The sequence below is a fragment of the Pseudoalteromonas sp. SR44-2 genome, assembly GCF_014163745.1.
Classification (GTDB): domain Bacteria; phylum Pseudomonadota; class Gammaproteobacteria; order Enterobacterales; family Alteromonadaceae; genus Pseudoalteromonas; species Pseudoalteromonas distincta.
The window spans coordinates 115,344-173,014 of sequence record NZ_JACJDW010000004.1 but is presented as its reverse complement, the minus strand read 5'-3'; the positions used below and the strand labels follow the sequence as shown (position 1 = coordinate 173,014).

Annotated in this window: 51 protein-coding genes and 1 riboswitch (2 of these 52 cut by a window edge); of the genes, 17 read left to right on the top strand and 34 right to left on the bottom strand. The window is 39.2% G+C overall.

Translation table 11 applies throughout. The annotated features are described in order from the left end of the window. The 4 genes from lgt to rppH form a co-directional block, all read right to left on the bottom strand. Nucleotides 1-166, bottom strand: partial view of a prolipoprotein diacylglyceryl transferase gene (gene lgt, locus H5115_RS04145; RefSeq protein ID WP_002958701.1) — the start only. The gene continues 638 nt to the left of window position 1, outside the view; only the first 166 of its 804 coding nucleotides appear in the window; it begins with the start codon at nucleotides 164-166; its stop codon lies off the left edge, out of view. A gap of 13 nt (nucleotides 167-179) precedes the next feature. Beyond that, nucleotides 180-989: a sulfite exporter TauE/SafE family protein gene (locus H5115_RS04140; RefSeq protein ID WP_182753788.1), complete on the bottom strand. Its 810-nt coding sequence runs from the start codon at nucleotides 987-989 to the stop codon at nucleotides 180-182. Between the two features lie 90 nt (nucleotides 990-1,079). After that, nucleotides 1,080-3,344: a phosphoenolpyruvate--protein phosphotransferase gene (gene ptsP, locus H5115_RS04135; protein ID WP_182753786.1), complete on the bottom strand. Its 2,265-nt coding sequence runs from the start codon at nucleotides 3,342-3,344 to the stop codon at nucleotides 1,080-1,082. Nucleotides 3,345-3,374: 30 nt separating this feature from the next. Beyond that, on the bottom strand, nucleotides 3,375-3,893 hold the full coding sequence (gene rppH / locus H5115_RS04130) for an RNA pyrophosphohydrolase (protein ID WP_182753784.1): 519 nt from the start codon (nucleotides 3,891-3,893) through the stop codon (nucleotides 3,375-3,377). Nucleotides 3,894-4,423: 530 nt separating this feature from the next. Here rppH and mutH point away from each other — a divergent pair. Further along, the gene (gene mutH / locus H5115_RS04125; protein ID WP_182753783.1) at nucleotides 4,424-5,095 is read left to right on the top strand and encodes a DNA mismatch repair endonuclease MutH; all 672 of its coding nucleotides are present in this window, start codon (nucleotides 4,424-4,426) and stop codon (nucleotides 5,093-5,095) included. A gap of 193 nt (nucleotides 5,096-5,288) precedes the next feature. On the opposite strand, the gene eno is transcribed toward mutH, so the two are convergent. The 5 genes from eno to rlmD form a co-directional block, all read right to left on the bottom strand. Further along, entirely contained in the window at nucleotides 5,289-6,587 is a 1,299-nt protein-coding gene (gene eno, locus H5115_RS04120; RefSeq protein WP_002958706.1) for a phosphopyruvate hydratase, read from the bottom strand. A gap of 112 nt (nucleotides 6,588-6,699) precedes the next feature. Beyond that, nucleotides 6,700-8,334, bottom strand: a complete 1,635-nt coding sequence (locus H5115_RS04115; protein WP_033020682.1) for a CTP synthase — start codon at nucleotides 8,332-8,334, stop codon at nucleotides 6,700-6,702. Between the two features lie 162 nt (nucleotides 8,335-8,496). Next, a complete protein-coding gene (gene mazG, locus H5115_RS04110; RefSeq protein WP_182753781.1) occupies nucleotides 8,497-9,294 on the bottom strand; it encodes a nucleoside triphosphate pyrophosphohydrolase in 798 nt (265 codons plus the stop codon). Nucleotides 9,295-9,296: 2 nt separating this feature from the next. Then, nucleotides 9,297-11,453, bottom strand: coding sequence for a GTP diphosphokinase (relA, locus tag H5115_RS04105; RefSeq protein WP_024594977.1), 2,157 nt, complete (start codon nucleotides 11,451-11,453; stop codon nucleotides 9,297-9,299). 8 nt (nucleotides 11,454-11,461) lie between these two features. Next, entirely contained in the window at nucleotides 11,462-12,787 is a 1,326-nt protein-coding gene (rlmD, locus tag H5115_RS04100) for a 23S rRNA (uracil(1939)-C(5))-methyltransferase RlmD (RefSeq protein ID WP_182753779.1), read from the bottom strand. Nucleotides 12,788-12,896: 109 nt separating this feature from the next. On the opposite strand from rlmD, the gene barA reads away from it, so the two are divergent. Further along, entirely contained in the window at nucleotides 12,897-15,671 is a 2,775-nt protein-coding gene (gene barA, locus H5115_RS04095; RefSeq protein ID WP_182753777.1) for a two-component sensor histidine kinase BarA, read from the top strand. A gap of 79 nt (nucleotides 15,672-15,750) precedes the next feature. On the opposite strand, the gene pdxJ is transcribed toward barA, so the two are convergent. The 10 genes from pdxJ to rpoE form a co-directional block, all read right to left on the bottom strand. Next, a complete protein-coding gene (pdxJ, locus tag H5115_RS04090) occupies nucleotides 15,751-16,482 on the bottom strand; it encodes a pyridoxine 5'-phosphate synthase (RefSeq protein WP_002958712.1) in 732 nt (243 codons plus the stop codon). Nucleotides 16,483-16,504: 22 nt separating this feature from the next. Beyond that, the gene (gene recO, locus H5115_RS04085) at nucleotides 16,505-17,197 is read right to left on the bottom strand and encodes a DNA repair protein RecO (protein ID WP_182753775.1); all 693 of its coding nucleotides are present in this window, start codon (nucleotides 17,195-17,197) and stop codon (nucleotides 16,505-16,507) included. A 20-nt stretch (nucleotides 17,198-17,217) separates the two neighbouring features. Continuing rightward, nucleotides 17,218-18,150 (bottom strand): GTPase Era, encoded by a 933-nt coding sequence (era, locus tag H5115_RS04080; RefSeq protein WP_002958714.1) that lies wholly within the window; start codon nucleotides 18,148-18,150, stop codon nucleotides 17,218-17,220. Then, entirely contained in the window at nucleotides 18,140-18,817 is a 678-nt protein-coding gene (gene rnc / locus H5115_RS04075; protein WP_002958715.1) for a ribonuclease III, read from the bottom strand. Before rnc ends, era begins: the two co-directional genes overlap by 11 nt. Nucleotides 18,818-18,819: 2 nt before the next feature. Further along, entirely contained in the window at nucleotides 18,820-19,755 is a 936-nt protein-coding gene (gene lepB, locus H5115_RS04070) for a signal peptidase I (RefSeq protein ID WP_002958716.1), read from the bottom strand. 16 nt (nucleotides 19,756-19,771) lie between these two features. Then, nucleotides 19,772-21,559, bottom strand: a complete 1,788-nt coding sequence (lepA, locus tag H5115_RS04065) for a translation elongation factor 4 (protein ID WP_002958717.1) — start codon at nucleotides 21,557-21,559, stop codon at nucleotides 19,772-19,774. A gap of 275 nt (nucleotides 21,560-21,834) precedes the next feature. Continuing rightward, nucleotides 21,835-22,284: a SoxR reducing system RseC family protein gene (locus H5115_RS04060; protein WP_182753773.1), complete on the bottom strand. Its 450-nt coding sequence runs from the start codon at nucleotides 22,282-22,284 to the stop codon at nucleotides 21,835-21,837. 20 nt (nucleotides 22,285-22,304) lie between these two features. Then, the gene (locus tag H5115_RS04055; protein ID WP_002958719.1) at nucleotides 22,305-23,255 is read right to left on the bottom strand and encodes a MucB/RseB C-terminal domain-containing protein; all 951 of its coding nucleotides are present in this window, start codon (nucleotides 23,253-23,255) and stop codon (nucleotides 22,305-22,307) included. Nucleotides 23,256-23,259: 4 nt separating this feature from the next. Continuing rightward, a complete protein-coding gene (locus tag H5115_RS04050; protein WP_039484802.1) occupies nucleotides 23,260-23,877 on the bottom strand; it encodes a sigma-E factor negative regulatory protein in 618 nt (205 codons plus the stop codon). A 1-nt stretch (nucleotide 23,878) separates the two neighbouring features. Then, nucleotides 23,879-24,460 (bottom strand): RNA polymerase sigma factor RpoE, encoded by a 582-nt coding sequence (gene rpoE / locus H5115_RS04045; protein WP_002958721.1) that lies wholly within the window; start codon nucleotides 24,458-24,460, stop codon nucleotides 23,879-23,881. A 245-nt stretch (nucleotides 24,461-24,705) separates the two neighbouring features. Here rpoE and nadB point away from each other — a divergent pair, with 245 nt between their 5' ends. Then, a complete protein-coding gene (gene nadB, locus H5115_RS04040) occupies nucleotides 24,706-26,316 on the top strand; it encodes an L-aspartate oxidase (protein WP_182753771.1) in 1,611 nt (536 codons plus the stop codon). Here nadB and H5115_RS20165 read toward each other — a convergent pair. Together H5115_RS20165 and H5115_RS04035 are read right to left on the bottom strand one after the other, a co-directional pair. After that, nucleotides 26,291-26,647, bottom strand: a complete 357-nt coding sequence (locus H5115_RS20165) for a hypothetical protein (protein WP_259396321.1) — start codon at nucleotides 26,645-26,647, stop codon at nucleotides 26,291-26,293. The genes nadB and H5115_RS20165 overlap by 26 nt on opposite strands. A 55-nt stretch (nucleotides 26,648-26,702) precedes the next feature. Then, nucleotides 26,703-26,954 carry a succinate dehydrogenase assembly factor 2 gene (locus H5115_RS04035; protein ID WP_002958724.1) on the bottom strand — a complete coding sequence of 84 codons (252 nt, stop codon included), beginning with the start codon at nucleotides 26,952-26,954 and terminating at the stop codon, nucleotides 26,703-26,705. Nucleotides 26,955-27,118: 164 nt separating this feature from the next. Between H5115_RS04035 and H5115_RS04030 the strand changes: the two genes are divergently transcribed. Both H5115_RS04030 and H5115_RS04025 read left to right on the top strand, forming a co-directional pair. Continuing rightward, entirely contained in the window at nucleotides 27,119-28,030 is a 912-nt protein-coding gene (locus H5115_RS04030; protein WP_182753769.1) for a folate-binding protein YgfZ, read from the top strand. A 12-nt stretch (nucleotides 28,031-28,042) separates the two neighbouring features. After that, entirely contained in the window at nucleotides 28,043-28,528 is a 486-nt protein-coding gene (locus H5115_RS04025; RefSeq protein ID WP_002958726.1) for a peptidylprolyl isomerase, read from the top strand. 42 nt (nucleotides 28,529-28,570) lie between these two features. On the opposite strand, the gene H5115_RS04020 is transcribed toward H5115_RS04025, so the two are convergent. Genes H5115_RS04020 through H5115_RS04010 form a run of 3 tightly spaced genes read right to left on the bottom strand, consistent with a single transcriptional unit; the run spans nucleotide 28,571 to nucleotide 30,251 of the window. Then, on the bottom strand, nucleotides 28,571-29,050 hold the full coding sequence (locus H5115_RS04020) for a hypothetical protein (RefSeq protein WP_182753768.1): 480 nt from the start codon (nucleotides 29,048-29,050) through the stop codon (nucleotides 28,571-28,573). Between the two features lie 25 nt (nucleotides 29,051-29,075). After that, nucleotides 29,076-29,888, bottom strand: coding sequence for a DUF481 domain-containing protein (locus H5115_RS04015; protein ID WP_024597159.1), 813 nt, complete (start codon nucleotides 29,886-29,888; stop codon nucleotides 29,076-29,078). Nucleotides 29,889-29,930: 42 nt separating this feature from the next. Further along, nucleotides 29,931-30,251: an HI1450 family dsDNA-mimic protein gene (locus H5115_RS04010; RefSeq protein ID WP_002958729.1), complete on the bottom strand. Its 321-nt coding sequence runs from the start codon at nucleotides 30,249-30,251 to the stop codon at nucleotides 29,931-29,933. Nucleotides 30,252-30,618: 367 nt separating this feature from the next. Between H5115_RS04010 and H5115_RS04005 the strand changes: the two genes are divergently transcribed. The 7 genes from H5115_RS04005 to H5115_RS03975 all read left to right on the top strand — a co-directional run bounded on the left by H5115_RS04005 (nucleotide 30,619) and on the right by H5115_RS03975 (nucleotide 38,443). Then, entirely contained in the window at nucleotides 30,619-31,410 is a 792-nt protein-coding gene (locus H5115_RS04005) for a crotonase/enoyl-CoA hydratase family protein (RefSeq protein ID WP_182673364.1), read from the top strand. Nucleotides 31,411-31,481: 71 nt separating this feature from the next. Continuing rightward, nucleotides 31,482-31,835: a CidA/LrgA family protein gene (locus H5115_RS04000; protein WP_182753766.1), complete on the top strand. Its 354-nt coding sequence runs from the start codon at nucleotides 31,482-31,484 to the stop codon at nucleotides 31,833-31,835. Continuing rightward, complete coding sequence (locus H5115_RS03995) at nucleotides 31,828-32,571, top strand: LrgB family protein (RefSeq protein ID WP_169059746.1); 744 nt, start codon at nucleotides 31,828-31,830, stop codon at nucleotides 32,569-32,571. Before H5115_RS04000 ends, H5115_RS03995 begins: the two co-directional genes overlap by 8 nt. Before the next feature lie 38 nt (nucleotides 32,572-32,609). Continuing rightward, nucleotides 32,610-33,446: a mechanosensitive ion channel family protein gene (locus tag H5115_RS03990; protein ID WP_002958733.1), complete on the top strand. Its 837-nt coding sequence runs from the start codon at nucleotides 32,610-32,612 to the stop codon at nucleotides 33,444-33,446. A gap of 167 nt (nucleotides 33,447-33,613) precedes the next feature. Next, nucleotides 33,614-36,868: a winged helix-turn-helix domain-containing protein gene (locus tag H5115_RS03985; protein WP_182753764.1), complete on the top strand. Its 3,255-nt coding sequence runs from the start codon at nucleotides 33,614-33,616 to the stop codon at nucleotides 36,866-36,868. Nucleotides 36,869-36,888: 20 nt separating this feature from the next. After that, nucleotides 36,889-37,269, top strand: coding sequence for a DP-EP family protein (locus H5115_RS03980; protein WP_182753762.1), 381 nt, complete (start codon nucleotides 36,889-36,891; stop codon nucleotides 37,267-37,269). Nucleotides 37,270-37,453: 184 nt separating this feature from the next. After that, complete coding sequence (locus tag H5115_RS03975; RefSeq protein WP_182753760.1) at nucleotides 37,454-38,443, top strand: sensor domain-containing diguanylate cyclase; 990 nt, start codon at nucleotides 37,454-37,456, stop codon at nucleotides 38,441-38,443. Between the two features lie 80 nt (nucleotides 38,444-38,523). Here H5115_RS03975 and H5115_RS03970 read toward each other — a convergent pair whose 3' ends face one another. Further along, nucleotides 38,524-39,006 carry a winged helix-turn-helix transcriptional regulator gene (locus H5115_RS03970; RefSeq protein WP_024596882.1) on the bottom strand — a complete coding sequence of 161 codons (483 nt, stop codon included), beginning with the start codon at nucleotides 39,004-39,006 and terminating at the stop codon, nucleotides 38,524-38,526. Between the two features lie 168 nt (nucleotides 39,007-39,174). Between H5115_RS03970 and putA the strand changes: the two genes are divergently transcribed. Together putA and H5115_RS03960 are read left to right on the top strand one after the other, a co-directional pair. Beyond that, the gene (gene putA / locus H5115_RS03965; protein ID WP_182673359.1) at nucleotides 39,175-42,978 is read left to right on the top strand and encodes a bifunctional proline dehydrogenase/L-glutamate gamma-semialdehyde dehydrogenase PutA; all 3,804 of its coding nucleotides are present in this window, start codon (nucleotides 39,175-39,177) and stop codon (nucleotides 42,976-42,978) included. Between the two features lie 118 nt (nucleotides 42,979-43,096). Next, nucleotides 43,097-44,290 carry an HD-GYP domain-containing protein gene (locus H5115_RS03960; protein WP_182753758.1) on the top strand — a complete coding sequence of 398 codons (1,194 nt, stop codon included), beginning with the start codon at nucleotides 43,097-43,099 and terminating at the stop codon, nucleotides 44,288-44,290. Between the two features lie 53 nt (nucleotides 44,291-44,343). On the opposite strand, the gene H5115_RS03955 is transcribed toward H5115_RS03960, so the two are convergent. From H5115_RS03955 to H5115_RS03930, 6 genes are all read right to left on the bottom strand, one after another. Beyond that, on the bottom strand, nucleotides 44,344-45,387 hold the full coding sequence (locus tag H5115_RS03955) for a general secretion pathway protein GspB (protein ID WP_182753756.1): 1,044 nt from the start codon (nucleotides 45,385-45,387) through the stop codon (nucleotides 44,344-44,346). 11 nt (nucleotides 45,388-45,398) lie between these two features. Next, on the bottom strand, nucleotides 45,399-46,316 hold the full coding sequence (locus H5115_RS03950) for an ExeA family protein (RefSeq protein ID WP_165744853.1): 918 nt from the start codon (nucleotides 46,314-46,316) through the stop codon (nucleotides 45,399-45,401). A gap of 166 nt (nucleotides 46,317-46,482) precedes the next feature. Next, a complete protein-coding gene (locus tag H5115_RS03945; protein WP_024596877.1) occupies nucleotides 46,483-47,001 on the bottom strand; it encodes a DUF1566 domain-containing protein in 519 nt (172 codons plus the stop codon). Nucleotides 47,002-47,010: 9 nt separating this feature from the next. Continuing rightward, nucleotides 47,011-48,660: a DUF1566 domain-containing protein gene (locus H5115_RS03940; protein ID WP_182753754.1), complete on the bottom strand. Its 1,650-nt coding sequence runs from the start codon at nucleotides 48,658-48,660 to the stop codon at nucleotides 47,011-47,013. A 69-nt stretch (nucleotides 48,661-48,729) separates the two neighbouring features. Then, the gene (locus tag H5115_RS03935; RefSeq protein WP_024596875.1) at nucleotides 48,730-49,062 is read right to left on the bottom strand and encodes a hypothetical protein; all 333 of its coding nucleotides are present in this window, start codon (nucleotides 49,060-49,062) and stop codon (nucleotides 48,730-48,732) included. Between the two features lie 22 nt (nucleotides 49,063-49,084). Beyond that, a complete protein-coding gene (locus H5115_RS03930; protein WP_024596874.1) occupies nucleotides 49,085-49,789 on the bottom strand; it encodes a DUF2982 domain-containing protein in 705 nt (234 codons plus the stop codon). A 246-nt stretch (nucleotides 49,790-50,035) separates the two neighbouring features. On the opposite strand from H5115_RS03930, the gene H5115_RS03925 reads away from it, so the two are divergent. The 3 genes from H5115_RS03925 to msrA all read left to right on the top strand — a co-directional run bounded on the left by H5115_RS03925 (nucleotide 50,036) and on the right by msrA (nucleotide 54,812). Further along, nucleotides 50,036-51,088: an efflux RND transporter periplasmic adaptor subunit gene (locus tag H5115_RS03925; protein WP_182673353.1), complete on the top strand. Its 1,053-nt coding sequence runs from the start codon at nucleotides 50,036-50,038 to the stop codon at nucleotides 51,086-51,088. Nucleotides 51,089-51,091: 3 nt separating this feature from the next. Then, nucleotides 51,092-54,190 carry an efflux RND transporter permease subunit gene (locus H5115_RS03920; RefSeq protein WP_024603401.1) on the top strand — a complete coding sequence of 1,033 codons (3,099 nt, stop codon included), beginning with the start codon at nucleotides 51,092-51,094 and terminating at the stop codon, nucleotides 54,188-54,190. Nucleotides 54,191-54,275: 85 nt separating this feature from the next. Beyond that, nucleotides 54,276-54,812, top strand: a complete 537-nt coding sequence (msrA, locus tag H5115_RS03915; RefSeq protein ID WP_002958750.1) for a peptide-methionine (S)-S-oxide reductase MsrA — start codon at nucleotides 54,276-54,278, stop codon at nucleotides 54,810-54,812. Nucleotides 54,813-54,902: 90 nt separating this feature from the next. On the opposite strand, the gene H5115_RS03910 is transcribed toward msrA, so the two are convergent. The 3 genes from H5115_RS03910 to H5115_RS20155 form a co-directional block, all read right to left on the bottom strand. Then, on the bottom strand, nucleotides 54,903-56,729 hold the full coding sequence (locus tag H5115_RS03910; protein WP_182753752.1) for a TonB-dependent receptor domain-containing protein: 1,827 nt from the start codon (nucleotides 56,727-56,729) through the stop codon (nucleotides 54,903-54,905). A gap of 36 nt (nucleotides 56,730-56,765) precedes the next feature. After that, a riboswitch (cobalamin riboswitch) is annotated at nucleotides 56,766-56,950 on the bottom strand. A 335-nt stretch (nucleotides 56,951-57,285) separates the two neighbouring features. After that, nucleotides 57,286-57,567 (bottom strand): hypothetical protein, encoded by a 282-nt coding sequence (locus H5115_RS20160; RefSeq protein ID WP_259396320.1) that lies wholly within the window; start codon nucleotides 57,565-57,567, stop codon nucleotides 57,286-57,288. Between the two features lie 83 nt (nucleotides 57,568-57,650). Continuing rightward, nucleotides 57,651-57,671: the end of a hypothetical protein gene (locus H5115_RS20155; RefSeq protein WP_259396319.1), read on the bottom strand. Its footprint extends 126 nt past the window's final position; 21 of the gene's 147 nt are visible here — the last part of the coding sequence; its start codon lies off the right edge, out of view — the gene reads right to left on this strand; its stop codon occupies nucleotides 57,651-57,653.

Below are 57,671 nucleotides of genomic sequence, written 5' to 3'. Positions count from 1 at the left end.
CGCTTACTTGCTCTTTAGTCCAACCCGAATTTGGTTTTGATGCTTGACGATTTGCAAACCACATCGCAAATGCAAAACCTATTAAATACATCAAGCCATACCAACGTACGCTTAGCGGTCCAACAGAAAAAATAATTGGATCAATTTGAGGAAACTCAAGTGCCATAAAAAATAAACCTTTAGCTAAAAACCATTTTAATTGCGATAACTACAAGCAGCACCGCGAAAACTTTTTTAATTGTATTAACAGGTAAATAGTGAGTTGCTTTGGCGCCAATAGGCGCAACAAACCACGAGGTAATAACAATTCCAAATAATGCAGGTAAATAAACAAACCCAGCAAAACCATGCTCTAAATCGGTAACATGCCAGCCTGCGCTGATGTAACCAATAGAGCCAAATAATGCTATAACAATTCCGCACGCGGCTGCGCAGCCAATTGCTTTTTTTATATCAACCGAAAAATAATTAAGCATAGGTACTATTAAAGCACCACCGCCAATACCAATTAAACCTGATAATCCGCCCATTATCGCAGAAAATCCACATAAAATAGGACCTGCCGGTAACGGTTTATCTGACATCGGTTTATTACGCGCGGATAGCACCATTCTTGCTGCAATAAATACAACACTTATAGCAAACACTGTACGCAATATTTGTTCAGGGATTAAACTTGCTGCAAAGCCACTAATAAGTGCACCTAAAGCCACGCCCGACATAACCCATGGGGCAAAATCCCAAGGCACGTTATCATTTTTATGATGAGCCAGCGCTGAAGACGTTGAAGTAAATAAAATAGAAGCGAGTGAGGTTGCAATAGCAATTACTAGTACATGATCAGCTGACGTTACATTAAATGACAGTAGCAGAGTACTTAGAACTGGAACGATAATTAAACCGCCACCAATGCCTAGTAACCCAGCTAAAAACCCAACAATACAGCCTAGTAGTGCACAGCTTGCGACTAACAAACCTAAGTCATACATAGTAATCTCAAATACCCTTTTAAGGTTTATATATTAAAGGATTATAAAACTAATAGCATCTGTGTATTGCAATTAATTAGGCGTATAAGCTTATTTGGGAGTGTAAAACAAATCACCTAATTTATGCTCTAGCATAAAGCTTCGCGTTAAACGTAGTACTTGTTTGGCTGTGGATTGTGCTAAGCATTCACTTAATAGTTGTTCCATGTCACTAACATTTAAACGCCTAAGTACCCATTTAACTTTATTAAGCGATGATAAATTCATACTAAGGCGCCTGTAACCCATGGCAATAAGCAAAATAGCCCCTTCAGGATCGCCGCCTAGTTCACCACATAAACTAAATGGCAGTTCATATTGCTCACATTCACGCGCTACTTTATTTAGTACCCTGAGTACGCCCGGATGATAAGGGTTAAAAAGTTCGGCAACTCGTGCATTAGCCCTGTCTACTGCTAATAAATACTGTGTTAAATCGTTACTACCTACTGAGCAAAAATCGACTTTTTTCGACCACTCTGGAAGCATAAATACACTTGAAGGTACCTCTAGCATTATCCCTATGTCGGGTCTTTCTATGGTTTGCTCTGGGTATTTTTCACTTAATTCAAAATAAGCCTGTTCAAATAACGCAAGTGACTCATCAACTTCTTCAGTGCCGCTGATCATAGGGAGCATTATTTTTAGATTGCCTAAACCAATATTGGCTTTAAGCATCGCTTTTAGTTGATCTAAAAATAACTCTGGGTGATCAAGGCTTATACGAATGCCACGCCAACCTAAAAATGGGTTTTCTTCGGTAATGTTAAAGTAATCGAGTACCTTATCGCCCCCAATATCCAATGTACGCATAACCACAGGATTAGGATGATAGCTAGTTAGTACTTCTCGGTACCAATTTTCTTGCTCTGATTGCGAAGGAAACTGACCCTTTTGCATAAACCACGCTTCGGTACGGTAAAGCCCCACACCGTCACAAATATGCGCGCTACTTTGCTCGGTATTAAGCTCAAGGCCTGCGTTTAATAATAAGCTAACATGCTCACCGTCAAGCGTAATTGATTCTGAGTCTTGCTCTGCTAAAAAGCGGTTATTAAGTAGGTTATCTTGATGCTGTAACTCTGTGTATTCATCCATCAACATTTGCGAAGGCGATATATATAAACGCCCAGCAAATGCATCTAAAATCATCGGTTTGCCATTAAACTGCAGTAGAGGTAAATCTTCTATACCCCAAATGGCAGGGATCCCCATCGCACGCGTTAATATAGAAGCATGGCTATTTGCAGAGCCATTTACGCTTACAACGCCTGTTAAGTGGCCTTTTGGCACCTCAGCTAGCATGGCGGGTGTTAAGGTATTAGCAATTAAAATAGTGTTGGCCGGATAATTTTTAACAGCGTGCTCGGTATTTACAAGATGGTGTAATACGCGAAGACCAATGTCTTTAACGTCAACAGCACGCTCTTTTATATAAGGGTCTTGCATGGCATTAAATTGAGATATTAAACGCTCTATTACAATTTTTAGGGCGCTTTTAGCACACCAGCCTTCTTGTAATTGCATTTCAACATTATGCCCTAAACTTTTAGCGTCAAGCAGTTGTTGATACACATCAAATACCGCAAGAGCTTCGTGCGGAATAGAATCGCTTAGCGTCATAGATAGGGTATTAAATTCTTTGCGCGTTGCAGCTACAGCTTGTGTAAACAAACGGCGCTGCTCAGTAATGTCACTGTCTTTTAAAAGCTCAATAGATTTAAAATCGAGCTTTGGTAATACAACAAATGCCTGCCCTATACCTATTCCAGGCGCGCTCGATACGCCTTTTAAAACAGACGTTTGATGAGATGACTCATCTTGGCGGAGTATTTCTTTAATTTCAGCATGCGCTAACTGTGAAGCAAGCTGGGCAGAAAGCGTTATTAAAAACGACTCTTCGTCTTGGCTAAATACACGTGCCATTTTTTGTTGAACAACAATAACACCCAGTACTTTTTTTTGATGAACAACGGGTACAGATAAAAAAGCGTTGTAGCCTTCTTCATTTACTTCGGGAGAGAGCTTAAAGCGAGGATGTGATTTAGCAAATGCAATATTAATAGGTTCTTCGCGTTGCGCTACTAGGCCCACTAAGCCTTCGGTAAACCCAATTCTAAACTTACCCACCGCATCAGGATTTAACCCTTCGGTAGCCATAAGTACAAAATTGTCTTGGCTGTAATCTGCAAAATAAATGGAGCAGCACTGGGTTTTCATGGCATCTTTAACCATTTGCACAAAGCACACTAATGCGCTGTCTAAATTCGCTTGTCGCGATACAGACTCCGCAATAGATCTCAGTGTAGCCAGCATACCCTGCTCCTTTATTGTATCGAGAAATTACTACCTTTTATTTCGCCAATGATCTTTATGTTGTTCTCTCTTATTAAAAGGCATGGCGAAAGGAGCAAACTCTTTCATTACTCGTCGATAAACATCCCGTTTAAACGATACAACCTGTCTTACAGGATACCAATAACTTACCCAGCGCCAATCATCAAACTCTGGATGATGGGTTTTAAGTAAATTTACATCTTCGTCTTTACAGCGTAATTTTAGTAAAAACCATTTTTGTTTTTGCCCAATACACACCGGACTAGAGTCTCGGCGGATTAATCGTTTGGGTAATTTATAGCGTAACCAATGTTTTGAGCTTGCGACTATTTCTACATCTTCTGGTCGCAACCCTACTTCTTCGTGTAATTCACGGTACATGGTTTGTTCTGCAGTTTCGCCATCATCAACACCACCTTGGGGAAATTGCCAAGAGTGTTGACCATAACGTCTGGCCCAAAAAACCTGTCCCTGATTATTGCAAATCACAATTCCGACATTGGCACGAAAACCTTCGGCATCAATCACCTTAGTGCCTCATTTGTAAGTCGATTTTTAATGATTGTTCCACATTAGCCGCAATACGGCAAATACTATTATACCCAAGCCAATTAGTGAGCTAAGTTTGAGCTTTTAGTATGTTGATAAATTAATGGAGAATAGGTAAATATTTAGAAAATAACTCAGCAAAGCTATTGCGGTTCTTGTTTTCCTCTAGTTACTCACAGTTTGTGCATAACTTTTGTGAAACACGCTCATTTTGCAAACAAATCCACAATATTAGATCTTAAAACTTAGCTTCTCCACAGATTCTGTGGATAAACATGTTTATATAGTTGTATTTATCCTTACAACTTTTAAATGGCTTAATCAAAACTGAACGTGCACATTTAAAAACACCTGCAGAGTCAGTAACTTAAAGTAAAGTAGCTTAATTTCAATATGTGCAAAATTAACACAAACAACAAGAGAACAAAAAACGTACAACCCTAAAGATATCCACGGCTTAGCCTATTTGCTATCATGGCTATGGTATTTATACAACCGAAATTAAGAATATGCGACCTACAAAACCACACTCAATAAACGACTTAATGCAACGCGTTAACAGTATTGCCGGATTAACGCTAGGACAACTTGCTAACAAGTATAATTTTAAAACGCCAGATGATTTACTACGTGAAAAAGGCTGGACTGGGCAACTCATTGAATACGTACTAGGCGCTACTGCAGGCTCAAAACCCCTCCCCGATTTTGAAGATTTAGGAATTGAGCTAAAAACACTGCCTATTTCTTATAAAGGTAGGCCACTGGAAACTACGTTTGTATCGGTTACACCTTTAATGAACGTGACAGGAATGACGTGGCATACCAGCTCTGTGCGTAAAAAACTAAATCATGTTTTATGGCTGCCAATTTTAAGCGAACGTGATATTGCGCCGTTTGACAGAACCATCGGCAGCGGCTTTTTCTGGCAGCCCTCACCTGAACAAGACGCTTTGTTACAACGCGACTGGGAAGAGCAAATGGAGCTAATTGCGCTAGGTAGGGTCGACGAAATATCAGGCCATTTAGGCGATGCTATGCAAATACGCCCCAAAGCTGCTCATAGTAAAATAGTCACTGATGCTATTGGCCCAAATGGGCAAATAATTAAAACCCTACCCCGTGGTTTTTATTTAAAAACCAGTTTTACAGGTGATATTTTAAAGCAGCAGTTTCAGCTATGAGTGCGTAAGAAGCTAAAGCATGAATAAAGCGTTATACTTTTGTGTTCCACTCTTTAGTGCTGCGGACATCAACAAGCTTAAAGCCTACAATTTATTTTCATCTCTTTGGAAAAAGTATCAGGCATAAAAAATCCCCGCATAGGCGAGGATTTTATCATCTAAAGTTAAAAGTTAAATTCTATATAAAATAGAATTACTGACCTTTAACTTCTTTAAGACCGTTGTACGGTGCTTTATCACCTAATTGCTCTTCAATACGTAGCAATTGGTTGTACTTTGCAACACGGTCAGAACGGCTCAATGAACCTGTTTTGATTTGACCTGCAGCCGTACCCACTGCTAAATCAGCAATTGTTGAATCTTCAGTTTCACCAGAACGGTGAGAAATAACAACAGTAAAACCAGCATCTTTAGCCATTTTGATTGCAGCTAAAGTTTCAGTTAAAGAACCGATTTGGTTAAACTTAATTAAGATTGAGTTAGCAATACCGTTGTCGATACCACGTTTTAAAATCTTAGTGTTTGTTACAAATAAATCATCACCTACTAATTGGATTTTATCACCCATTAGTTTAGTTTGATGTGCAAAGCCATCCCAATCAGACTCATCAAGACCATCTTCGATAGAAACGATTGGGTACTGATTAGTAAGATCTTGTAAGAAGAAGTTAAATTCTTCAGAAGTGAATTTTTTACCTTCACCTTTAAGATCGTAGATGTTTGCTTCTTTGTCGTAAAACTCAGATGCAGCACAATCCATCGCTAAAGTAATATCTTTACCTAGCTCGTAACCTGCGTTTGCAACAGCTACTTTGATTGCAGCAAGAGCCGCTTCGTTAGATGCAAGGTTAGGTGCAAAACCACCTTCATCGCCAACCGCTGTTGAATGACCATCAGCTTTAAGCACTTTAGCAAGGCTGTGGAATACTTCAGCGCCCATACGTAGGCCTTCGCGGAAGTTTTTAGCGCCAACAGGTTGGATCATAAATTCTTGAATATCTACAGAGTTATCTGCGTGCTCACCACCATTGATGATGTTCATCATTGGAAGTGGCATAGAGTAAACACCTGGTGTGCCATTTAAGTCAGCAATATGTTCATAAAGCTCAACTTTTTTAGACTGTGCAGCTGCTTTCGCAGTTGCTAGTGATACCGCTAAGATTGCGTTTGCACCTAATTTTTCTTTATTTTCGGTACCGTCTAAATCTAGCATCACTTTATCAACAGCGTTTTGATCTAATGCATTTTGACCAGCTAAAGCATCAGCAATTTCTTTATTAATATAACCAACTGCTTTTAATACGCCTTTACCTAAGTAACGTGATTTATCACCGTCGCGTAACTCTAATGCTTCACGAGTACCAGTAGATGCGCCTGAAGGTGCTGCTGCACGACCCCAAGAACCATCTGCTAAATGTACGTCTGCTTCAACAGTTGGGTTACCACGCGAGTCCATAATTTCGCGACCGATTACTTTTACGATTTCTGACATCTTGATTCCTCTATATTCCCAAAATGGTGAGTTCAGCTAACTTTACTACGTTTTATATAGCTTAGTCAGCCCTTAAAACAAAAAAGCCGTGCAATATGCACGGCTTTTAAAATTACGAATTCGCTTTTTGGTGGATGTGTGCAGCTGCTACAAACCCTTCAAATAACGGATGACCATCACGTGGCGTTGACGTGAATTCCGGATGGAACTGCGCGGCAATAAACCATGGGTGATCTTTATTTTCGATAATTTCTACCAGTTTTTTATCTTCTGATAAACCAGTAAAGCTTAAGCCTGCTTTTTCAAGTATTTCTACGAAGTTATTATTTACTTCGTAGCGATGACGATGACGTTCAACAATTTCGTCGCTGCCATATACTCCATGTACTTTAGAACCAGGCGTTAAATGACATTTTTGTGCGCCTAAACGCATAGTGCCACCTAAATCAGATTTTTCGCTACGTGTTTCAACATTACCTTCAGCATCTAGCCATTCAGTAATTAAGCCAACTACAGGCGCTTCTGAATTTGCATTAAATTCTGTAGAGTTTGCATCCGTTAAACCTGCAACATTACGTGCATATTCAATTAATGCTACTTGCATTCCTAAACAAATACCTAAGTATGGTACTTTATTTTCACGTGCATATTTAGCTGCTAAGATTTTACCTTCAACACCACGTCCGCCAAATCCACCCGGTACTAAAATAGCATCTAAGTGTGAAAGTAATTCAACACCTTTGCTTTCTAAGTCTTGTGAATCTACGTATTCAATGTTGATTGTTAGGCGGTTTTTAAGACCCGCATGCTTTAATGCTTCGTTAACCGATTTGTACGCATCTGGTAATTCAATATATTTACCAACCATACCAATGGTCACTTCACCCGTTGGGTTAGACTCTTGATAAAGTACTTGTTCCCACTCAGCTAAATCAGCTTCTGGTGGATCTAAGTGAAAACGACGACATACAAAGTTATCTAATTCTTGTGTTTTTAATAACGCAGGAATTTTATAAATACTGTCTACATCGGGTAGTGAAATAACCGCTTTTTCTTCTACGTTTGTGAATAATGAGATTTTTGCACGCTCATTATTAGGTAGTTTACGGTCTGAACGACAAATAAGAATATCTGGTTGAATACCTACTGAGCGTAACTCTTTAACAGAGTGCTGAGTTGGTTTCGTTTTAACTTCACCGGCAGGGCCTAAAAATGGCACTAGCGTTAAGTGAATAAATAGCGCGCGTTCGCGACCAATTTCAGTTCCCATCTGACGAATTGCTTCAATAAACGGTTGTGATTCAATATCACCTACAGTACCGCCAATTTCTACAATAGCAATATCATAACCTTCAGCACCGTCGTATACACGTTGCTTAATATCGTTAGTGATATGTGGAATAACCTGAATAGTAGCACCTAGGTATTCACCACGGCGCTCACGACGTAATACGTCTTCATATACACGGCCTTGTGTGAAGTTATTACGACTAGTCATTTTGGTACGGATAAAACGCTCGTAGTGACCTAAATCAAGGTCAGTTTCTGCGCCGTCTTCTGTAACGTAAACTTCACCGTGTTGAATTGGGCTCATTGTGCCTGGGTCAACGTTGATGTAAGGATCCAGCTTTAAAATGGTAACATTTAAACCACGGGCTTCTAAAATAGCGGCCAGTGAAGCTGCGGCAATACCTTTACCCAACGAAGAAACAACTCCGCCAGTAACGAAGATAAATTTTGTACTCATGCGAACCCTAGAATATCAGGAATTAAAAGGAATATAACACCCAAAGAAGAGCCTAAGGGTATATCATCAAGACGGGGCGAAATTGTACCAAAACACTGCTTATCAATCCAGCTAAAATTAGCTAATACGCGCACAAAAAATGTGCACTATTTAACATTAAGCCTATTTTACTTTTTTAATCGCATCCCACGCACTATCCATCTCTTCAAAGGTTGCTGTATCTAAGCTTTTACCTTGCGAATGCAAATAAGCGTTTACCTTTTCAAAACGCGCTGAAAACTTATCATTAGCGCTACGAAGCAGTTGTTCGGGATCTCGTTTAACATGGCGTACAACATTAACAGTGGCAAAAAGTAAGTCGCCGAGTTCTTCCGCTGTATGATCAGATAGCGGGTCTTGCTCAATCGCTTCTTTTACTTCAAGCACTTCTTCACTCACTTTATCTAGTGCACCATGATACGTTGGCCAATCAAAGCCAAGGGAAGCCACGCGTTGTTGAATTTTTTTGGCTTTGCTTAAGCTTGGCATATTGCCAGGGATATCTTGCCAAAAAGAAGGGGATTCGATTTGCGCTTTAGCACTTCGCTCCTGTGCTTTGATTGCTTGCCACTGCTGCGATAATTGATCGTCTGTTAACTCTTTTTTTTCACCAAACACATGCGGATGACGACGGGTAAGCTTATCGTTTAATTGCTCTACTAGATCATTAAAATCAAATAGATTTTGCTCTTGTGCAAGCTGCGCATAAAAAACTATTTGAAATAACAAATCACCCAATTCACCTTTAAGCTCATCTAAGTTGCCTGATTCAATACAGTCAGCAACTTCGTACGCTTCTTCAAGTGTATGCGGCACAATAGATTTAAAATCTTGCTTGAGATCCCACGGACAACCGCCCTTGGGATCTCGCAGTGTTTTCATTATGCTAAGAAGTTGTGTAAGCGCTGTATTATCATTCATTATCAGTGACCACGCTTGGCATCGTGTACACCTTCAATTTGGTGTAATTTAGAAAGAACACGGTTAGTACCCGATAAATCATGCACTTCTATTTGCATTGTAAATATAGCTAACTGATTATCTTCAACCGTATTTACGTTCATGTTTAAAACATTTACTTTTTCGTTAGCAAGTACTGAGCTTATATCGCGTATTAGCCCTGAACGGTCGGTGGCTTCTATTTTAATACTTAGTGCGTACGAGCCGTTGATATCATCAGACCAACTTACCGAAATAACACGCTCAGGATGCTGGTTTTTTAAGTTATTAAACGAATCACAGTCTTCCTTATGAACACCTATTCCTCGACCTTGCGTTATATAACCTATTATTTCATCGCCAGGTACTGGGCGACAGCACTTGGCTACATGGCTCATTAAGCTGCCAACGCCATCAACTACAATGCCGTTTTTGTCACCAGTTACTTTACTTGGTGCTTTAATGCGAATAACCGGCTCATCTTCAGTCCGATCACTTACAAAGTTAAGCATTTGATTGAGGCGAACATCGCCCGCACCAATCGCAACCATTAAGTCATCCAGCTCTTTAAAGTTAAAACGCTTAATGGCTGGCTCTAAATCTTTGTATGTTAAATTGAGCTTTTGTAATTCACTGTCGAGAATTTCTTTCCCCGCACTTAAGTTTTTGTCGCGGTCGAGCTGTTTAAACCAGTGATGAATTTTGGCTCTAGCACGGGATGATTTAATGTATCCTAATGACGGGTTTAACCAATCACGACTTGGATTTGGTTGTTTTTGGGTGAGTATTTCTACCTGATCCCCTGTTGTAAGTTGATGCGTAAACGGCACTATTTTGCCGAATATTTTTGCACCAATACAACGATGCCCCACATTTGAGTGGATGTAGTAAGCAAAATCAAGCGGTGTAGCGCCAAGTGGTAAATCGATAATATCGCCGCTTGGGGTAAATATGTATACGCGATCTTCTACTACTTGGTTTTTAAGCTCTTCTGCTAAATCGCCGCCATCGACTACTTCTTCTTGCCATTGCAGTAATTTACGCAACCAGCTAATTTTTTGCTCATAACCCGATCCGCGCCCTGGTAATGCACCTTCTTTGTACATCCAGTGTGCAGCCACCCCTAACTCAGCATCTTGATGCATGTCGCTGGTACGAATTTGTATCTCTACCGTTTTACCTTCAGGTCCAAATACCACGGTATGAATTGACTGATAGCCGTTTTGTTTTGGGGTTGCTACATAGTCGTCAAACTCTTTATTAAGATGACGCCAATTGGTGTGCACAATGCCCAGCGCACCGTAGCAGTCTTGCAATCGTTCAACGACGATACGCATTGCCCGAATATCAAAAAGCTGATCAAACTCGTAGTTTTTTTGCTGCATTTTTTTATAAATGCTGTAAATGTGCTTAGGACGACCATAAACTTGGGCTTCTATGCCCGCTTCACTTAAACGGTTTTTTACTTGCTCAACCATATCTTCCATGTAGGCTTCGCGTGTAAGGCGTTTGTCGTCAAGTTGTTTGGCTATGCTTTTATAGGTGCCTGGGTGCAAATATCTAAACGATAAATCTTCCAGTTCCCATTTTAATTGCCCTATTCCTAATCTGTTTGCCAATGGTGCAAAAATATCTGCTGTTTCTTTAGCGGCAATAACGCGGTCTTCTTCATCCGCATTTTTTACATTGCGTAAATGACATACCTGCTCGGCAAGCTTAATGACCACGGCGCGCACATCTTCAACCATGGTTAATAACATTTTTCGAATATTATCAACTTGCATAGTGCCTTTACCTTGATGCGATAAAGTACTAATAGTGGCCATTTGTGCAACCCCAGTTAACAGCATGGCAATGTTATTCCCAAGCTGCTCTTCGATGGTTTCAAGCGATATTAAGTCGTTTAAAAAATACGGGGTTAAATACGCAGTAGCTAACGATTCAGGGTCGAGATTTAGCTCAGCTAAAATTTCAACCATTTCGATTGCAGTAGTTTGCCTGCTTTCACTATCACATTTTACGCAGAGCGCTTGGGCTTTAGTAAGTAGCTCTGTTTTTTCTTCAGACAAGGCAAGAAATGAAAGCCGAGTGCTAAAATCTGTTGTCTCATCTTGTTGATGTGATTGTCGTGTAGCTACCATAATGCGTTCTACCTCCGTTGAAATAACGCCATAGTTTCAATATGCCCTGTATGAGGAAACATATTCATTAGCCCAATTTTATTAAGATCAAAGCCAGCTTGTGAAATAATTGCGCTGTCACGGGCTAAAGTAACAGGGTCACAAGAGACATATAAAATAGTTTTAAACTGCTTTAAAGGTAATTGCTCTAATACAGCCATAGCACCAGTCCTGGAAGGATCGAGTACAAGCACATCTAAGTTTTTGCTAAACCATGGGGCGCTCTGTATGCTTTGGGTTAAATCAAAGCAATGAAACTGCGCATTGGTAATAGAGTTAGTTTGCGCATTTTGAGCAGCCATTGCAACCGCTGAAGTCACACCTTCTACACCAATTACAGATTTTGCTTGTTTTGCCAGCACTAATGAGAAATTACCAATCCCACAAAATAAATCCAATAAATTTTCATCACCTTTTAAATCAAGCCAATTTACAGCTTGCTTTAACATAGCTTCGTTAACTTGCGCATTTACCTGAATAAAATTACCTAAACCAAATTCAAATTTTAGATCAAATTCTTTAAGATAATAAAATGGCATGGCTAAGTGTGAATGTTCTATTGCATCGCTCTCGCTTTGCCATACAATTTTAAACTGCTGGCTTTTTGTTATGTGCTCAACCAAAGCCTTTGTATCATCATTAATTGCTTTAGTGTGACGAATAACAACAAAGTTTTGTTTATCACTTTGGCATAACTGTAAATGGCTTATACTGTGCAGTGCTTTGTGTTGATTAATTAAATCATCAAAAAGTGTGAAAACATCCGTAAATACTTCATCAAGTACTGCACATTTATTAATACTCACAATATTTTTTGAGCCACTTGCTCTGTAACCCACGCGCATTTTTTTAGCTGCTTTATCAAACATAACGGCTATGCGAGCGCTGCGTCTGTAATGCACAGGTTTACTTAATAATGGGGTTTGCCATTTTAAGCTGTTTAATTTAGCAAACTTACTAAATAACTGAGTAACTGCAGTTTGTTTTTCTACAACTTGTTGGCTTACTTCTAAATGCTGTAATTGGCAACCACCACACTGATTATAGTGCTCACAAAAAGCATCTACTCTTGATTCACTCGCTTGAATAACTTTAGTTACTTTTGCACTACTGTATTTAGCTTTATCTTCGACGAGTGTTGCTTTGACTGTTTCGTTTGGTAATGCACCACTTACAAAACATACTTTATTGTTATGTTTAGCAATGCCACGCCCTTGATGATCCATTCCCGTTATAGTCAATTCTAGTGTTTGTTGCTTTAACGGTTTTTTTTTCGCTTTAAAAATTTGCGCCATTAGGCATTACCTTAACTTTATTTATGAAGCACCTATATTTAGATGCTTTAGAATGCGTGTTGAACCGTATATACTCAAGTCATACTAATAACGATAAAACGCTCTCATTATGACCAAATTAGGCTTACGCGATTCTGTTTTAACACTGACCCTGATCCCAACGGTGATCATAGGATTACTACTTGGTGGCTATTTTACAATAAATCGTTACATTGAGCTTGATGAAATTTTATATCAGCAAGGCACTACTATTTCTGAGCCCCTTGCTATTGCGCTTGAGCAACCCATGCTCGAAAAAAACAAACAGCTATTGAATCGCCTTATAAGCTACACACATAACAAGCACTCCCCTACAATTAAGTCGATTGCAATTTTTGATAAAAATAATGCGCTATTAATGACCAGTAATTATCACCGCTCATTTGAAAAGTTAATTAGTCAAAAAACGCTCATAAATTTAAAAACCACCCATGTGCAAAAGTCAGATGAGCTTGTTACATTTTTCACACCCATTATTAACCATACTAGTCACGATTCTAAATGGGACCCATCGGCTTTTCAGTCATCTCTGGGCACCGTTATTATACAGCTAAACAAAGACCAAGCTGTTATAGGGCAACAACGTGCTTTATTAATTAGCGGTATTGTAATTATTTTATCATTGGTGTTTGCAGCTATTTTAGCTTTAAGGTTAAGCCGAATGTTTATGACGCCGCTTAATAAGTTAGTACTTGCAACCGACAAGTTAGTTGAAGGTAAAAGAAGTACTGGCCTTAACGACAACATGATTGGTGAGTTTGAGTTACTTCGAGAAGGCTTAAACACCATTGCTCACACTATGGTGATGCAAAAAGATGAAATGCAAAAAAATATTGATCAAGCAACAAGCGACTACCGCGAAACACTAGAGCAATACGAAACGTCAAATATAGAGCTCTCGTTTGCAAAAAAAGAAGCGCAAGATGCTAACCGTGTAAAATCAGACTTTTTAGCTAAAATGAGTCACGAGCTTCGTACTCCGTTAAACGGTGTTATTGGATTTACACGCCAGCTTTATAAAACACCGCTGAATAAACATCAAAAAGATTACCTCGACACTATTATGCTCTCAGCAAATAGTTTAATGACTATTATTAGCGATATTTTAGACTTCTCCAAACTAGAAGCGGGGGCAATGGAGCTTGAGTCGATTCAGTTTCAACTTCGTGATGCTGTAAATGAAGTAATGACACTACTCGCTCCTAGCGCACACGATAAGCAATTAGAGCTATCCATTTACATTAACCAACAAGTACCGGATGACTTAACAGGCGATCCCACTCGCTTTAAACAAGTCTTAATAAACCTATTAAGTAATGCGATTAAATTTACCGAAAAAGGCTCTATTAAGGTCGACATAAGCCATCGGTTACTCGACGATGAACGTACTTCTTTACTTGTGTCAGTAACAGATACTGGCGTGGGTATACCTATGGATAAGCAAGACTCTTTATTCACTCCATTTGGACAAGCAGACTCAAGCATTACGCGTAAGTTTGGTGGTACAGGCCTTGGTCTTATTATTACCAAGCATATTGTTGAAGCAATGAGTGGTCGTATAACGTTAAATTCTGCGCCTGGTAACGGTACCTGCTTTACATTCAATAGTGTGTTTAGTTTGCCAAATCACGTATTTACAAATGACCTACCGACTAAATCGCTCATTGGTAAGCGTATCTTATATTTAGAGCCACATGAGCATACGCACCATGCCGTACTTTCGTTATTAACCCAGTGGGAATCAAACGTTACGGCATGCTTTAACGAAACTAGCTTTTTAGACGCTATAAAAAATACTGAACATAAATATGACGTTTGCTTAATTGGCCATATGGCATCTGTTGATGATATGCAGCAACTAAAAAGCTATGTAAAAGCCGTGCGTGAATCTACTGATTACTTATATTTAATGCTTAATACTGTATCGCACAATATGCGAGAAGCCTTTATAGGCAGCGGAGCTGATGCATGCTTAAGTAAGCCACTTAATCACCGTAAGTTATGTGAAGTACTTGCAGCACCTTACAGACTTGACCACCCGACTCATAATATTGAACAAAACGATCAAGCTCTACTGCCGTTAAAAGTATTGGTTGTTGATGATAACGATGCTAATTTAAAACTTCTCCATACTTTGTTAAGTGAACAGATTGAAGTAATAGAAACGGCTCATAATGGTTCACAGGCATACAGTTTAAGTAAAAGTCATAAATACGACATAATTTTTATGGATATACAAATGCCAATTATGGACGGTATAACCGCATGTAAGCTTATACAAGAATCATCACTTAATGAAGACACACCCATTATCGCTGTAACGGCACACGCCCTTCAAAGCGAAAAAGAGCAACTACTAAAAGATGGCTTTAAAGGCTATTTAACTAAGCCTATTGATGAAGATATGCTTAAACAAATTATTAGCGACCATAGTCCACAGACTCCTGTTAATCGTGACAAAGCTAAGACAGATACACCACAAAGTCCTGCACCATTTCAAAGTAGTAGAATTGATTGGGCACAAGCCCTGCAGCGTGCTGGCGGAAAGAGCGAGTTAGCGCTAGAGATGCTTAACATGCTACTTTTAAGTGTCCCTGAGACCCTTACATTACTTGCTAAAGCAATAGAGAGTAACGATTGCCAGCAAGTGTTAAGTATTGTCCATAAGTTTCATGGTGCATGTTGTTACACTGGTGTACCTAAACTTAAATCACTCGCAGAAATAATCGAAACATCGCTTAAAAATAAATGCTTGTTAGAGAATATTGAACCTGAATTATTTGAGTTACAAGATGAGCTTGAAAACCTACTTGCTGATGCAAATGTAACTGAGCTACAAAGATAAGCTTGAAATTTAGATATAAAAAAACGCGGTATTTACCGCGTTTTTTATTAAGCTTTTTAAGTGCTTATGTAGATTCGTATTACATTCTTGCTTCAATCATTAATCGTTTCATGTCACGTACAGCTTTATCGAGCCCATCTATCGCTGCACGAGCAATAATAGCGTGACCAATATTTAGCTCATAAATCTCAGGCATTGCGGCGATTGGTTTCACGTTATGATAATGAAGACCATGGCCCGCGTTAACAATCAAACCTAAGCTTGCTGCGTATTTAACACCTTCACGAATGTGCTCTAACTCTTTGTGTAAATCAGTATCATTTGTTGCATCAGCGTACGCGCCTGTGTGTATTTCTACATAAGGAGCACCACATTCTTTCGCTGCATCTAACTGTGCTTTATCTGCATCAATAAATAGCGATACTTTAATACCCGCTTCGGTAAGCGTTTTTGTTGCTGCTTTAATTTTATCTATATTACCGGCTACGTCTAAGCCACCTTCGGTTGTTAATTCTTCGCGCTTTTCAGGTACTAAACACACGTACTCAGGTTTTACTTCAAGCGCGATTTTTATCATTTCATCGGTAACAGCGGTTTCAAGGTTCATACGAGTTTGAATGGTTTTAGCCATCACGTAAACGTCGCGATCTTGAATATGGCGTCTGTCTTCACGTAAGTGAATCGTAATACCGTCTGCGCCTGCATGCTCTGCTACACTGGCTGCATGAGCGGGATCTGGATAGCTTGTTCCACGCGCTTGGCGAAGTGTTGCAATATGATCTACGTTTACACCCAAAAGAATATCTTTCATTTTCTTACCTGTAAAATTACGTTTATTGAGAGGCCATAAATAGCTCGCGGCTTTTTAATGGTTTACTACCTAATAAGGGTTTTAATAAATAGCGACTTAATTGCTTTGCCATATATAGCACATCATTTTGGCTAAAGTCATGATTTGCTATGGCGTTGAGTTGTTTGCCACTAAATCCAGAACGTGTATCTTCTTGTACTAAAAAACCAAGTTCGGGGAAATAACTATACGTCTGCTTTTCATCTATTGGTTCACCACTGGCGTCAAAACTAAAATCCACGCCATAACCGAGTAATTCCAATAGTTGAAACTCGTATGAGCGAAGCACCTCTTGTAAATTAGCCCCGCTGTTTAGGTTTGATAGATGAGTTTTATATAGCTCAAATACTTGTTCAATTGGCTCGTTAACAGGAACGATACGATTTGTAAGCTCATTTAAATAAAAACCACAATAAAGCTCATCACCTTTTAAAAAGTGCGAGTTCCCATGCAGTTCAAACTTATTGATATATTTTAAATCGTACTTGCCACTGTAATTAACAAGCAGTGCCTGAAACGGCTGAAGTTGTGCTTTATGTTTAGTGGTCTGGCGACCACTAATTCGGGCCAGCATTCTTAACTGACCAACGCCTTCTACAAGCATATCTAACATTACTTGGGAGTCACTATAAGGACGCCGATGTAATAAATACGCGGTGTAGAAGTCGCTATCCATTCACTAAGCTACTGCTTGGTTTAGTCTTCACTGTAACCTAAGCTTCTTAGTGCACGTTCATCGTCAGCCCAACCCGACTTAACTTTAACCCAAAGCTCTAAAAACACTTTGTTATCAAGCATTTCTTCTATGTCTTTACGGGCTTCACGGCCAATGGTTTTTAGCTTTTCGCCTTTATTACCAATAACCATGCGTTTTTGTGTTTCGCGCTCAACAAGAATTAACCCGTTGATATGCCAAATACCGTTGTCTTGCCATTTAAACTGCTCAATTTCAACAGTTACAGAATACGGCAATTCTTCGCCCATAAAACGCATTAGTTTTTCACGAATTACTTCAGCTGCCATAAAGCGCATTGAACGGTCAGTTACATAATCTTCCGGAAAGTAAAATTCGCAAGGAGGTAAGCGTTTAGTAACTTCTGCTTTGATTAAATCAACATTTTTACCTTGCGTTGCCGATACAGGCATAATTCCAACAAAATCAAACTTGTCACTTAACCACTTCATATGAGGCAACACAAGGTCACGGTCTTTAACTTGGTCTATTTTATTAATAACCAATAATACCGGCTTACCACTTTGCGATACTTTATTAAGTACCATGTCGTCATCGGCATTCCAATGAGTGCCCTCAACTACAAATATAATAAGCTCAACATCACCAATAGAGCTAGACGCGGCACGGTTCATTAAACGGTTAATCGCACGTTTTTCTTCAACGTGTAGACCTGGTGTATCTATATATACCGCTTGGTGCTTACCTTCGGTATGAATACCCATAATACGATGACGCGTGGTTTGTGGTTTACGTGAGGTAATACTCACTTTTTGCTCAATAATTTCATTAAGCAAAGTCGACTTACCTACGTTTGGGCGCCCTACAATAGCAACCATTCCACAAAACGTATCTACATCACCTTCATGAGGCTGTATTAGGGTATCAAGGTTCATTTTTAAGTATCTTCAATGCTTTTTCAGCAGCTTTTTGTTCGGCTTTACGGCGCGAGCTACCTACAGAAATTATGCTATCCATTCCATCAACAATACATTCGACCGTGAATGTTTGATTGTGTGCTTGGCCTTTGGTATCAACCACAGTGTAACCCGGTAAAGATAATTTACGGGCTTGTAAATACTCTTGCAGCAGGGTCTTCGGATCTTTTTGGTTAAGCCCTGGTGAAATAGCATCTAATCGTGATTCGTACCATGACAATATAAGATCGCCACAGCTATCAATACCTGAATCTAAAAATGCAGCGCCAATAATAGCTTCTACTGCATCAGCAAGCGTTGACTCGCGACGGAATCCGCCACTTTTAAGCTCGCCCGGCCCTAAGCGTAAATAATCGCCTAGGCCAAATTCAAGACCAAACTCGGCAAGTGTTTGACCACGCACAAGCGTTGAGCGCATGCGGCTTAAATCGCCTTCACGCGCTTTAGGAAATTTGGCATAAAGTGCATTGGCAATCACAAAGCTTAAAATAGAGTCGCCTAAAAATTCTAGTCGCTCATTATGCTGGCCTTTGTGGCTGCGGTGCGTCATTGCTTGCTCAAGTAAACCTTGATCGGCAAATTCATAGCCAATTTTTTTATATAATTCTGTTACATTTTTTTTCATCGTTACTGAATATTACCTAGGCGCTCAAAGCGAACACCAGTTGGAACCCATCCTGGTAAAATATCATCAGGGCCATTCTCAAATTCAAAACTCATCCATATAAAGACAGCTTTACCCACCAAGTTTTCTTTTGGTACAAAGCCCCAAAAGCGACCATCTTGGCTGTTGTCGCGGTTATCACCCATCATAAAATAATGATCAGCAGGAACAGTCCATTCATCAGAAGGCGTGCCCGGTTGCTGGTAGTAACGCCCTTTTCTCTCAGGCGCTTGTGGGTTGATTAATATATCATGCGTAACTGTTGTTAAATTTTCATTTACACGAGCTAGAGGCATTGGGCCTTGTTTAAATTCGTTATCATTAATTAGTTTAAAATCAATTTTATTGAATTCATTACATAAAAGCTCACCCTGCTGGGTTTCGCCTTCTTTACAATTTGGCTGAATATATAAACGTTTATCGCGATAAACAATTTTATCGCCAGGTAAACCAATTGTACGTTTAATATAGTCAACATTTTCATCTAAAGGGTATTTAAAAACAACAATATCACCACGCTCAGGCTGCCCAATATCAACTAATTGAGTACGCCAAACAGGGTCTTTTATTCCATATGAATACTTTTGTACTAAAATAAAATCACCTACTAATAATGTAGGCATCATTGAACCGGATGGAATTTGAAACGGTTCAAAGATAAATGATCTAAAAATAGTAATTGCTGCAATCATCGGGAAAATCGACTTTGCTGTTTCTGTTAGTACTGGTTCTGGTGCAATTAATGCCGCAGTTTCTTCATCTAACGGGGCTCCAGCAGACGTTTGCGCTATCGCTAAGCGCTCCTGTCTTTTAGGTGCATACATTAAGTGATCTATTAACCATATTAAGCCTGAGCCTAAAGTTAATAACACCAATAAAACTGAAAAATAACCAGCCATTTATAATCCTTTGTTTTTATTTACCAACTTTTAAAATAGCTAAAAACGCTTCTTGAGGCACTTCAACATTACCTACTTGCTTCATACGTTTTTTACCATCTTTTTGCTTTTTAAGTAGCTTTTTCTTACGACTCACATCACCGCCGTAACACTTAGCAATTACGTTTTTACGTAATTGTTTTACCGTAGTACGGGCAATAACATGTTGTCCGATAGCAGCTTGAATCGCAATATCAAACATTTGACGTGGGATAAGTTCTTTTAACGCATCAGCTAACTGGCGACCACGAGACTGTGCACCATCTCTGTGAACAATTATCGCAAGTGCGTCAACGCGCTCACCATTGATTAAAATATCAACACGCACCATATCTGATGTTTGAAAGTGTTTAAAGTTATAATCAAGAGACGCAAAACCACGGCTAGTTGATTTTAATTTATCAAAGAAGTCCATCACCACTTCAGCCATAGGTAGCTCGTACGTTACAGCTACTTGCTTTCCGTGATAAGTCATTTTTGTTTGGCTACCACGTTTTTCAATACACAAAGTAATAACGTTACCTAGGTATTCTTGTGGTACCAAAATATTAGCTTCAACAATCGGCTCACGAATCTCTACAATATCGTTTACTGCAGGCAAATCAGATGGATTATCAATCTGAAATGTACCTTCTTTAGTAACTATCTCATAGATTACCGTAGGTGCTGTTGTAATTAAATCAATATCGTATTCACGCTCTAAACGCTCTTGAATGATTTCCATGTGTAGCATACCTAAAAAGCCACAGCGGAAACCAAAGCCAAGTGCAGTTGAATTCTCTGGTTCAAAGAATAACGACGCATCGTTTAAGCTTAATTTATTAAGTGCATCACGGAACGATTCATACTCATCTGATGCAATTGGGAACATACCCGCATAAACCTGAGGCTTAATTTTTTGAAAGCCAGGTAAGCGAAGTGGAGCTGCATTTTTTTGATGAGTAATAGTGTCACCTACTGGCGCACCATGTATCTCTTTAATACCAGCAATAACAAACCCTACTTCACCTGTTCTTAAAATACCGGTGTTGGTTTGCTTAGGTGTAAACACACCTACTTGGTCGGCAGTATGTATATGCTCGTTCGACATTATTTTTATTTTGTCGCCAGTGCGTAATTCACCGTGCTTAATACGCACTAGTGATACAACGCCTTGGTATGGGTCAAACCAAGAATCGATAATAAGTGCTTGTAAAGGTGCATCTTTGTCGCCTACTGGCGGCGGTACATCTTTAACGATCATTTCAAGAACTTCGGCAATACCTACACCTGTTTTAGCGCTACACTGCACTGCATCAAGGGCATCAATACCAATAATCTCTTCAATTTCTTCTGCAACACGTAAAGGATCTGCTTGCGGTAAATCGATTTTATTAAGTACTGGAATTACTTCTAATTCCATTTCAATAGCGGTGTAACAGTTAGCTAGAGTTTGTGCTTCAACGCCTTGGCCTGCATCAACAACAAGCAACGCGCCTTCACAAGCAGCTAAAGATCGTGAAACTTCATACGTAAAATCAACGTGTCCTGGAGTATCAATGAAATTAAGTTGGTAGGTTTCGCCGTCGTTCGCTTTGTAATTCAACGTTACACTTTGCGCTTTAATGGTAATACCACGTTCGCGCTCAATATCCATTGAATCCAAAACTTGTTTTTGCATTTCACGGTCGGTTAAACCGCCACAAACTTGGATCAAACGATCTGAAAGGGTCGATTTACCATGGTCAATATGGGCGATGATCGAAAAATTACGGATATGCTTCATAAACTGGATTCTATACTTCTATTTTAATGGACTAAATATGAATACCTAAGTGACTTGAAAATACTTGCTTTAGGATGCCATAAGCTAAATTTGTATATAACAAACTGTACTTACGCTTTTTAAGATGGGTTATAACCATTTTATGTATTGAATAACAATAAGTTATATTTACTTAACTTAAATAATTCAGCCAGATAAAATAATTTAAAAAACCACGGTTCCCTGTATTTCCAAGTTACTTTGGTATAAAACGGCAATTTTACATTTAATTGGCGTCAATCACCATCTATTTGAGTTAAAGGGATACTAATTGGGTGAATTTTTATAACTTTTATATCGTGCTTTAGAGATTTCACGCGAGTTTTAGCTATAAAAAAGCCAGTAACGCCACCTAGAGTAGCAGCTAAAATCTGCCAGCCTTCGGAAGCTATAAACAATTGCGCCGCAACAAATGCAAAAACAAGACTCAAAAGAAGCGGTAGCATGTAAACCGCAAAAGCATGCTTAACAACATGACTATCATCTAGTGACAAAGTGACCTTTTGCCCTATTTCTACAGAGGATTCGAATTTATAAGGAAAGGTTTTTTTTGCAGTGCCAAATAATTTACTAAACACTTGTGAGCCGCAACGACCATTGCAGCCTTCACAAGCTTGTTTTTGCTGTGCTTCTAAATGAGCAATGTGGCCATCGAGGGCCACAACAGTGAGGGTTTGTTCAATCATAACAATCCTTACGGAATCGTCTATAGTGCGCGAGTAACTGACTCTGCAATCGCTTTTGCGGTCATACTCGGTACATTACCAACAACCGATACATCAAAATTACCGCCATTATGCACATATACTGTCGTTGCACCAGAAGTGAGTGCTCCACTTAAACGCTTACCTGGTAATGGGCGCTGAATAAATACAGAAACCTCAACAAAACCATCAGAGAACAAGTAATAATCAGTTAACTCGTTATTTAAATCGAGCTTATGTCTGTCTGATTTTAGCAACTCAAAGCCATCTGGTAACCAGCTAATTTTCCAATTAGTGGCAGTACTATCTTCATTTATAAGTGCATCGTTTGGCAAAGGCGTTGGAAAGTTTCGATTGAGCACTTCAACTAGCATACCGGCTGGCTGCTCTGTCACACTAATATGTGTAAGCTGTAACTGCTCTAAGGCTTCACCTTCATGGTTAACATACGCGGCTTTTAGCAACAACGACGATTCCATATCCAGCCAAATCCAATAATTATATTTATACTCGTCTTTAGATTCAATGCGAACAAGTTGCGCTGCGCGCCCTGCAATACGCCCTTTACCGCCTAGTACAAAATCATAGTGCGCACTTAAGCGATCTATATCTTTAAAAAGTACTTCGGGGATTGGACCTGCTATTGAATCTGTTTTTAGAGAATATGGTTCAGACTGAGGTTCAAAATAAGTAACTTGATTATCGATACGGACCATTTCAAGCCCAGCACCGTTAAGTAAACTTAAATGCTCAAGCTCGGTGTCACCTTGTAAAGCATGCACCCATCGGTAGGGTTCCATTGTTTTACCTTTAACAACCACAAACGAAGCGTCAAAATTACGGGTGTGAACGGCATTAGCCATTTTGAGTAATAAATCTTTGGCAGGATTTGTGTCGTTGGCAAATGCATTAAAGCTTACTACCAACGACAGAACAAAAGTGATTACTTTCATTTAATTAGTTTTTTTCCTCAGACGCTTTGGTATTAGTTTGCGCTGTTTCTAAAGAATTCGCAACTCGTGCTTGGCGTTGATGCTCAAGAACTAACGCACCAATACGCTGTTGCTGTAGTTCACGTAAACCTTGCTCAGCATTTTCAAGCGCAGGCTCAGATGAGTAACTTACTGGCGAGGCCATACCTGCTAGCGGTGTGGTTTGCAGTAATGGAATTTCACTTTGCTGCTCATTGTTACTTTGAGGAAGCGTATTAACGCCCACAATAGCAAACATCGCTACACTTGCTGCAATAGCTAATTGAGCAACTGGTTTGCGCCAATTAAAAGCGACTACTTTATTATCTTGTACTGTTTCAGTGATTGCTTGAGGCTGTGTTTTTGACTGACTAAAGTCAGCATAAACAGGCTCGCTTTCTAGTGCTAATGCAACGCGATCGCTAATATCAATATGTATGTCGTTATTATTTTTTTGAGCACGCATCGCATCACCAATTAACGCATAACGGCCAAACGTAGTTACATCTTGCTCTGCAATTTTTGCATCATTTAGATGTTGCTCGCCATCAAGTAATGCCGATAACGCTTCGTTATCTAACTTGTTAAGGTGTGCTTTTGTCATACTAAGACTCGCCTATTAATGGGTTTAATTTGTTATCTATTGCTTCACGGGCACGAAATATACGCGAACGCACAGTCCCGACTGGGCAATCCATTACCACTGCTATTTCTTCATAGCTCATCCCTTCTATTTCTCTAAGGGTGATTGCGGTTTTAAGATCTTCAGGCAAACTATCAATCGTATTAAAAATAACAGCGCGTACTTCTTCGCTTAAAAGTAGGTTTTCAGGAGATGCATTCGATCGCATTGAATCTGCACAATCATAAAACTCGGCATCTTCAGCGTCTATATCATTTGCTGGCGGCTTACGCCCCTGGGCTACTAAGTAATTTTTAGCACAATTAACGGCAATACGGTATAACCACGTGTAAAAGGCGCTGTCACCTCTAAAGTTAGGAAGTGCACGGTAAGCTTTAATAAAAGCTTCTTGTGCTACATCAGCAATATCGCCTTGGTTAGATACATAACGTGAGATCAAACCTGCAATTTTGTTTTGATACTTCTTTACTAATAGGTTGAAGGCGTTTTTATCTCCTTGCTGGACCCTTTTTACTAGCACTAAATCTAATTCCTGCTCGCTCATTCGAGCCGGTACTCCTATGTCTGATTTTTGCTTGTTATTCATATTGTCGTCATTGTTCACAAATACTCTGACCTCTTTATGAATAAAAAGTTCTGCTTAATATTATTTTTTTATAAAATAGATGATAATAACGGCGCTAAGCCTTTAAAATCACTACGTAGTAGTATAACAAATATGATACAACTACAGATATTAAAAACAAATATTGCTCTATATGGGCATTGTAACCGCAAAGTACCTCTGACATGAACCAAAATAAACATCACATTGCAGATGTCGCTATTATAGGTAGCGGCGCAGCAGGCTTATCACTTGCATTATCTCTAGCTAATTATTGTAACGTTACCGTGATCAGTAAAGGAGCGCTTACCGAAGGTTCTACTTTGTATGCCCAAGGCGGTATAGCTGCTGTATTTGATAAACAAAACGACAGCATAGAATCTCATGTTGAAGATACACTCGATGCAGGCGGCGGTTTATGCGATAGAGACGCTGTTCATTATACCGCCAGCAATGCTCACGATTGCCTACAGTGGTTAATCGACCAAGGCGTACCCTTTGATATGGAGTTTGATAGCAAAGGAAAAGAGCGTTTTCACTTAACACGTGAAGGTGGTCACAGCCATCGTCGTATATTGCATGCAGCCGATGCAACAGGCAAAGCGGTGCAAACAACACTTATCAGCCAAGTTAAAATTCATAAAAATATAACGCTTTTAGAGCAATATAACGCCATTGATTTAATCACAGATAAAAGCGCCGGAAAAACAGGCTCACACATTGAAGGCATGTATGTGTGGAACAAAAAAGCTAAAAAGGTAGAAACCATTTCAGCTAAATTTGTTGCTCTTGCAACCGGTGGTGCAAGTAAAGTGTATTTATATACATCCAATCCAGACGTATCAAGTGGTGATGGTATTGCAATGGCTTGGCGTGCAGGTTGTAAAGTTGCCAACATGGAATTTAATCAATTTCATCCAACAAGTCTTTATCATCCAGAGCTACAAAACTTTTTAATTACCGAAGCCATGCGCGGTGAAGGGGCTTATTTAAAGCGCCCTGATGGAACTCGGTTTATGAAAGACTTTGATAGCCGTGAAGAGCTTGCTCCACGCGATATAGTGGCACGCGCAATCGATTTTGAAATGAAGCGCTTAGGCGCTAATTGTGTTTATTTAGATATTAGCCATAAAGATAAAGACTTTATTATTGAGCACTTTCCTACTATTTACGCAAAATGCTTAAGTGTAGGCCTCGATATAACGAAAGAAGCAATCCCAGTTGTGCCTGCTGCGCATTACACCTGTGGTGGTGTAATGACTGACTTTAACGGCAAAACAGATCTCGATAACTTATATGCTGTAGGTGAAGTTGCTTACACAGGCTTACATGGTGCGAACCGTATGGCAAGTAATTCACTATTAGAGTGCATTGTATTTGCCCACGCTGCAGCTAAAGATATTTTAAGTAAAATACAACATGCACCAGAGCCGATGGCGCTTCCTCATTGGGATGAGAGCCGTGTTAGTAACTCAGATGAAGAAATTGTTATTACCCATAACTGGCATGAACTACGTTTATTTATGTGGGATTATGTAGGTATTGTACGCTCTACTAAACGCTTAGAACGAGCACTGCATAGAGTTGAGTTGCTACAGCAAGAAATACACGATTACTATGCAAACTTTAGAGTAAGTAACAACTTGCTTGAGCTTCGTAATTTAGTGCAAGTATCAGAGCTAATTATTAGAAGTGCTATGGAGCGAAAAGAAAGCAGAGGCTTGCATTACACTATTGATTACCCTGAACAAAGTGAGAATCCAACGCCGACTATTTTGACTCCAAAACGCAATTAATTGCGCCGACAGTGGCACGTTTTAGACGCGCATAACTTTGCTCATTAACGCCATTGGCTGAAATTATAAGCCAATGGTTGTTACTAAAACCTTTAATATGAAGCCATATATTATTACCATAAAATCGGCTTTTGTTACTTATTTCACCCTGAATTTTTAAGCTCTCGCCCTCAAATCTAAATAACTTTGGTTCTAATATTATAATTCCCTCATTTGGGTGAATTGCTAATGCTTTGCGCCACATTATCAAGCCAGCTAGTGCATTTATTATTAAACAAAAAAGCATAGCTAATAGTGAATCTAAAAATAAACATAATATAAAACTGAGCATACAAAAAAAGACCACAATTGGTTTGTGGTCAGCTTTATTATTTGTAACCGTAAACCTATACACGAACTCGGTCTAAGATCAGCGAAACCATACCGTTTAACTGCTCGTCTTTACATTCTTCATGACCCATAAACCATGCAAATAAGTCAGGGTCTTCTTCTGTTAGCAAACGCTGAAAGATAGCCTGTTGCTCTGCGCTCAAAGAGTCGTATGCTTCTTCTACAAACGGCATAAACAAAACATCTAGCTCTAACATGCCACGACGACAAGCCCAACGAATACGTGCTTTACTATGAATTTCAACCATTTTAAACCTCATACTTAATTGACTCGAGTTTAACAAACACAAGCCTATTTAGCAGCTATTAATCTCTCATTAAATAATAAACCCGCACCAATAAGCGCTTGTCTGTACCATACGTAACAACTGCGTTATTATGTCACTTCATTTATATTGCAAAGAAGGTTTTTATGTCGAGCGTTTATGCATGTCCGTTATCTCATCAACTTATTAGCCTCTGCGGTGCTGATAAATTATCTTATTTGCACGGACAAATCACTCAAGATCTAAATAAATTAACCAGCAGTAATTATTTGTGGGCTGGCCATTGCAGCGCCAAAGGTAAACTTTGGGGTGTATTTAAATTATTTTCTTACCAAGATAGTTACTACCTTGCGGGTAGCCAAGCTGAAGTTGAAAAATCATTAGCTGAACTTAAAAAATACGCTGTATTTGCAAAAGTTGATATTACTGAATGCTCAAAGCGTTTAATTGGTTTAATTGGTGATGATTTATCTGATGTACTGGCACAACTTGATATTAGCTTTGAAGGCGATGCAAGCGCGTGTGATTTTACGAATGGTAAAGCGCTAAAATTAGCTGATAACCGTATTTTAATAATGGTTGATAACCAATTTAGCATGCCTGATAACGTATCCACACTTGATAACGAAGCCCCTTGGCAACAAGCAGCGATGCTTGCCGGTGAGCCTCAGCTAAGTGCAGATGCAATTGGCGAGTACGTTCCTCAAATGGTAAACCTACATGCTATTGGCGGTATAAGTTTCAAAAAAGGGTGTTATACAGGTCAAGAAACCGTAGCCCGTATGAAGTACCTTGGTAAAAATAAACGTGCAATGTATATCGTTTCAGGGCAAAGCGAAGGGATTCTTTCAGAGCCTGATTTAGAAACCCAATTAGGCGAAAATTGGCGCCGTGCAGGTAAACTTATTGCACAAAGCTTTGATGAGCAAACAAATAAATTAACAGGCCTCGTTGTGTTGCCAAACGATACTGATGTAACTCAGGTACTTCGTGCAAAACACACACCTCAGGTGGAGCTAAGCATTCTGCCTCTACCCTACTCTCTTGAAGATGAATAAATAGGAATGACTATGATCGTTGCGGCAAACAAAGTGGTAAAAATGCATTATTCAGTAATGGATAATGATGGCAATAGCATTGATAACTCGTTCGGTGGTGAGCCACTACACTTTATCATTGGCACAGGCTATTTAATTTCAGGCCTAGAAAATGCTTTGCTGGGCAAGCAACCAGGCGACACGCTTAGCGTAAAGGTTGAACCTGAAGAAGGTTACGGCGAGCGCCACGAAAACCTAATGCAAGCAGTACCTAAATCAATGTTTGAAGGTATGGAAATTGAAGTTGGCATGCAATTTCGTGCATCAACAGATGATGGTGACCAATCAGTAATGATCATCGATATCCAAGATGAAGAAGTGATTGTAGATGGTAATAACCCACTTGCAGGTATAACACTTAACTTTGATGTAGAAATACTAGAAGTACGTGATGCTACAGAAGATGAATTAACTCACGGCCACGTACATGGCGAAGGTGGGTGTGGCCACGACCACTAATGCACTGCTAAACAGATAAAAAAAGCGCCTTAGGCGCTTTTTTTATATCATATTGTTACGCTTAACCGTTTCAGCTTTTGGCTTACTAGGCAGCGCGATTGATACGTTTTCTTTTAAAGCAGCTAGTAAACCTTTTTGATCGTTTGTACCAACTCTATACAAGGTGCCATCTTTGAGCGTTAACTGTATTGCACTAAAGCCAGATACTGTATACACCCAACCATCATGAGTAATTCGCATACCAATACCGTGCCTGTAAGAGTTTTGAACTGCTTTTGCTTCTGCTACTTCGCTAAGCTCAATACTTTGCCCAGCAACGCCTGGACCAAACGCCCAGCTAATATTTTTATCATCTACTTTTACTGTTAGGCCATGGAACAAAAAGCCCACCAGCACTAAAATCCCAGTAAATATTATTAAAGGTCCATCAGCGCCTAACAAGTTCCACGCAAGCGCCACAAAACCGCCAATCCACGCTAATACAAAAAAGATAAACACCGCATACTGTTTATGCTGATACATAATATTCTCTAAATTAAATAAATACTTAAAAGCTGTATACCAATGTAGCACTCAGCTCTGAGTCAAACTTGAGTTTATCATCTTCGGGTTTTGAATTATAACGATACATGTAGGTAAATTTGAGTGATACCGCGCCAATCACTTGGCTTATTAGTGCGGTTTCCGATTTTAAGCGAGAATTAAGACCTGAAAGCGACTGCTCTATACTCACATCTTGATTAAAACGAGTACGCTTAGAAACTAAACGTTCCCACTGCATTGCAACACGTACTAAATAACCGGTTTTATCAATTTCATCTTCGCTCACATCCGAATCTTCATCGGCGACTGAACGGTATAAACCAGGTCCTATATCAATATCTACTTTGTTTTTAGAGCCTTGATATACACGCGCACCATAGCCTGTCGCCACAGTGCTTTTAAAATCAAGTCCACTAAACTCATCTTCTTCGTAATCACCGTAAATAAAAAATGAGGAGTTTTTAACACCTACTTTATAGTTACCTTGCGCTGATACAAAAATACGATTAGCTGTAACATCAGTGCCACCGCTTTCATCGTTTTCGTCACGCTTATAAAGAGAGTCTATTTTGAATTGGTTACGCCACTTTTCAAAATCTTGGTATAAATTACCTTTGAGCTTAAAACTGGTCGAATTGGTGTTACCTTTACTTAGAATAAAACCAAATTCAGTATCACCGTAAAGCATATCACCTTTGTGTAACTCATGAATTTCTTCATCAGAGAGCTTGCCATATTCATGAAAATCTTCAAATGGATCAACAGCCCAACTTGGGCAGCTAATTATTAAAAAAATTAAAAATAAATACTTACGCACAACACTCTCTCTGCACACAATTATAAAAATAAGCGGTATTGCTTATTCACTCTCTTTCCATAAAATATGACAAAACGGAGCATCTTTATCACGACTAATCAAAATTTTAGCAAACAAAACATCATCATTTTCAAATTCTAAACCAACTAACACCTGAATAAAGTGCTCTGGCTCTATCTCAAGGGCAACAAAATCTTGCCACTGATCGTCTGGCTCATCTTCTTCAATAAAGCCTAGGTCTTCTCTAAACTCATTAAAGTCTTCAACATCTTTATCACTCAAGTTATTTGGCGCTAGCTCTAAAAAAATATCATAAGCTTGGTGAGTAGCTTCTTCTACCGTATATAAACGTGGACCCGACATATGTGCTTAACCTTAAGCTTTTAAGTTGCGCTATATTATCAAATCTCATCATCATTTTGATAAAAAAAAGCGTAAAACACTGACTTTTTTGTAACTGAGTCATGCTTTATTCAGCATACAACTCAAACAATAAATAACAATTTAACTAACCCATTGAATTTCAAGATTACTTTTTTAATTTAAGCTTAAAATAACAACGTAAAAAATTTTATTATCTCAAGTTCTAATTATTTAGCTTTTTCTCATCTAAATCTAACCCTTTAAGACTACAGCTTTACCAATAAATTCCATTTATTTAAAAAATACCGTCACTTTACTTAATTCTTATAACAACATAAGCTCAACTAACAGGTCAGAGGAGTGTGTAATGATAAAACTAGAAAAACAAAATGGCATTGCAACCGTCACGCTTAGCAGAGCAAAAAAACAAAACGCATTAAGCTTTGAAATGTTTGTAGAGCTAAACAAAGCCATTAAAAACATAAAAAGAGATCGCAGTATTCGTGCTGTAGTAATAAAAGGCGATGGCGAGCATTTTTGTGCAGGCCTTGATATATCAGCCGTAATGGCGGCACCATTGAATATTATAAAATTATTGCTTAAATGGTTACCTGGCAATCAAAACTTAGCGCAAAAAGTAGTATTAGGCTGGCAGTCACTGAGCGTGCCTGTTATTGCACAAATTGATGGCAACTGTTTAGGGGGTGGTTTACAAATAGCGCTGGGTGCCGATTACAGGATTGTTCATATTGATGCCAAGCTTGCCATTATGGAAGCGCGTTGGGGGTTGTGCCCCGATATGGGCGCAAATGTAATGATGAGCGGTTTAGTTAAGCGTGACCAAGCCCTTTGGCTTGCAAGCCACGCAAACCCAATCACAGCACAACAAGCAAATGAGCTAGGTTTAGTTACTCAGCTTACCGATGATACTCAACAAGCCACGCAAAACATGCTCAATACATTACTTGAGCGCTCACCCGATACGCTTGCTGCTATTAAACGTGTTACACAACTTAGCTATAAACCAAACCAACGAAAAATACTCGCTAAAGAAACCTTCAGCCAAATTCGCTTATTGCTAAACCCAAACACTAAAAAAGCAATTGCTAAAGCAAAAGGAAAAGTGGATATAACCTACGCAAATACAAAGCACTGGTAGACTATTGCACAATGCATAAAAGAGTTTGATTTGTTAAAGTTAAGCTCTTATCTTTTCTGTGAGCCACTTTGATGAAATATCTGCTCAGTAGCGCTATTATTTTACTATGTTTAGCCTGGGCTAAACTCATTATGCACTTTATTGGTGGAAGCTTTCCTGCGCCGTTACTCGCTATGGTTATTTTATTAGTTTTACTCTTATCGGGTATTGTAAAAGAGCAACATGTAAAACCATGCGCCTCCCCTATTTTAAATATTATGCCTATCTTTTTCATTCCAGCGGGTGTGGGATTTATTGAGCATCTCGGTCTTATAAAATCGCACTGGGCATTTTTAGCCTCAGTGGTGGTGCTAGTCCCTATAACTACCTTATTGCTTGTTAGCAGTGTAATTGCGTACTTTAAGGGAAGAGAAAATAATGACTAATTTTACTTTTTCCGCTATTTCAGAGCTACAGCCTAATTTATGGTGGCTAAGTATTCCTTTTATTATTGTATTATTTTTAGCACTAAGGGCCGTAAACCAAAGTATAAAAAACAGCGTATTTAAATCGCTCACCAACCCCGTATTTTTAAGTATTAGTATTATCGCTTTACTACTCGTTAATCTAAATTTGCCTTATACGCAATTTGCCACGCACAGCAAATTACTAAGCTGGTTATTAGAGCCCGCAATTGTGGCTCTAGCGCTTCCTTTATATCAGCAGTTTACACACGTACGAAAAAATCTATTACTCATAGTCGCAACATGTAGCTTAGGCATTGTTAACGCAACCGTTGTGGCATTTTTGCTAAGCATATTATTTAACGCACCTGCACAGCTAAGTGCATCTGTTGCCGCACTCAGTGTGACGACCCCAATATCTTTAATTGTTACTGACTCGTTAGGAGGGATTAGCTCACTTGCTGCGGCTTTAGTTATTTTTATTGGTTTACTAGGCGCTTTATTTGGTTTTATGCTTTTTAAACTCATTAATATTTTTAATCACGAATCTCAAGGCGTTGCCATGGGCACAGCTTGCCATGCAATTGGGACCGCTGCTGCTATTGCTGAGCATCCAAAAGTAGGCGCTTACTCATCAGTTGCAATGGCACTAAGTGCTTTATTAACAGCGATTATAGTGCCGCTGTTATATCCATTTTTAGTCAACATTTTGCTATAGTTGGAAAAATACAACATAGCCCTAACTTAGAGCGCTTTATGATCAGTTCTGAAATCGAACAGTTTGAAAAATATTACACCATGCTTACTGAGTATATGGTTACCTACAGTATGCAAATTGTTGGCGCTATTTTTATCGTCCTCATTGGTTTGTGGATAGCACAAAAGCTTGCCAAATTTGTAGCCGCGTTAATGACCCGTCATAACGTTGATATTACGCTCACAAACTTTGTCAGTAGCGTGGTAAAAGTACTGCTAATTGTAATGGTTATAATTATTGCACTTGGCAAAATAGGTATTAGCGTTACGCCATTTGTAGCAGCCATTGGTGCTGCATCTTTAGGTGCTGGTTTAGCGCTACAAGGAATGCTTTCTAATTATGGTGCAGGCCTTGCCATTATAGCCACTCGACCTTTTGTTGTTGGTGATACTATTGAAGTTAAAAATGTAAGCGGCCAAGTTAAAACAATTGAGCTTGGCTACACTATTTTAATCAATGAAGAAAAAGTAGAAATCACCATTCCAAATAAGCACATAGTGGGTGAAATACTTCATAACTCATTTAGTTACTCATTGGTCAAAGGTGAAATAGACATAGCCTATAGTGCTTGCTCTGATAACGCGATTAGCCTCATTGAAGACGTACTTAAAGCACATGAATTAGTCGCACAAAATCCGTTATCACAAGTGGGTATTGAACGCTTCGCCGATAGCGGTGTTACAATAAGCTACCGATACTGGGTGCCTACTACTAAAATTATCGAAACCAAACTGGCTATTAACGGTGGTGTTTATAAAGCAATTAATAACGCTGATATTGAAATTCCATTCCCTCAACGCGTCATTACAATTAACAAAGCCGACCTAGAAAGCTAATTTATTTTTATTTTGAGCTTGCATATCTGCAAGCTCATCCTTTACTCCCCCCTCTGCTCAGAATAAACTCAAATAGTTGTGTTATAGATTTATTTGCCATATAAATAGTGTTAATAAATATCAATACGCACTTAATTTTAATAATAAAAAAACAATAATGAGTAATGATGATGCGCAACCCCTTCTACCTAGGCGATTGGCAAGTAACACCTTCAACTAACTCAATTCAACTCACTGGTAAAGCCAAACAGTTAGAGCCCAAAGCGATGGAAGTTTTATTGCATTTGTGTCAACAAAATGGCGACATTGTAAGCAGAGATGAATTGCTCAATAAATGCTGGAAAAATACTGATATTGGCGATAATCCATTACATAAAACTATCACTCAGCTAAGAAAAGCGCTCGGTGATAAAGCCAATGAACCACATTATATTGAAACTATCCGTAAACGTGGCTACCGCATTATTGCAAAATTATCTTTTCCGTTAGCAGATCCTATCCCAAGCACTAAAAGTACATGGCAGGGAGGATCCCCTTTCTTAGGCCTGCGTGCATATAACCCAAATGATACCCACGTTTTTTTTGGCCGTACCCAACCTATAGCTACCCTGCTGGAAAGGATATCTAGCCAGGTAAATTACGGTCGTGCTTTTTGCTTAATACTTGGCCCTAGTGGTACAGGTAAATCCTCGCTTGTTAATGCTGGAATTTTACCAAGACTGCTAGATGAGCGAGGCTATAATGGCATCGGGGTTATTTCCTACACCCAGATCGACTTTGCAGATGTGCATAAAAATAGACTTTTTTTAGATTTAGCTTCTGCATTACTTGATTGGGATATAAACGCCCAGCCTGTGTTTGAAGGATTAAGCGCGCAAACACTTGCAGAGCAACTAGAATTGGCAATAGATGGCGTAATTAACGCCATACAAGCTGCACTTAGTAAAGCCTCTACACAACTTAAAACACCCCAGTTATTTTTATTTATTGACCGCTTAGAAGTACTGCTTTCTTCTCCTATATTTAGTAGCGAAACACGCAGCCATTTTTTATCGGTTATTGAACGCTTAGCAATCTCTAAAGCTGTGATTGTATTTAGTGCGTGTCGTAACGACTTTTACCCTTTAGTGGTTGAACAACCAAGTTTAATGGCAGGCAAAGCTCATGGCGCGCACTACGATTTAACACCGCCAAACCGCCAAGAACTCCAACAAATTATTCGCCTGCCAGCGTTAACCGCTAATTTAACGTTCTCCAATGACCCACAAACTCAAACACCACTGGATGAAATATTGTGCGCCGATACCGCCAATAACCCCGATGCATTGCCCATGCTGCAATACACATTGCAAGAGCTGTACTTACAGCGCAGTGATAATAACGAGCTACTGTACAGTGTTTACAAAAAACTCGGGGGTATTGAGGGCGCCATAGGCAAAAAAGCAGAAGATATATTTATTGACCTTAGTAATGAGCAACAGCAGCAACTAAAAAGCGTATTATCACAACTGATCACTTTAAACCCAGATGGTAAAACCATTACGAGCCGCGCTGCCCGCTGGCAAACATTAACAAACACAAGCCAAAAAGAGCTTGTGCAAGCCATGGTCGATAGCCGTTTATTTGTATCGCATTTACAAAACCAAGAAGCCTGTTTTAGCCTTGCTCACGAGGCATTATTGCGTCAATGGCCGCGCGCAAAACAATGGATTAATGACCATAAAGATGCCTTAGCAATAAAAAGTCGTTTACAACATCAAGCACAAAATTGGGTAGATGAAGGTAAAAGTAGTGCTTACCTCCTAGCGCCAGGTAAACCGCTACAAGAAGCGCAGCTATTACTTAACGACAAACTGTTTAAATTAGATGATAACGAGCATGCTCTTATCAAAAGCTCTGTAAAAAAAACAAAAACAAAAATAAGAGCAAAACGAGTGACCGTTACTTTATTGTGCTTACTTACATTTACCGCGTTATTAATGAGCTTCACTAGTTTTAAAGCCCAACAACATGCGCAAAAAAAACAGCTTGAGGCCGAAAGCTTACTGGGGTTTATGGTCGGCGACTTTGCCGATAAATTACGTAGCGTTGAACGTATGGACTTACTTGATGGTATTAGTAATAAAGCACTTGAGTATTTTACTGATCAAACTGACGATTCAAGTTCACTTTTTAGCTTTAGCGATAATAAAGCACAATTTAACAACCGTTTTCAGTACGCACAAACCCTCGAAGCAATGGGTGAAGTAGCTTATTCGCGAGGTAAAACCGATGAAGCCTTTACCGCCTTTGAAAACGCCCGCACCCGCCTTGAGGCATTATTACAAATACAGCCTGACAACTTAGAGCTACTAACGCTTGCAGGCGCCAATGCCTTTTGGCTTGGTCAATTAGCTTATGATCAAAATGATCATCAAGCTACTGAGCAAATGTTTAAAAAATACCACGCTTACAGTAAAAAAATGTATGCGCTGGCAGCCAATGATTTTAACTCCATTATGGAATTATCATATTCGTCTAATTCTTTAGGTTCTTTATACATTGAAAAATCCAACTACAGCGCTGCAAAAAAGAACTTTGCAGAGTCACTTTTACTTAAAAATAAAGCGCTTGAACTGAAACCCAATAACAAAGATTTACTTCGAGATAAATCCGATACGATTAGTTGGCTTGCAAAAACAGAAGAGAAGCTAAGTAACTTTAATGAAGCAGTTAATATATTGGAAGGTGCAGTTGGCGTAATCACAAAATTGATTGCTAACTACCCTAGTGATGCAAGCCTTTTTTACACGTCAGCAAACCTATATATGCAACAAAGTTATTTACTGAGCTATTTGAGTGATAAACGGATGGCCCATAAAAAAGCCAGCTTGGCTAATCAAGTTATCAATGAAGCTTTAGTACAAGATCCAAAAAACAATAAATTTCAGCTTATGTATTATCGCTCTTTAGCACATTCACTAATGCTATCTACTGATGAAGCTACTGACTCAACAATTGAAAAAATAATTAATTTTTTAAAATCTCAAAATTTTAAAAATACCAGCACTATTAATACACAAATTACACTGATTCAATATTTTATAAATAGACAATCACCACTCAAAGCGCAGGAGTTATTAACTGAGCTTGAGAATAATGAAAACTACAAACATCAATTAGCCAGCCTAACTAAAACTGGTGATTACTTAGTATATACAAGAATAAACTTAATCAAAGCAAACTTAGCTACAACTAATAAACAGCGAGAGCAATTTTGCTTAAGTGCTATCAAAGCAATTTCTGAAGCTGCAAAAATAAGTCAGAGCGTAAAAATAACATACCCACTAGTACAAGCTTATACCTGTTTAAACAGAGAAGACGAGATATCAGAAATAAAAACAAGCCTAGTTAAATTAGGCATTACGAACTTCCAACTATAATTACTCATAAAGGAAATGATATGAATAACACCCTAGAAAATGTCGACTTTCAAGTAAATATTAAACTTAACAACGGTGAAGCTATTTTTAGCTATACAAAAAATGGCGAATCCGCTACTGGCGGTGGTGTTGTAAGAACTGAAACCGCTGGCAACTACAATTTAGACGACGCCACAATTCAAAATAGTTTCGTATTTACTGGCGCTACTATCACCAATATCGACACACAAAAACCATGCGCCCAAGACTTCAGCTATAAAGTAAGTGACAACGGCCACACAATTATCATTACCGACACAGATGAAAATAATGGCTCTGTATGCTTAATCTTTAACGTTGAGTGTAATGGCAATAAATATGAAAGCGCTGATCCCCAAGTTAAGAATGAAAAAGAACTCTAATTAGTAATACTTATTTTTAAATTGCACAGGCATATTAATTGCGGTGCAATTTATTTAAAAACGCCCCTTAAATAAACATAAATAACAACAACTTAAATCAGAAGGTTACCGAAAGGTTTAAAACCCATAAATTGAATAAACTGCTAGACATAAAGTTTCATTAACAATAAAAATGAGCAACACCATGTCTAACAATAATGAAAATAGCAGAGCAAACAACACCGACAGCGCTGTATCTGCATTAATCAGCAGCATTTCTAATACCGTTAACAATGAAAAAACAAGCGCAATTATTAATGTCACTAATGTCATGGCCGATGCTATTTTTATTGTTAATGCAGATGGGGTGTTTGAATCAGTAAATCCCGTAGCAGCACGTTTTTTCAATGTAACGTCTGATTCATTAATAGGTAAAAAATGGCAAGATTGTTTACAAGAACAGTATCGCGATGACTATAAATACATGTTTGAAAGTTGGAAAAACAACTATCAAACACCACTCAACCATGGTCCGAAAGAAGTTAAAATAAGAAAAAACAATGGTAACTGTTTAGATGTTGAGTTATCTATCTCATGTTTACCCGAATCGGTAGTCGCAAGTACCCCACTTTTTATTTGTATAATGCATGATATTTCAAAGCACGTTAAAAAATATAAAGTACTGGAAAACGTAGCCAAACTTGATCATCTCACTGGTATTGCTAATCGCTGTACTTTAGAAAAAACCATCATAAAAAATTGGCAAGAGTGCATAGTTAACAAGCAGCCTCTTAGCTTTATACTTATTGATATTGATTACTTTAAATTATTTAACGATAACTTTGGCCATGTAAAAGGTGATAAGTGCCTTCAAAAAGTTGCTCGTACAATTGAAGAGTGCTTACCATCTAAAGACAGTTTAGTAGCACGCTATGGTGGTGAGGAGTTTGCTGTTGTGCTGCCTCGTTCGCACATTTCAAATGCACAAATGATTGCTAAGCGTATTCAAGAAAAAATACTCAACATTAATTTTAGAGATCTCGGTTTACCAGCGAATGTAAAAATAAGTGTAAGTCAGGGTTTAGCGTGTGAATACGATAATCAATACAGAACATCTGAGGCATTAATATGCGCGGCGGATACGGCCTTATACAGAGCGAAGTCGGAAGGTCGTAATAAATTATGTATAAGGTGATGTACTAACTATTTGGCATAGCATTTATCTACTAAAATAAAAAAACCGCAATTGCGGTTTTTTTATTACTTGAGAAAAGCTTAAATATCGATTAGCAATCCTTCGTCCTTTTTAATCTTTTCGATCACCATATAAGTATGATGAGTACCCACGCCGGGAATATCTACTAAGTCGCCAAGAACTTGTCTATATTCTTCCATATTAGAAACGCGAATTTTTAATAAGTAATCATAACCACCAGCAACCATGTCACATTCGACTACTTGTTCTATCCTTAATATGTGCTCTCTAAATACTTTAAATACAGCTGTATTTGAAGCAACAAGCGATACTTGAACATGCGCTACTAAGCTCTGATTAAGTTTAGCTTCGCTAAGCTTGGCATAATAGCCTTCAATATACCCTTCTTGCTCTAATCGTTTAACACGATCTAGGCACGGGCTGGCACTCAAATTAACCTGTTTTGCGAGGTTAACATTAGAAATTCTGCCGTTCTTTTGAAGAACGTCTAGTATGGCTAAATCAATACGATCTAGCATGCGTAATCTATTTGGAATTGTCATAACAGAATTTTATGCGGATAAGTTAAATTTATACCCTGTAAATTATCGTAAATCGCGAAATTTAACCAGCATATTCTGCTGAATTTTAATTAGAATGCACTCACAATATCACTGGTAATTTATTGGTAATTAATTTTACTTTAATTCTTAACATCCTGAGGGTTGCTTATGTTATTCAACGGCGATTTAACTACTACTTGTCCTATCAGACAAAGAATCCGTGACTTCTACCGCATAGATGAAAATGCAGTTATTGATCATATTTTACCGCTTGCAGAAGTAGGCGTAAAAGCACGAAGTCGTGCCTGGGAAAGAGCCCGCCAGATTGTTTTGAACATTCGTAAAGAGCAAGATGGGCAAGGCGGTGTTGATGCGCTTTTAAATGAATTTTCACTCTCTAGTGAAGAAGGCGTTGTATTAATGTGTTTGGCCGAAGCACTGCTTCGCGTACCAGACAAAGCAACTCAAGATGTACTTATTCGTGACAAGTTAGCCAAAGGTGATTGGAGCTCTCATTTAGGAAGCAGCGATTCTTTATTTGTAAACGCATCTTCTTGGGGATTATTAGTTACCGGTAAAATGGTTAACTACACAGACAAAACTAAAGAACAACAGTTCGGCATGCTTAAAAAGACCATTGGTCGTTTAGGTGAGCCAGTTATTCGTAAGTCTGTAAACTTTGCTATGAAAATTATGGGCAAGCAATTCGTAATGGGTCGTACCATTGACGAGGCAATTGAACGTGCTGCCGAAACAGAGCAAAAAGGTTACGTATATTCTTACGATATGCTAGGCGAAGGCGCGCGCACAATGAAAGATGCGAAGCGTTACTTTGACAGCTACATGAATGCTATACACTCAATTGGTAAAGCGGCTAATGGTCGTGGTCCAATTAAGAGCCCGGGTATTTCAGTTAAGCTTTCTGCTATTCATCCACGCTATGAGTTCACTCATAAAGACCGTGTGATGGAAGAAATAGTACCAAAGTTAAAAGAACTTGCTCTTGCCGCTAAAAAATACGATATCGGCTTTACCGTTGATGCAGAAGAAGCAGACCGTTTAGATATTTCATTAGATGTAATTGAAGCGGTATTCAGTGATGAAGATCTTGGTGATTGGCAAGGATTTGGCTTAGCGGTTCAAGCGTATCAAAAACGCGCTATTTTTGTAATTGAATGGCTAACTGATCTTGCAACCCGCGTTGGTCGCAAGATGATGGTACGTCTAGTTAAGGGCGCGTACTGGGATACTGAAATCAAAACCACACAGCAAGATGGTTTAGATCACTACCCTGTATTTACCCGTAAAGCAACAACAGACGTTTCTTACAAAGCGTGTGCTATTAAAATGCTTGAAGCGCGCGATGTGCTTTATCCGCAATTTGCTACACATAACGCTTACACTGCCGCAACTATTCTAGAAGTAGCCAAAGGCGACAACACTGGTTTTGAATTTCAACGTTTGCACGGTATGGGTGAGTCATTATTCGACCAAATCGTTAACGAAGAAAAAATTCAATGCCGCGTATATGCCCCAGTTGGTCAACATGAAGACCTCCTTGCGTACCTTGTTCGTCGTTTATTAGAAAATGGTGCTAACTCATCATTTGTGAACGCAATTGTTGATACAACAAAACCTGTTGAATCATTACTTCCAGACCCTGTAGAAACATTGCAAGGCTTGCGTAATAAGTACAATACGCAAATCAAAATGCCAATTGATTTATACGGTGAAGAACGTGCTAACTCTAAAGGCATGGATTTAACCGACATTAACGTTATCACTCCTTTCAAAGAGAATCTTGAAACATGGTTTAACGAGCACTTAATTGAGCAAAGCCAAGTACCTGAAGGCTCACTTGCAGTTAAAAACCCAGCAAATCACAAAGAAATCATCGGCCACGTTAAATTGCAAACTGGCGAAGAGATGAAAGTATTACTGGCTAACGCTGAAGCAGCACTTGAATCATGGTCACAAACACCAGTAAGAGAACGTGCTAACTTACTGCGTCGCGTTGCTGACATATTAGAGCGTCATCACGACGAACTTGTTGCTATCTGTATTAAAGAAGCAGGTAAAGTAGCGCAAGATGGTATTGATGAAGTACGTGAAGCGGTTGATTTTTGCCGTTACTACGCGGCGCGCGCTGAGGAGCTATCGCAAGATGAGCGTTTTGAAGCCCGTGGCGTTATTTTATGTATTAGCCCGTGGAACTTCCCGCTTGCAATATTCTTAGGCCAAGTTGCCGCTGCGATTGTTACAGGTAACACTGTAATTGCAAAGCCTGCTGAGCAAACAAGTTTAATCGCCCTTCGTGCTATTGAACTAATGCTGTCTGTTGGTTTACCTGAGCATGTTGTTCAACCGGTTATTGCTCGTGGTTCTGAAGTAGGCAAAACAATTGTTCCTGATGAGCGCATTCAAGCGGTTATGTTTACAGGCTCTACTGAAACAGGCACATTAATTTCTCAAACACTTGCTGCACGTAACGATATTCAAGTACCGTTAATTGCAGAAACAGGTGGCCAAAACTGTATGATTGTCGACTCAACGGCGCTTCCTGAGCAAGTAGTTGACGATGTGATCAGTTCTGGTTTTCAAAGTGCTGGGCAACGTTGTTCTGCTCTTCGTGTGTTATTCATTCAAGATGACGTAGCAGATGGCATTATCGAAATGCTTAAAGGTGCCCTAGCTGAGCTACACATTGGCGACCCATCGTTACTATCAACTGATGTTGGTCCGGTAATTGATGAAAAAGCACTTAAAAACTTAAACGAGCACGTTGAGTACTTAAAAGGTAATTCTATACTTCATTACGAGTGTAAAATTCCGGATAACACGCAAAATGGCGCATACTTTTTTGCACCTCGTTTATACGAAATCAAAGATTTATCAGTACTTAAGCGTGAAGTATTTGGCCCATGTGTTCATATTGTTCGCTTTAAATCGAGCGAACTTGATGATGTGATGGATCAAATTAACAACACAGGTTATGGCTTAACAATGGGTGTACATTCACGTATTGAAGAGCGCTGTGAGTACCTTGCTAAAATGTCACGTGCGGGTAATGTTTACATTAACCGAAACATGATTGGTGCTATTGTTGGTGTGCAACCATTTGGTGGCCGTGGTTTATCAGGTACTGGCCCTAAAGCCGGTGGCCCTAACTACCTTCAACGTTTAGTAAAAGAAAAGGCATCACCAGATAACGTGCAAATGACAAACCTGACGCCAGATGAGCTTGATTTACACCACTACAGCGGTGCAGATGAGCAAGTTAAAAAGCTAATGGCTAACTCAATGCGCGATGAAAAAATCTGGCGTGCAACACCACTAAACGACCGAGTTTCGGCTGTACGTCAGTTGCTTGCTAAAATCGCGACGGTAGAAATTATCGACGATTTAGCAGACGATTTAGCATTAACATTATCAGAAGCTCGTGCACAGCTTAACCGCCTTGAAAAGCACATGCGTAAATTTACTACCCTGCCAGGGCCAACGGGTGAGTCTAATACACTTCATCTAGAAGCGCGTGGTTGTGTAGTGTGTTATGCAGATAAGAGCACATCATTTAACTTCTGGGCATTGTCTATCATTACCGCTATTGCCGCAGGTAATACGGTAATTACTGTAGCGTCTGAGCTGTTTTACGATGAAGCTGTTGCCTTTAAAGATAAATTTATCTCTACAGGTGTTGCTGAAGGTGTTTTCCAAGTAGCTAAACCTAATCAGTTACAAGCTATCTTAGCTCACCCTCATTTAGCTGGTGCGGTAGTTGCCGCTCGCTCGTCTCGTTTAGGCTACTTCAGCCAACAGCTTGCACAGCGTAAAGGCGCAATTTTACCGGTAATTAGCTCTGAGTATTACGATACATTAATCAAGCGCTTAATTACTGAAAAAACAATTAGTATTGATACAACAGCATCAGGCGGTAATACCTCGCTAATGACGCTTGTTGAAGATGATGAATAATTAAGCTAATAGTTTTTCACTAAAAAATAAAAAAAGGCACTGTAAAGTGCCTTTTTTATTTGGTCGTTACGTATAAGTTTGTTAGTTTAAAAGTAGATTAACAACTGAAGCCGTGAAATTGAAAACCATTCCTATTACTAAGTTAGTCCCAGGTATGTTTGTGCAAAGCGTTACCAAACAAACTGGCAGCATTAAAATTAAAAACCAAGGCTGGGTTAAAACTCAAGCTGGTATTAATAACCTGATAAAAGCAGGTATTTTAGAAGTAGAAATCGACCCAGATAAAACCCTCATTGATTCAGTCCCTGAAAAAGATCCTATCGCTACACCTACAACAAAAATAAAGCGTGATCCTTGGCAAAAAATAAACAGCGCTGAGCAAGAAATGGGAAAAGCAAAAAAGCTTTATGACGAAGCAAAAACACTGCAAATAAAAGCATTTAAAGATATAAAATCTGGCCGTGATATAGATATAGCACCGTTTAGAGAACTGGCAAGTGGCTTTATGGATTCTGTTTTTAGAAATCAAGATGCCCTAGCCTGCCTTACCCAAATGCGCCAAAAAGATGCCTACCTACTTGAGCACTCAATTAATGTATCAATATTAATGGGTATTTTTGCAAAACACTTAAATATAGAGAAAGACACTATTGTTGAGCTGACTACCGGCGCACTATTACACGACATTGGTAAAATAAAAATCCCTGATGAAGTGCTAAACAAACCTGGCCGCTTTACAGACGACGAATTTAAAATAATGAAAATGCATTCGCTTTTCAGTAAAGAGATATTAGAAGACTCTGGCTTAACAGGAATCGCGGTAGATATTGCAGGTATGCACCACGAAAGACTCGATGGTAAAGGCTACCCGTTTGGTAAAAAAGGTGACGAGATAAGTCAGTATGTGCGTATGGCGTCAATTGTAGATGTTTATGATGCACTTACCGCAGAACGTGTTTATAAAGCAGGCATGGAGCCAATAAAGGCGTTTAAAATATTAAAAGACGGGTGCCCTGATAGCTTTGATCCTGTGCTGCTTAATAAATTTATTCAATGTATTGGCATCCATCCGGTAGGAACGCTTGTAAGGTTATCGAGTCAAAGAGTGGGTTTGGTCACCAAGAGTAATCCGGGGGCACCACTAAAACCTGTCGTTAAAACATTTTACAGCGCTAAGCATAGCCGCTACACCGAAGTAAAAGATATTGATTTATCTAATAAAAAAACTGTAGACACTCTTGAGTCAGCGATTAAACCTAAAGAATATAACATTGATTTAGAACGCTTTTATAAAAATTCAATATTATCCTAAGCACTATTGAGAGCTCAATATTCTACCGAGCTCTCAACATGATAACTAAGCGCTTACTGCGGCCAGTCTTGCAAAGCTTTTAAGCTAAACTCATAACCATCAAAATCTAGCACACTTTGCTCAGGTGTAATTTCTGTGACTGTTAGAGCTCCTATGCTTTCTCCTTCGTGTAATTCTCGGCCATTTAGCTTGATCCAACGTTTATCAGCACTCGATGAATATATATGCGCTTGATATTTAATACTAGGTAACATTGATTGCAAACCATCAGGTAATAACTCAACAGGCTCAACACGTGATGACGTTTTTGACGCTTGAGTAACTTCATAATCTTGGTTTTTTTCGACATCTTGTATAGCTTGCGCAAATGCATTTTTAAGAGTTGTAGGCACAGCATCAAGCTCAGGGTCACTCGTCTGTTGAGATTGGGTGCTGCCATTAATTGGCTTACCCAATACTTTATATTTACTCATATCAAGTTGAGCCGATGCGGTATTTTGATTTTGCCCAAATACCGCAGTGTTTTGTGCATTATTTGAATTGTAATTACTTTGTGGGTTAAACGCTGGCTGATTATAATTTTGAACAGGCATTACTTGTTGCATGTCTTGCTGATTATAACCTGCTGCGCTCGTGACCTGGCTCGACGGCATAGGAATATACTGACCATTTGGGGTTAATAACATTTGCTGTACACCATTGGGGGTTTGCACATGCACAAGTTGCCCTTCAATCGTTGCAGTATTTGTTGGAGCTACTTTAGCAGGCTCCAACTTAGCTACTTGCTGTTTTTCAGCTTCAGCTTCAGCATCTTCCTCTTTAACGTCTTTGTTAGGCGATGATTTTTCGCTTTCCACCACCTTAATTACAGCGGGTTCCGCTGCGTTTAATAAAGTCGTACTTTGAAACCACTTTCCGGCGGTAAAGCCACCCGCTACCGCAATAAAAGCAGCTAAGCTTGTACCAAATACTAATGCTAATCGTCTATAACGCTTAAGTGCTTGCTGTTGCTTTAACTGCTCAGATTGTAAGTCGTACTGTTCAGCACTCATATCTGATTGCTGCGACTGCTTTAGCGCATCTAATAAATAAGACATAACTTACCTAACTATAAAATAAATGAAAGCCCAATGCCTACGGCAAATAAAGCAGCGAATGCAAGGCTATAGGGTACAAATGACGTTGCTTTGTTAGCTTCGTTAACCGGTGCTACAAAATCCATGGGTAATGACTCATGGGCTGATTTTTTTATTATATCGCTATCAACTATCAACTGCTGCTTTGCAAAAGTCCCAACTAAAGCACGCTCACAGACCAAGTTCATTAATCGTGGCACACCGCCAGTTAATTGATGAACAGCTTGCATGGCATCCATCGAAAAGATTCCTTTATCACACCCTGCAATATGTAACCGATGCTTTATGTAAGCGACTGTTTGGCCTTGCGTAAGTGGTAATAAATGGTAACGAGCCGTTATCCTCTGGGCAAGTTGCCTTAATTCGTTGCGCTTCAAAAGGTCTTGCAGCTCTGGTTGACCCACCAATACTATTTGTAATAATTTTTTATGATCGGTTTCTATATTTGTCAGCAAACGTAATTGCTCAAGCACGTTAGGGGCAAGTAATTGTGCTTCGTCAATAATAAGTATAGTGTGCCCGCCCGATTTATTATTAGTCTCTAAATGCTTTTTTATAATATCGGTAAGACTTTTAAGCGTCGCATTATGAACATCGTAACTAATGTTGAGCTCATCACAAATACTGGCTAATAACTCCAGCTCTGAAAGCGCTGGGTTATGGATCATCGCTACTTGAGTGTTTTCAGGAAGCTGCTCTAACATACTGCGGGTAATTGTAGTTTTACCTGTACCTACTTCACCTGTTAATAATACAAAACCACCGTCTTCACCTAATCCATAGGTAAGGTGTGCTAAGGCTTCTTTATGTCGTTCACTTAAAAATAAGTAATGAGGGTTGGGCGAAATCGAAAAAGGTTTTTCGTTCAGGCCAAAATAGCTTAAATACACCGTGATGTTCCTTCGTAATTAAATCACGGCCTATAATGGCAAAAAAATGCGCTGAGTGACAACGTTGTAAGCGCTTTATTATTGAAATAACGTAAATTTATGTAAAACAAAAAAAGTGCAGCTGTTTTAAGGCTGCACTTTTGTCTGTCTAATCTTAGTATGCATTTTACTCTTCGTAGCGCACTAACCGTAAATACACATTACTGGTTTTAGCATGTAAGCTATTCAACCCGCTATCAAATTGATAAACCCACGCTGAGCTCATCGTGCTTACACCCGATGTATTTGACCAATAGTTTTGAAGCTTAGTGCCCAAAAATACGTCTTCATTAATACTCGGCTCTGTGCAACTGTGCTCTAAAATACTCGCCAATTCTTTAATGTTAGGCATTTGCCAATCATCGTAATCTGCGGTTGTATCATTTTTAGCACCACGAAGTGCTTCTTGCCAAGTAAGAGAAGGTGTTGAGCCTTCACAAAGTTGTGTCTCTGTATTATAAGTTTGCCCATAACTACAGCGTTGCCACATAAGGCCTGTTTCGCTATCAGACACTGTGCCATCTGCATTTATGGTAAATCTATCTGTCGGTGTTGTGGTATCTGCACCGTCGTAGCAAGTTTGCGCCGCTGCAATATTAAAGCTCAAACTTATAGTTGCTAGTGCATAGAGTAATTTAAATTTCATTATTTTCTCCTAACGACTTCTGACTAAACGTACATAAGCAGTATTTTCTTTTGGATAAGCAAGGTCGTTACCATCACTCATATCAATGATATACGCTTGAGATAAACTGGTACCATCAGCTGCTGTTTGAGAGGTCCAGTAACGTAAATGGCTTAATGCACTTTCACTTGGCATATTAGGAAAAAATACCTCATCAATTAATATGCTTTGCCCTTGTTTACCGTAATCAATTAAGCCCAAAAGCTCTGTATAAGTAGGTAATCGCCAGTTTGTACCACCACAAAAGTCTAAATCATTAACTTCGTTTATATAACTTTGTACTCCACAACTTGTATTGTCCGGACACGTTGAATTGGCTGTACTGGTATCGGCAAAAGTCGTATTCCCTACATCCCAAAAGTAATGATTTTGACCATCACGTAACGAAGTATTTGGTACCGTGCCAGATGCCACACTTTTCACCTCCCATACAAGCCCAGTAACATTATCGCGTATACAGGTAAAGTCACTACTATCATCACCAACTTCATCAGCAAACTCATTAAGTTTAGTGTAATCAAACGCTAAATTACCTTTGCCAACTTTATCTAAGCGGTTTGCATAGCTATCGCGTCCAAGCTCTGCATCTTGCGCTGGAAAGTCATCACTCTCACAATTAATACGTTGAGTATTGTTATAACACTCACCAACACCACTATCGTTGATGAGTCCAAGTGCTTTGGGTGATACATCAACAAATAAAGAGTCTGTATCGGTGCGTCCTTTTGAGTCGGTTACCGTGACTTCAAAGCTCAATGTAGACTCAGTATCAACATCTGAGGCAAAAAATGTCGTTGTACATTGGTCGCTATTGCTTAATGTTTCGCTATTACCGGTAAGTTGTTGCCATTTACACTTATAGGTATCGGTAACTGTTTCGCTATTTGTTGCATCAAGCGTTACTTGTTCAAACTCTTCAACATTTTGATCTGCGCCTGCATTTGCATCTACTAACTCATTTGTTTTGTTGAGTGTCATTGAATATTGAGTGCTCGCCTCGCCACCTTCATCATCAGTGACAGTTAGCTGCCAAGATAAATTCACGTTACTTTCAAGTAATGGATGAGAAAAGCTAAGAGTTGATTCATTAAAACTCTCAATATCTAAATCAGGACCCGATAGCAATTGCCACAAATAACTATCAATTTGGCCATTATCATCAGGATCGCTCGACTCTAGGGCACTCAAAGTCACTGTATCTTTGTATACAGAGGGAAGTGTTTCAGGAGATGTTTGTGTAACAACAGCAAGGGGTAGTTGGTTATTAGAGCTCACTGAAATAGAAATGTCGTCACTAACAGCGCTACTACCTGTACTTTGATAGCTCACTCTTAATATTATTTCACTATCAGTTTTTACGTCAGGTGCAGTAAGTGTTTGCTCAGCGCCTTCAAGGGGGAAACCTTCTATGCTTGGGCCACTAACTTGTTGCCATGAAAACGTACCATCAGCGGGGGAACCTTGTGCTGTGATGGTAAATTCAGATTTTTCGATAATTTGTAAATCAGCTCCAGCATTAACAGACGTTTCAACAACTGTATTATCGCTATCACCGCCACCGCCTCCACACGCACTCAGTAAACTACAAGAAATGAGGGGGATTAAAGCAAACGCTTTCATACGCAGCACCTTATTATGTCAAATAATTACTATAGTGTAATCACTAGCAATAAAGATGCCATTAAAGTACTACATATATGTGTCTTGATGAATACGTACAAACAACTTCGTACCGATTTTACTGTAATCTATTTTGTATTCACGCCCGTCTAGAGCTTGGATAAACAGCAACTGCTTTTCTTCGCCAAATACATCAGCGCTACTTACATAAACCATTTCTAAATAACGCTCTTTTGCATCACGGCGGTTTTTAGGTAATTCTTCTTTAAATGGCTCCAGACCATGTTGCGTTACTTTAATTCGAGGATGAATTTCAGAGTTTACAATCACTAAATCATGCTTTTTATCTTTATGTATTATGGTGTTTCGACCACTTTTTAAAAAGGCTCTCTCTTGACTCATTTTTCTTTCCTACAGTCGTAGCTTAATTACTAAGCTGCGACGCTATAAACTGACTAGGCTCGCGCTTCCACTTATTTAAGTTAGCACTAAATGCCCAAATATCTCTATCTAACACGCTGGCAGGCAATAATAAATCGTAACCTGTTAGCTGCTGAAGGTGCTTAGTTCTATTAGCAAACATGGCTATAAGCCCAGTATAGCTTATCCCTTTATGGGATGTGTAATGCGTATCTTCTATTAACCATTCTGATGGGCAATTGCCATTTTTGCAATGTTTTTGAACAACTTGCATAAATAAATTACGCTGCTCTATTAATAATTTCCCTGCAATTCTAGGCGCTATGCTTGATAAAAAGTCGTCTATATCATTTACCTTAACGCCAACCGCATTTAATTCTAAATAGTCAAAGCCATCTTCTACTTTGGGTATTCCACTGTGATGAAAGTTACTATGAGGCATACACCAAGCTCCGTACTTGTGGCAATAAACGAGCTCAGATTCGCTCAATATAAGGCTATGGTATGGTTCTTGAGATTTTAAAAATCCAATAAAAATAGCCACAAGGCACAAGCTCACTAAAAATATTTCAAGTATGCTAATCTCACCCGGCCTCAGTAAATTAAATAACATAATAAAGACTAAGCCTATAGCACCTACAACAATCGCCTCAATTGCGTTTCGCGCGCCCTGTGCCCGAAACTTAATGACATTGTCAGATTTATCCATATCGGTAAAACACCATATAAAAAACAAACATAATAATGCCCCAAATTATGACCTTTCTTGTTGTTATACATAAGTTACAGCTAGTTTTAAATTTCATACATTACCGCTTTTTCCTCAACAAAATAGGAACAATGAATAAATCTTATTTACTTTTACGCTTAACGCACAAATTTATGAGATACATAACCGTCTTTTCACGGTCTTATTTCGTACAATACTTACAATTCATTTTCAGGTATGAAATCAATGTACTCAAGACAATCAGGTAAAGCACTTTTTCCATTTATTATTACGTTACTTCTAATATTTAGCGTTTATTTATATTTACCCGCTAGCCACGGCGAACAAGCCGATTCATCACAAATGTCTACCGAAGTAACGGCTCATACTGTTACCTCTGAGGAAAACGCAGTGATGATAGAGGCCATCGGTAGTGCACGTGCAAACCAAGCTATTTATATAAAAAGTGCGCAAAACGATTATGTCACAGATATATATTTTAAAGATGGCGACTTAGTCAGTAAAGGACAAAAATTAGTACAGTTACAAAGCCAACAAGAGCAACTCGCAGTTAAAGAACTCGGTATTAACTTACGTGAGGAAAAACGCCAGTTAGATCGCCTTACCGAACTTTCACGCTCGCAATCAACGGCAAAGTCATTACTTGAAGAACAATTATCTCGTGTTGATGCCACTGAAGCTCAACTAGAAAGCGCTAAAACAAAGTTAAATGAAATGACTATTACCGCGCCATTTTCAGGCCTGTTAGGTAAGCGTGAAATATCAGTTGGTGCCTACGTAAGCAACACAACAATAATCACCACACTTGATGATATTAGTATTATTAAAGTTGACTTTAAAGTACCTGAAAAATATTTAGCACAATTAAACATAGGTATGAAAGTACTTACCCAAAACGATGCCTACCCAGGGCAGACATTTAACGGCAAGGTAACGCATATTAGCTCGCGTATTGATTCGGTAACACGCAGTGTTGAAGTAACTGCAAGTTTTGCTAATAAATCAGGATTACTTCGCCCTGGTATGTTACTAAATACAGCACTTGAGCTAAGCAGTAACCAAGCTTTAATGGTGCCAGAAAAAGCAGTTATCCCTTTACAAGACAAACACTTTGTTTTTCAAATTCAAGACGGAGTAGCCAATAAGGTTGAAGTGCATGTTGCTGGCAGAAATAATGGCTGGGTTGCTATCGATGAAGGTTTAAATGATGGCGAGCAAATTGTTACTGAAGGGCTAATAAAAATTCGCTCTGGTAGTAAAGTAAGCGTAAAGGGGTAATACGTGAAAATTACTGATACTAGCGTTAAACGCCCCGTTTTTGCCATAGTAATTAATTTGCTGCTTCTTACTTTTGGTCTGGTTGCATTTACTATGCTACCACTTCGTGAGTACCCTGATATTGAAACGCCAATAGTAAATATCAGCACTGAATACACAGGTGCTTCTGCCGAAATTATAGAAACCAAAATAACGCAAATAATAGAAAACCGTATTTCGGGTATTGAAGGTATTAAAAGTATTAACTCATCAAGTCGTAATGGGCGTTCAAACATTACCATTGAGTTTGATATTAACCGCGACATAGATGCTGCATCTAACGATGTACGTGAACGTGTAGCACGTGCACTTGATAGCTTGCCCGATCAGGTACGCCCACCAGAAGTGTCTAAATCAAATAGTGATGAAAGCCCAATCGCCTGGTTTGTATTAAACAGCGAAACAATGGACTCGTTACAGCTCTCTGATTACGCGCAGCGTTTTATTGTTGACCGCTTAGCCGTAGTAGATGGTGTATCTAATGTACGTATTGGTGGTGAGCGCCAATACGCTATGAAAATTTGGCTAAACCGCCAAGCAATGGCTGCACGCGGTATTACCTCAAGCGATATTGAAAATACACTGCGTACAGAAAACGTTGAATTACCTGCCGGCGAAATAGAATCAATAGATCGCGACTTTACCGTGCGTACCGCACGAAGTTATAAAGATCAGCGCGATTTTAAAAACCTTGTTATTAAACGTGGTGAAGAAGGTTATTTAGTGCGTTTAGGTGAAGTTGCCGACGTAAAATTAGAAGCTGCCGATGACGAAAGCTTATTTCGTGGTAACGGGCGCAACATGATTGGCCTAGGAATTGTAAAACAAGCTAAAGCAAACACGCTTACCGTAGTAGATAACGCACGCAGCGAACTTGAAAAAATCAAACGTAACCTACCTGAAGGCACAACAATTCAAGACAGCTACGATTCGTCTGTATTTATTAAAGAATCAATTAGTGAAGTTTACAGCACACTTGCCATCTCTATGGGTTTAGTCGTACTCGTTATATTTTTGTTTTTAGGCAATATACGAGCAACGCTTATTCCTGCGGTTACCGTACCGGTCGCACTTGTTGGTAGCTTTATGTTTTTATTAGCAATGGGCTACTCAATCAACTTACTAACTTTACTTGCCTTAGTACTGGCTATTGGTTTAGTAGTAGATGATGCCATTGTAATGCTTGAAAACATTCACCGTCGTATTGAACTGGGTGAGCCGCCATTACTAGCTGCATATAGAGGTGCGCGTGAAGTTGGTTTTGCCATAGTAGCAACCACGCTTGTACTAATATCGGTGTTTGTGCCATTGGTGTTTATGGATGGCCGTATAGGGGCATTATTTACTGAGTTTGCAATGGCGGTGAGTGCTGCCGTATTTTTCTCAAGTGTTACAGCGCTTACTCTTGCACCAGCCCTGTGTTCTAAAGTACTTAAAGTATCAGACAAACCAAATAAATTTAGCCAATGGATGGACCGCCAGTTTACTAAAATTGAAGTAAGTTACCGTAATTCGCTCTCCACTAACATAACCCGTAAATGGGGCTTAATGGTGAGCTTATTATTAGCGGGCTTTGTAAGTTACTCGTTGTTTTTACAAGTTCCCTCTGAGCTAACGCCAAAAGAAGACCGTGGCACGTTCTTTATTATGATGAGCGGCCCTGAGGGCGCAAGTTACGAAAATAACGCCGCTAATATGGCTAAAATTGAAGAACGCTTAATGCCTTACTCGCAAGCAGGTGAGCTAAGTCGCGTACTTGTTCGAGTACCTGGCTGGGGTGGCAGCGGCGGTGTTGCTATTGTTGGTATGGCCGATTGGGATAAGCGCAAACGCTCAACATGGGAAGTAATGGACGAAATAAGCGGTAAAATGCAAGAAGTTACCGATGTTCGTGCATTTGCCATTATGCGCCGTGGTATTGGCGGTGGTGGTTCATCTCGCCCTATTGAGTTTGTATTGCAAGGTAATGATTATGCACAACTTGCCGATTGGCGTGACCGTATAATTAAGCGTGCTGAACAAAACCCAGGTTTAGTAAGAATCGATCATGATTATAAAGAAACCTTCCCGCAGTTTTTAGTCAGCATAGATAAAAACAAGGCCGCTGATTTAGGCGTTTCTGTATCTGATGTAGGCCGTACACTTGAAACAATGCTTGGCCAGCGCCGTGTTACAACCTTTATTGACCGTGGTGAAGAATACGATGTAATTTTAAAAGGGACTAAAGAAGACTTTACTAACCCTACTGACATTTCAAATATATATCTTAAATCACGAAGCGGTGAACTAGTCCCACTTGATAGCCTTATCAGCTTAAAAGAAGAAGCAACCGCATCGCGCTTAAACCGATACAACCGTATGCGCGCAATTACATTAAGCGCCAACTTAGCCGACGGTTATACGCTTGAGCAAGCGCTTAACTTTTTAAACGAAGTAGCCGCGCAAGAAAACGATATAGATGGCGCCGTAGATTACAAAGGCGAATCGCAACTTTATTACGAAGGCGCATCAGCGATGACCTACGTATTTATACTTGCACTCACTGTTACCTTTTTAGTACTGGCAGCGCAGTTTGAAAGCTTTATGCATCCGTTCGTCATTATGCTTACCGTACCACTTGGTTTAATGGGCGCTATGTTCGGACTTTGGGCTACAGGACTTACCTTAAATATTTACAGCCAAATAGGTATTGTCATGCTCATAGGGTTAAGTGCTAAAAACGGTATTTTGATTGTAGAATTTACTAACCAACTGCGCGATAAAGGCGTTGAATTTAGTGAAGCTATTTTGCAAGCAGCAACTCAGCGTTTGCGCCCTATTATTATGACCTCGCTGACTACGGTTATGAGTTCGGTACCTTTAGTACTTGCTTCAGGTCCGGGCGCTGAAAGCCGTATGGTGATAGGTGTAGTCGTGTTTACTGGGGTTATTGTATCGACCCTACTAACTCTTTTTGTTGTACCTGCTGCATATTATGCACTTGCACGTAACACTCAATCACCTGAATTTTTACAGCAAAAATTAGACAAACAAGCCGCTGAAAAACCTTTCGAAGAGATCTAGCCTCTTAATTGCGCCGTAACCTTGTTGTTGCGGCGCATACAATTTATGCTCGCCTTTAAACCCCATATACATTTTAGGAATACTTATGAGCTCAACAACGCAAGTAGCAACATTTGGTGGCGGCTGTTTTTGGTGTATAGATGCTGCATTTAGACGTGTAAATGGCGTACTAACCGTAAGCTCTGGCTACACCGGCGGTGAAACAAATAACCCAACATATGATTCTGTATGCTCAGGCACAACCGGTCACGCTGAGGTTGTTAAAATTGAATTTGACGCGACTGTAGTTAGCTTTGAAACACTGCTAGCAATGTTTTTCACACTGCATGATGCAACACAATTGAATCGCCAAGGTAACGATATAGGCACACAATATAGAAGTGTGGTTTACTATCACGATGAAGCTCAACTTAAGCAAACCAACGAAGTGATAGCTCAACTGCAAAGCCATGTCGCTGAGCCAATTGTGACAGAAGTCAGCCCTGCTACTACGTATTACCCAGCAGAGCATTATCACCAAGATTACTATAACGAAAACCCACAGCAGGGTTACTGTAGTATTTTAATAGCACCTAAGTTACACAAGTTTGAAACCGTATTTAAAGAGTTCTTAGCTGACTAGCTAATTTGAGCAGTTAAATTGATTAGTTAAACTTAGCTAAACATTAAAAAGCCCGACATAAGTCGGGCTTTTTAATATTAATAAATACCGTTAAAACTGGTAGCTTGCGCCTGCAAAAAAGCGACGCTCTGGCGTGTTGTAGTAATACACTTCACCCGTTGTAAAATCAGTGTTTGAATCAACAGCGTTATATTCTTTATCAAATAAGTTTTCTACACGAAGTGAAACTTCAATATGTTCATTTACTTGATAATTACCCGCTAGGTTCCAGAGTGTATAAGAGCCTAAGCGCGTCACAGCACCTTGTCGGTCGCTACGGTATTGCATGTCTAAGCTTGCGTCAAAAGCACCAAACTGTTTTGCAAGTTCCCAGTTAAAAGTACGTTTAGCAACATTACGCAACTCTGCGCCCGTTTCTTCGTCTTCAGCGCTTAAGTAAGCAAAGTTAAGGTTGCTATCAAAACCAAAAAACTGCTGAGATAAGCTAAATTCAACCCCTTCGTAGCGTGCTTCATCGATATTAGCCAATGCAAAGTTTGCATCGTAATCAATCTTATCTTCTATATTGTTTCTAAATATTGCAATATCAACTTGCGCGATATCAAAATCCACACTCAAACCTAACTCACGGTTTACTGATTTTTCAGGTTGTAAATCAGGGTTACCATAAAGTGGATAATATAAATCGTTAAATGTAGGAGCTTTAAAGCCAGTACTTTGGCTTATACGAAATGTTGCATCTTCAGATAAATGATAACCTGCAGCGGCGGTATACGTTGTTTCATCGCCAAATTGCTCGTCATCATCTTGGCGAACAGTTAAATTAGCCAGTACTTTATCTGCATCGTAGTAAGCACCTACAAACACAGCAAGTACATCGCGGCTGTCTTCAACAAATAGTTGCGAACTATGCGACACATCATCGTTGTACCAATTAACACCACCACTAATGTTAAGTTCATTGGATAACAGGTACTGGCCGTTATAATCAATTTGTGTGCGTTTAGTTATAAATGTACTTGTTGTTGGCCCAACTGAAAAATCAACATAAGTGTTATCTGAATCATCTGTTGAAAGCGCTAAATCAATACTATGCGTTTGGTTAGTGTAGTTTTTACTCCAACCTGCAGAAAGTTGATAGTTTTTAAAATCATCTCGTTCAATCGTACTGCCTGCTGGGCTAAAGCGACTGTCGTAATCTGCATAGCCTTCACTGTATTGGCCTAATAACTTAAAGTCGCCGTAATGTGCATCGGTGTAGTTAACTTTAAAACCAAGGTTTTTATTTTCATAGCCATCTTCATCAGGTGCTACGCCTTGCAGTACATCAAAGTTATCTGTTTTTTCAAAGCCTGCGTTAAATGCTGCTGTTATATCATCTGATTTTACAGAGCCTGCAACTTGATAATTTTGATAAGAGTCAGAACCAAATGTAGCGCTTAGGGATAAGTTATCTGACTCACGCGTAATAATATTAATAACACCAGCGAGTGCATCAGATCCATAAACAGCCGCGCGAGAGCCTTTAATAATTTCTATGCGTTCAATACTATTTAAAGGGACATTATTTAATGCTTTTTGACCAAGTGTTGCTGAGCCTGTACGTACACCGTCAATTAAAATCAACGTATCGCCAGAGCCCGTACCACGAAGTGACACACCTGTATTTTGACCAAAACCACCGTTTGGATTAACTTGAAAACCCACTCGCGTGCTTAAAAGTGTAGGTAAATCGCGTACGTTACTAGCTTCTATTTCAGCACGTTCAATAACATTTACACTCGCTAAAACGTCGTTAATTGATTGCTCAAACTTATTAGCTGTAACGGTTATTTTTTCAATTGATTGCTCTGCACCAGACACAGAAAATGAAAGCGCAGCAGAAATTGCAACGCCTAGAGTTGTTTTGTTTAACATGAGATCCCCTACCTTTGCCCACCGCAAAGATTTAAGTAAGTAAGATTGCATCAAGGCCGGTCTCCGGACTCAGTAAGCACATAAAAACATGCAATACTCTACCGTTGCGGGGGCAGTGTTGGGCTTGTAGTCATCATGAAAACGCACCAACTTCCCGATTATCCTGCTAAAAAAATCATTACATGAAGTGGCTAGCAAGCACCTTGAAAATATGCCGTCATTGTGAGCATTTTGTTTACAAATGTCAATGGACGTCTATATAGCTAAAAGCTATTTCAGTTCAGTGCTGTATTATTATAGCTTGAAGGAATACCGTACTTATCAAGTAGCTTCTGAAGTTGCATTTGTGTAGTAGGTAAATTTAATATTTCATCCATTTTGTGACTAGATATTTTATTTGATTGTGAGTTAATCAAAAAATGTGTTTCATACACTGCATCTGGTATGTCACTCTTAAATAGTAAATCCATATTTAAGATATTCTGCCTTTTAAAATACTGATAAGCAATGCTGTTTAAAACCCCGACTTCAGCGCGCCTTAATAGCAGCATTTTAACTACATTGATTCATCAATTGTTAGGCTTACCTGGTGCTCTTCTCTCAAGTATTCGGCATTTGTATTAAATCCTGCAAATTGATACGAGTACCCTAAAACCCCAACTTTGGTTAATTTGTCCAGATTGTCAAAATAAGTTTGTTCTGATGCATTCTCTTTGAGTGTATAAAGCTCGTTTTTGGTGATGGTATAAAATTCAGTTTTTTCAATATTTTTCTGCGTTGTTTTTGGCAACCATTGCATTGCCATTAAAAATAAAACGTCGAAGTTATTTTTTTTCAACAGACAAAGTAAGCCTTTTTACAGGTAAAGAAATAAGTATAAAGTTAAATTCCTCCTGTGCGTCGTTTAAAATATTAATAAACTCAGGAGCAAAGCCCTGCTTT

Coding starts and splice junctions, on each gene's coding strand:
- H5115_RS04140 (WP_182753788.1), bottom strand. CDS start 989: ATGTATGACTTAGGTTTGTTAGTCGCAAGCTGTGCACTACTAGGCTGT.
- ptsP (WP_182753786.1), bottom strand. CDS start 3,344: ATGCTGGCTACACTGAGATCTATTGCGGAGTCTGTATCGCGACAAGCG.
- mutH (WP_182753783.1), top strand. CDS start 4,424: ATGCGACCTACAAAACCACACTCAATAAACGACTTAATGCAACGCGTT.
- eno (WP_002958706.1), bottom strand. CDS start 6,587: ATGTCAGAAATCGTAAAAGTAATCGGTCGCGAAATTATGGACTCGCGT.
- H5115_RS04115 (WP_033020682.1), bottom strand. CDS start 8,334: ATGAGTACAAAATTTATCTTCGTTACTGGCGGAGTTGTTTCTTCGTTG.
- mazG (WP_182753781.1), bottom strand. CDS start 9,294: ATGAATGATAATACAGCGCTTACACAACTTCTTAGCATAATGAAAACA.
- relA (WP_024594977.1), bottom strand. CDS start 11,453: ATGGTAGCTACACGACAATCACATCAACAAGATGAGACAACAGATTTT.
- rlmD (WP_182753779.1), bottom strand. CDS start 12,787: ATGGCGCAAATTTTTAAAGCGAAAAAAAAACCGTTAAAGCAACAAACA.
- barA (WP_182753777.1), top strand. CDS start 12,897: ATGACCAAATTAGGCTTACGCGATTCTGTTTTAACACTGACCCTGATC.
- pdxJ (WP_002958712.1), bottom strand. CDS start 16,482: ATGAAAGATATTCTTTTGGGTGTAAACGTAGATCATATTGCAACACTT.
- recO (WP_182753775.1), bottom strand. CDS start 17,197: ATGGATAGCGACTTCTACACCGCGTATTTATTACATCGGCGTCCTTAT.
- era (WP_002958714.1), bottom strand. CDS start 18,150: ATGAACCTTGATACCCTAATACAGCCTCATGAAGGTGATGTAGATACG.
- rnc (WP_002958715.1), bottom strand. CDS start 18,817: ATGAAAAAAAATGTAACAGAATTATATAAAAAAATTGGCTATGAATTT.
- lepB (WP_002958716.1), bottom strand. CDS start 19,755: ATGGCTGGTTATTTTTCAGTTTTATTGGTGTTATTAACTTTAGGCTCA.
- lepA (WP_002958717.1), bottom strand. CDS start 21,559: ATGAAGCATATCCGTAATTTTTCGATCATCGCCCATATTGACCATGGT.
- H5115_RS04060 (WP_182753773.1), bottom strand. CDS start 22,284: ATGATTGAACAAACCCTCACTGTTGTGGCCCTCGATGGCCACATTGCT.
- H5115_RS04055 (WP_002958719.1), bottom strand. CDS start 23,255: ATGAAAGTAATCACTTTTGTTCTGTCGTTGGTAGTAAGCTTTAATGCA.
- H5115_RS04050 (WP_039484802.1), bottom strand. CDS start 23,877: ATGACAAAAGCACACCTTAACAAGTTAGATAACGAAGCGTTATCGGCA.
- rpoE (WP_002958721.1), bottom strand. CDS start 24,460: ATGAGCGAGCAGGAATTAGATTTAGTGCTAGTAAAAAGGGTCCAGCAA.
- nadB (WP_182753771.1), top strand. CDS start 24,706: ATGAACCAAAATAAACATCACATTGCAGATGTCGCTATTATAGGTAGC.
- H5115_RS20165 (WP_259396321.1), bottom strand. CDS start 26,647: ATGCTCAGTTTTATATTATGTTTATTTTTAGATTCACTATTAGCTATG.
- H5115_RS04035 (WP_002958724.1), bottom strand. CDS start 26,954: ATGGTTGAAATTCATAGTAAAGCACGTATTCGTTGGGCTTGTCGTCGT.
- H5115_RS04030 (WP_182753769.1), top strand. CDS start 27,119: ATGTCGAGCGTTTATGCATGTCCGTTATCTCATCAACTTATTAGCCTC.
- H5115_RS04025 (WP_002958726.1), top strand. CDS start 28,043: ATGATCGTTGCGGCAAACAAAGTGGTAAAAATGCATTATTCAGTAATG.
- H5115_RS04020 (WP_182753768.1), bottom strand. CDS start 29,050: ATGTATCAGCATAAACAGTATGCGGTGTTTATCTTTTTTGTATTAGCG.
- H5115_RS04010 (WP_002958729.1), bottom strand. CDS start 30,251: ATGTCGGGTCCACGTTTATATACGGTAGAAGAAGCTACTCACCAAGCT.
- H5115_RS04005 (WP_182673364.1), top strand. CDS start 30,619: ATGATAAAACTAGAAAAACAAAATGGCATTGCAACCGTCACGCTTAGC.
- H5115_RS04000 (WP_182753766.1), top strand. CDS start 31,482: ATGAAATATCTGCTCAGTAGCGCTATTATTTTACTATGTTTAGCCTGG.
- H5115_RS03995 (WP_169059746.1), top strand. CDS start 31,828: ATGACTAATTTTACTTTTTCCGCTATTTCAGAGCTACAGCCTAATTTA.
- H5115_RS03990 (WP_002958733.1), top strand. CDS start 32,610: ATGATCAGTTCTGAAATCGAACAGTTTGAAAAATATTACACCATGCTT.
- H5115_RS03985 (WP_182753764.1), top strand. CDS start 33,614: ATGATGCGCAACCCCTTCTACCTAGGCGATTGGCAAGTAACACCTTCA.
- H5115_RS03980 (WP_182753762.1), top strand. CDS start 36,889: ATGAATAACACCCTAGAAAATGTCGACTTTCAAGTAAATATTAAACTT.
- H5115_RS03975 (WP_182753760.1), top strand. CDS start 37,454: ATGTCTAACAATAATGAAAATAGCAGAGCAAACAACACCGACAGCGCT.
- H5115_RS03970 (WP_024596882.1), bottom strand. CDS start 39,006: ATGACAATTCCAAATAGATTACGCATGCTAGATCGTATTGATTTAGCC.
- putA (WP_182673359.1), top strand. CDS start 39,175: ATGTTATTCAACGGCGATTTAACTACTACTTGTCCTATCAGACAAAGA.
- H5115_RS03955 (WP_182753756.1), bottom strand. CDS start 45,387: ATGTCTTATTTATTAGATGCGCTAAAGCAGTCGCAGCAATCAGATATG.
- H5115_RS03945 (WP_024596877.1), bottom strand. CDS start 47,001: ATGAAATTTAAATTACTCTATGCACTAGCAACTATAAGTTTGAGCTTT.
- H5115_RS03940 (WP_182753754.1), bottom strand. CDS start 48,660: ATGAAAGCGTTTGCTTTAATCCCCCTCATTTCTTGTAGTTTACTGAGT.
- H5115_RS03935 (WP_024596875.1), bottom strand. CDS start 49,062: ATGAGTCAAGAGAGAGCCTTTTTAAAAAGTGGTCGAAACACCATAATA.
- H5115_RS03930 (WP_024596874.1), bottom strand. CDS start 49,789: ATGGATAAATCTGACAATGTCATTAAGTTTCGGGCACAGGGCGCGCGA.
- H5115_RS03925 (WP_182673353.1), top strand. CDS start 50,036: ATGTACTCAAGACAATCAGGTAAAGCACTTTTTCCATTTATTATTACG.
- msrA (WP_002958750.1), top strand. CDS start 54,276: ATGAGCTCAACAACGCAAGTAGCAACATTTGGTGGCGGCTGTTTTTGG.
- H5115_RS03910 (WP_182753752.1), bottom strand. CDS start 56,729: ATGTTAAACAAAACAACTCTAGGCGTTGCAATTTCTGCTGCGCTTTCA.